General features: G+C 58.2%; 52 protein-coding genes and 3 pseudogenes (1 of these 55 running past the window's edge). 34 read left to right on the top strand and 21 right to left on the bottom strand.

Going from position 1 to position 57,671, the window contains the following annotated elements:
* The 4 genes and pseudogenes from DW151_RS01895 to DW151_RS01880 all read right to left on the bottom strand — a co-directional run.
* A pseudogene (locus DW151_RS01895) lies at positions 1–62 on the bottom strand (helix-turn-helix domain-containing protein) (its annotated part extends 37 nt beyond the left edge of the window); the annotation flags it as partial.
* A complete protein-coding gene (locus DW151_RS01890; RefSeq protein ID WP_008978027.1) occupies positions 43–483 on the bottom strand; it encodes an RNA polymerase sigma factor in 441 nt (146 codons plus the stop codon). The pseudogene DW151_RS01895 and the gene DW151_RS01890, both read right to left, overlap by 20 nt.
* A gap of 535 nt (positions 484–1,018) precedes the next feature.
* Positions 1,019–2,008: a 23S rRNA (adenine(2503)-C(2))-methyltransferase RlmN gene (gene rlmN, locus DW151_RS01885; protein WP_118334169.1), complete on the bottom strand. Its 990-nt coding sequence runs from the start codon at positions 2,006–2,008 to the stop codon at positions 1,019–1,021.
* Between the two features lie 22 nt (positions 2,009–2,030).
* Positions 2,031–2,210 (bottom strand): annotated as a pseudogene (locus DW151_RS01880) (cysteine-rich KTR domain-containing protein).
* Between the two features lie 381 nt (positions 2,211–2,591).
* Between DW151_RS01880 and DW151_RS01875 the strand changes: the two are divergent.
* The gene (locus tag DW151_RS01875; protein ID WP_118334168.1) at positions 2,592–2,948 is read left to right on the top strand and encodes a helix-turn-helix transcriptional regulator; all 357 of its coding nucleotides are present in this window, start codon (positions 2,592–2,594) and stop codon (positions 2,946–2,948) included.
* Here the strand turns inward: DW151_RS01875 and DW151_RS01870 are convergent.
* From DW151_RS01870 to DW151_RS01850, 5 genes and pseudogenes are all read right to left on the bottom strand, one after another.
* Positions 2,911–3,246 (bottom strand): annotated as a pseudogene (locus tag DW151_RS01870) (helix-turn-helix domain-containing protein); the annotation flags it as partial. The gene DW151_RS01875 and the pseudogene DW151_RS01870 sit on opposite strands and share 38 nt — an antisense overlap.
* A gap of 355 nt (positions 3,247–3,601) precedes the next feature.
* Entirely contained in the window at positions 3,602–3,922 is a 321-nt protein-coding gene (locus DW151_RS01865; RefSeq protein ID WP_117635687.1) for a multidrug transporter, read from the bottom strand.
* A gap of 444 nt (positions 3,923–4,366) precedes the next feature.
* Positions 4,367–5,287, bottom strand: coding sequence for a helix-turn-helix domain-containing protein (locus DW151_RS01860; RefSeq protein WP_118334166.1), 921 nt, complete (start codon positions 5,285–5,287; stop codon positions 4,367–4,369).
* Between the two features lie 392 nt (positions 5,288–5,679).
* Positions 5,680–6,759, bottom strand: coding sequence for a 6-phosphofructokinase (locus tag DW151_RS01855; protein WP_118334165.1), 1,080 nt, complete (start codon positions 6,757–6,759; stop codon positions 5,680–5,682).
* A 139-nt stretch (positions 6,760–6,898) separates the two neighbouring features.
* Positions 6,899–7,984: a carcinine hydrolase/isopenicillin-N N-acyltransferase family protein gene (locus tag DW151_RS01850; RefSeq protein WP_118334163.1), complete on the bottom strand. Its 1,086-nt coding sequence runs from the start codon at positions 7,982–7,984 to the stop codon at positions 6,899–6,901.
* 161 nt (positions 7,985–8,145) lie between these two features.
* Between DW151_RS01850 and DW151_RS01845 the strand changes: the two genes are divergently transcribed.
* The 3 genes from DW151_RS01845 to DW151_RS01835 all read left to right on the top strand — a co-directional run bounded on the left by DW151_RS01845 (position 8,146) and on the right by DW151_RS01835 (position 10,612).
* On the top strand, positions 8,146–9,531 hold the full coding sequence (locus DW151_RS01845; RefSeq protein ID WP_233539962.1) for a M18 family aminopeptidase: 1,386 nt from the start codon (positions 8,146–8,148) through the stop codon (positions 9,529–9,531).
* 213 nt (positions 9,532–9,744) lie between these two features.
* Positions 9,745–10,125, top strand: coding sequence for a translation repressor RelB (locus DW151_RS01840; RefSeq protein ID WP_117584152.1), 381 nt, complete (start codon positions 9,745–9,747; stop codon positions 10,123–10,125).
* On the top strand, positions 10,118–10,612 hold the full coding sequence (locus DW151_RS01835; RefSeq protein ID WP_118334161.1) for a PIN domain-containing protein: 495 nt from the start codon (positions 10,118–10,120) through the stop codon (positions 10,610–10,612). The genes DW151_RS01840 and DW151_RS01835 overlap by 8 nt, the downstream gene beginning before the upstream one ends.
* A gap of 232 nt (positions 10,613–10,844) precedes the next feature.
* On the opposite strand, the gene DW151_RS01830 is transcribed toward DW151_RS01835, so the two are convergent.
* The 3 genes from DW151_RS01830 to DW151_RS01820 form a co-directional block, all read right to left on the bottom strand.
* The gene (locus DW151_RS01830) at positions 10,845–11,780 is read right to left on the bottom strand and encodes a D-2-hydroxyacid dehydrogenase (protein ID WP_118334159.1); all 936 of its coding nucleotides are present in this window, start codon (positions 11,778–11,780) and stop codon (positions 10,845–10,847) included.
* A 132-nt stretch (positions 11,781–11,912) separates the two neighbouring features.
* Positions 11,913–12,800 carry a type I methionyl aminopeptidase gene (gene map / locus DW151_RS01825; protein WP_055286839.1) on the bottom strand — a complete coding sequence of 296 codons (888 nt, stop codon included), beginning with the start codon at positions 12,798–12,800 and terminating at the stop codon, positions 11,913–11,915.
* A 92-nt stretch (positions 12,801–12,892) separates the two neighbouring features.
* Positions 12,893–13,669, bottom strand: coding sequence for a radical SAM protein (locus tag DW151_RS01820; protein WP_117637636.1), 777 nt, complete (start codon positions 13,667–13,669; stop codon positions 12,893–12,895).
* A gap of 225 nt (positions 13,670–13,894) precedes the next feature.
* On the opposite strand from DW151_RS01820, the gene DW151_RS01815 reads away from it, so the two are divergent.
* From DW151_RS01815 to DW151_RS01780, 8 genes are all read left to right on the top strand, one after another.
* Positions 13,895–14,692, top strand: a complete 798-nt coding sequence (locus tag DW151_RS01815) for an alpha/beta fold hydrolase (protein ID WP_118334158.1) — start codon at positions 13,895–13,897, stop codon at positions 14,690–14,692.
* Between the two features lie 211 nt (positions 14,693–14,903).
* Entirely contained in the window at positions 14,904–16,784 is a 1,881-nt protein-coding gene (locus DW151_RS01810; RefSeq protein ID WP_118334156.1) for a diguanylate cyclase, read from the top strand.
* A 24-nt stretch (positions 16,785–16,808) separates the two neighbouring features.
* Positions 16,809–17,165 (top strand): Hpt domain-containing protein, encoded by a 357-nt coding sequence (locus tag DW151_RS01805; protein ID WP_199408668.1) that lies wholly within the window; start codon positions 16,809–16,811, stop codon positions 17,163–17,165.
* A 251-nt stretch (positions 17,166–17,416) separates the two neighbouring features.
* On the top strand, positions 17,417–17,956 hold the full coding sequence (locus tag DW151_RS01800) for a hypothetical protein (protein ID WP_147351746.1): 540 nt from the start codon (positions 17,417–17,419) through the stop codon (positions 17,954–17,956).
* Positions 17,957–17,964: 8 nt separating this feature from the next.
* Positions 17,965–18,294 carry a helix-turn-helix transcriptional regulator gene (locus DW151_RS01795; protein WP_118334153.1) on the top strand — a complete coding sequence of 110 codons (330 nt, stop codon included), beginning with the start codon at positions 17,965–17,967 and terminating at the stop codon, positions 18,292–18,294.
* Between the two features lie 144 nt (positions 18,295–18,438).
* Entirely contained in the window at positions 18,439–19,200 is a 762-nt protein-coding gene (locus tag DW151_RS01790) for an ABC transporter ATP-binding protein (RefSeq protein WP_118334151.1), read from the top strand.
* Positions 19,197–20,021, top strand: coding sequence for a hypothetical protein (locus DW151_RS01785; protein WP_117584142.1), 825 nt, complete (start codon positions 19,197–19,199; stop codon positions 20,019–20,021). The genes DW151_RS01790 and DW151_RS01785 overlap by 4 nt, the downstream gene beginning before the upstream one ends.
* Entirely contained in the window at positions 20,005–20,823 is an 819-nt protein-coding gene (locus DW151_RS01780) for a hypothetical protein (protein ID WP_117629930.1), read from the top strand. Before DW151_RS01785 ends, DW151_RS01780 begins: the two co-directional genes overlap by 17 nt.
* A 109-nt stretch (positions 20,824–20,932) precedes the next feature.
* Here DW151_RS01780 and DW151_RS01775 read toward each other — a convergent pair whose 3' ends face one another.
* From DW151_RS01775 to DW151_RS01750, 6 genes are all read right to left on the bottom strand, one after another.
* A complete protein-coding gene (locus DW151_RS01775) occupies positions 20,933–21,742 on the bottom strand; it encodes a gamma-glutamyl-gamma-aminobutyrate hydrolase family protein (protein WP_118334150.1) in 810 nt (269 codons plus the stop codon).
* A gap of 87 nt (positions 21,743–21,829) precedes the next feature.
* Positions 21,830–22,594 (bottom strand): amino acid ABC transporter ATP-binding protein, encoded by a 765-nt coding sequence (locus DW151_RS01770; protein WP_118334148.1) that lies wholly within the window; start codon positions 22,592–22,594, stop codon positions 21,830–21,832.
* 37 nt (positions 22,595–22,631) lie between these two features.
* Positions 22,632–23,465, bottom strand: coding sequence for an amino acid ABC transporter permease (locus tag DW151_RS01765; RefSeq protein ID WP_117629933.1), 834 nt, complete (start codon positions 23,463–23,465; stop codon positions 22,632–22,634).
* Positions 23,462–24,121 (bottom strand): amino acid ABC transporter permease, encoded by a 660-nt coding sequence (locus DW151_RS01760; protein ID WP_022094657.1) that lies wholly within the window; start codon positions 24,119–24,121, stop codon positions 23,462–23,464. Before DW151_RS01760 ends, DW151_RS01765 begins: the two co-directional genes overlap by 4 nt.
* Positions 24,122–24,259: 138 nt before the next feature.
* Positions 24,260–25,255: a glutamate ABC transporter substrate-binding protein gene (locus DW151_RS01755; RefSeq protein WP_118334147.1), complete on the bottom strand. Its 996-nt coding sequence runs from the start codon at positions 25,253–25,255 to the stop codon at positions 24,260–24,262.
* A gap of 456 nt (positions 25,256–25,711) precedes the next feature.
* Positions 25,712–27,493 carry a 1-deoxy-D-xylulose-5-phosphate synthase gene (locus DW151_RS01750; protein WP_117584136.1) on the bottom strand — a complete coding sequence of 594 codons (1,782 nt, stop codon included), beginning with the start codon at positions 27,491–27,493 and terminating at the stop codon, positions 25,712–25,714.
* 228 nt (positions 27,494–27,721) lie between these two features.
* Between DW151_RS01750 and DW151_RS01745 the strand changes: the two genes are divergently transcribed.
* From DW151_RS01745 to DW151_RS01700, 10 genes are all read left to right on the top strand, one after another.
* The gene (locus DW151_RS01745) at positions 27,722–28,279 is read left to right on the top strand and encodes an HD domain-containing protein (RefSeq protein ID WP_117584135.1); all 558 of its coding nucleotides are present in this window, start codon (positions 27,722–27,724) and stop codon (positions 28,277–28,279) included.
* A gap of 3 nt (positions 28,280–28,282) precedes the next feature.
* Positions 28,283–29,302, top strand: a complete 1,020-nt coding sequence (locus DW151_RS01740; protein WP_233543286.1) for a putative ABC transporter permease — start codon at positions 28,283–28,285, stop codon at positions 29,300–29,302.
* A gap of 198 nt (positions 29,303–29,500) precedes the next feature.
* Positions 29,501–30,778, top strand: coding sequence for an ammonium transporter (locus DW151_RS01735; RefSeq protein ID WP_118334145.1), 1,278 nt, complete (start codon positions 29,501–29,503; stop codon positions 30,776–30,778).
* Positions 30,779–30,990: 212 nt separating this feature from the next.
* Positions 30,991–31,329 carry a P-II family nitrogen regulator gene (locus tag DW151_RS01730; protein WP_099432138.1) on the top strand — a complete coding sequence of 113 codons (339 nt, stop codon included), beginning with the start codon at positions 30,991–30,993 and terminating at the stop codon, positions 31,327–31,329.
* A 74-nt stretch (positions 31,330–31,403) separates the two neighbouring features.
* The gene (locus tag DW151_RS01725) at positions 31,404–32,066 is read left to right on the top strand and encodes a TetR/AcrR family transcriptional regulator (RefSeq protein WP_158571637.1); all 663 of its coding nucleotides are present in this window, start codon (positions 31,404–31,406) and stop codon (positions 32,064–32,066) included.
* Between the two features lie 100 nt (positions 32,067–32,166).
* A complete protein-coding gene (locus tag DW151_RS01720; RefSeq protein WP_118334142.1) occupies positions 32,167–33,429 on the top strand; it encodes an MFS transporter in 1,263 nt (420 codons plus the stop codon).
* A gap of 109 nt (positions 33,430–33,538) precedes the next feature.
* Positions 33,539–34,402: an HAD-IIB family hydrolase gene (locus tag DW151_RS01715; protein ID WP_369832571.1), complete on the top strand. Its 864-nt coding sequence runs from the start codon at positions 33,539–33,541 to the stop codon at positions 34,400–34,402.
* 121 nt (positions 34,403–34,523) lie between these two features.
* Entirely contained in the window at positions 34,524–35,234 is a 711-nt protein-coding gene (locus DW151_RS01710) for a TetR/AcrR family transcriptional regulator (protein ID WP_118334141.1), read from the top strand.
* Positions 35,235–35,245: 11 nt separating this feature from the next.
* Complete coding sequence (locus DW151_RS01705; protein ID WP_118334139.1) at positions 35,246–40,027, top strand: 2-hydroxyacyl-CoA dehydratase; 4,782 nt, start codon at positions 35,246–35,248, stop codon at positions 40,025–40,027.
* Between the two features lie 482 nt (positions 40,028–40,509).
* On the top strand, positions 40,510–40,959 hold the full coding sequence (locus DW151_RS01700; RefSeq protein WP_118334138.1) for a hypothetical protein: 450 nt from the start codon (positions 40,510–40,512) through the stop codon (positions 40,957–40,959).
* A gap of 125 nt (positions 40,960–41,084) precedes the next feature.
* On the opposite strand, the gene DW151_RS01695 is transcribed toward DW151_RS01700, so the two are convergent.
* The gene (locus tag DW151_RS01695) at positions 41,085–42,224 is read right to left on the bottom strand and encodes a DUF389 domain-containing protein (RefSeq protein WP_118334136.1); all 1,140 of its coding nucleotides are present in this window, start codon (positions 42,222–42,224) and stop codon (positions 41,085–41,087) included.
* A gap of 307 nt (positions 42,225–42,531) precedes the next feature.
* Between DW151_RS01695 and DW151_RS01690 the strand changes: the two genes are divergently transcribed.
* Positions 42,532–45,984, top strand: coding sequence for a CAP domain-containing protein (locus DW151_RS01690; RefSeq protein ID WP_118334135.1), 3,453 nt, complete (start codon positions 42,532–42,534; stop codon positions 45,982–45,984).
* A gap of 202 nt (positions 45,985–46,186) precedes the next feature.
* Here the strand turns inward: DW151_RS01690 and DW151_RS01685 are convergent, their stop codons facing one another.
* Positions 46,187–47,890 (bottom strand): OPT/YSL family transporter, encoded by a 1,704-nt coding sequence (locus DW151_RS01685; RefSeq protein ID WP_118334133.1) that lies wholly within the window; start codon positions 47,888–47,890, stop codon positions 46,187–46,189.
* Between the two features lie 192 nt (positions 47,891–48,082).
* On the opposite strand from DW151_RS01685, the gene DW151_RS01680 reads away from it, so the two are divergent.
* On the top strand, positions 48,083–48,934 hold the full coding sequence (locus DW151_RS01680) for a type III pantothenate kinase (RefSeq protein WP_118334132.1): 852 nt from the start codon (positions 48,083–48,085) through the stop codon (positions 48,932–48,934).
* Between the two features lie 14 nt (positions 48,935–48,948).
* Entirely contained in the window at positions 48,949–49,101 is a 153-nt protein-coding gene (locus tag DW151_RS10535) for a hypothetical protein (protein ID WP_158571636.1), read from the top strand.
* A 139-nt stretch (positions 49,102–49,240) separates the two neighbouring features.
* Here DW151_RS10535 and DW151_RS01675 read toward each other — a convergent pair whose 3' ends face one another.
* Entirely contained in the window at positions 49,241–50,239 is a 999-nt protein-coding gene (locus tag DW151_RS01675) for a hypothetical protein (RefSeq protein WP_118334130.1), read from the bottom strand.
* 65 nt (positions 50,240–50,304) lie between these two features.
* Here DW151_RS01675 and DW151_RS10885 point away from each other — a divergent pair, with 65 nt between their 5' ends.
* The 9 genes from DW151_RS10885 (at position 50,305) to DW151_RS01630 (ending at position 57,472) form a co-directional block, all read left to right on the top strand.
* Positions 50,305–50,532, top strand: a complete 228-nt coding sequence (locus tag DW151_RS10885; protein ID WP_118334129.1) for a helix-turn-helix domain-containing protein — start codon at positions 50,305–50,307, stop codon at positions 50,530–50,532.
* 104 nt (positions 50,533–50,636) lie between these two features.
* The gene (locus tag DW151_RS01665; RefSeq protein ID WP_118334127.1) at positions 50,637–51,161 is read left to right on the top strand and encodes a dCMP deaminase family protein; all 525 of its coding nucleotides are present in this window, start codon (positions 50,637–50,639) and stop codon (positions 51,159–51,161) included.
* A gap of 170 nt (positions 51,162–51,331) precedes the next feature.
* Complete coding sequence (locus tag DW151_RS01660) at positions 51,332–51,610, top strand: NifU family protein (RefSeq protein ID WP_035137589.1); 279 nt, start codon at positions 51,332–51,334, stop codon at positions 51,608–51,610.
* A gap of 109 nt (positions 51,611–51,719) precedes the next feature.
* Complete coding sequence (lgt, locus tag DW151_RS01655; protein WP_118094715.1) at positions 51,720–52,541, top strand: prolipoprotein diacylglyceryl transferase; 822 nt, start codon at positions 51,720–51,722, stop codon at positions 52,539–52,541.
* A gap of 134 nt (positions 52,542–52,675) precedes the next feature.
* Positions 52,676–54,859 (top strand): DUF6020 family protein, encoded by a 2,184-nt coding sequence (locus tag DW151_RS01650; protein ID WP_233543285.1) that lies wholly within the window; start codon positions 52,676–52,678, stop codon positions 54,857–54,859.
* Positions 54,860–55,023: 164 nt separating this feature from the next.
* Positions 55,024–55,830, top strand: a complete 807-nt coding sequence (locus DW151_RS01645) for a YebC/PmpR family DNA-binding transcriptional regulator (RefSeq protein ID WP_117584122.1) — start codon at positions 55,024–55,026, stop codon at positions 55,828–55,830.
* 166 nt (positions 55,831–55,996) lie between these two features.
* Entirely contained in the window at positions 55,997–56,542 is a 546-nt protein-coding gene (locus DW151_RS01640; protein WP_147351745.1) for a hypothetical protein, read from the top strand.
* Positions 56,535–56,912, top strand: a complete 378-nt coding sequence (locus DW151_RS10700) for a DUF2273 domain-containing protein (RefSeq protein ID WP_231500738.1) — start codon at positions 56,535–56,537, stop codon at positions 56,910–56,912. Before DW151_RS01640 ends, DW151_RS10700 begins: the two co-directional genes overlap by 8 nt.
* A 44-nt stretch (positions 56,913–56,956) precedes the next feature.
* A complete protein-coding gene (locus tag DW151_RS01630; RefSeq protein ID WP_055251999.1) occupies positions 56,957–57,472 on the top strand; it encodes an Asp23/Gls24 family envelope stress response protein in 516 nt (171 codons plus the stop codon).
* The last annotated feature ends 199 nt before the right edge of the window (positions 57,473–57,671 follow it).

The raw sequence follows: 57,671 nt of genomic DNA, 5'->3' as shown, positions 1-57,671 counted from the left end.
ACAGGATAGGGAACAAGGGCATTTTCCGGGTAGCCGGGTTCGTTACCATTCGTCCCATTCATCAGCATTTTCCTCCAGATATTTTCTTAATCTCTCAAAAGAGCTTGTCCGCCTGTACTGTATCGTGCTTCTCGACGTATTGAACAGTTCCGCAATCTCGGTATCGTTCATTCCCTCGAAGTAATACAGCAGTATGGCTTTGCGCTTTTCTTCCGGCAAAGTACGGATTGCTTCAAGAAGCAGCTTTGGCGTGATTTTCTTCCCGGCTTTCTCAAAGACGGTTTCAACAGTTTCCCGTTTGAAATATTCATCAAACGTATGAAGCTGTCGCGCTTCGTCTAAGGTCATGTCGGAAAAGGTCACTTCCTTTGCCCTGTGTCTGCGAAGCTCTCTATGAGTGTCGCACGCTTCATTGTGAAGTACCGTATTACAAAACTTCTGAAAAGCACACTGTTTGTAAAACTCCCTGCTGTTAGGTTCCACATTCTCACCTCCTTTCTCGTTGGAAAGTTGGTGGTGCTTCCCCCTTTTCGCGGGGCAATACGGCGGTTTTCAAAAACGCCGAAGATTTTTTGAAATTTCTTCAAAAAATTTTTTGAGCAGCAAAATGCGCCTGTCCGAAAAGCCCGGACAGGCGCATTGGTATTGTGAGTAGTATTTAGATGATTAGACAGTTCATATATACAAGCGTAATTTCCCCCGGTGGTGGTCGGGCTTTTTTTGATGTGTCAATGACCGTCGGATTTTGTCGATATGGTATGTGCTTCATGGCGGCTACCTCCTTTAGCCGCCGCTTTTAACAGTGATACCGCGTCATTTCTTGAGAAGATAAAAAGAAACGGCGGCTTTGATTTTTCAAAGCTGCTGCGGAAATCAAAGAACGACAAGCAACAGTTCTGATTTTGCTCCAATATGGTTATTGGGGGCACAAATTAAATCAAAAAAGAGCCGATAACAGCAGTATTTCAAACTGCATATTATCGGCTCTGCGTCTGTGCGTCTGGCTCTTTTAATTAAATTATTTTTGTTGTTTTTTGGCTTTATTATATGTATTAGCTAACTGTCCACAAGCTGCTTTAATCTTTCTACCATGAGAAACTCTCATGGTAACTTCAAGTCCTGTTTGCTCTAATTGATGTTTGAACGCAACCATTTCTTGTTTTTGTGGTGCTCTAATTTTTGAATTACTCGTCGGGTTGTATTGCAGCACGTTAATCATAACATTTTTGCCCTTAAACCATTTTGCAAGTTGCCTTATATCTGAGGAACGGTCATTTATACCTGGTAAAAGCAAATACGCAAATACCACTTTTCGATTATGCCTTTGTGAATAGGACAATGCTTGCTTAACAACATCTTCAATAGCGTACATGTGCATATGAGGAATGATACAGTTTCTCACAGCCTGTGTTGCTGCATGTAAAGATATTGTCAACTGAATTTTTAGATGTTCTTCGCGCAATTTTTTTAATTGATTAACTGGACCAACTGTTGATATGGTAATGCCGTCGGTTGGAAAGTTAAGTCCATTTCTATCTCGAAGAATATGGATTGCTGCAATCAAGTTGTCGTAATTGAATAAAGGTTCTCCCATTCCCATAAAAACGATACGATTTACTTTTTGACGTATCAATATGACCTGCTGCACAATTTCAGACGGTGTTAGATTACGAACGAAACCATTGCGTCCGGACTCACAAAAAATACAGCCAACAGAACAACCAACTTGCGTACTTACGCAAACAGTCCCACCATCTCGCCGTTTAATAAAAACCGTTTCGATATACCTGTTGTCTTTCAATTCATAAACATACTTTTCAGTATCGCTACTTTTATAGACTTTTTTTGTTGATATTGATAGATTTTTTTTGTGAAATGGCTGTTTATACAATTTCGCATATAAGGCTCTTGCTTTATCCTCTCCAATTACTTCCGACATTTCTTTGTAAGTAAATCCGTATGGGTCATTCAATATTTCCGTAGGTGTACTTTTAGGTAAGTGTTTCATTTAATATCCTTCCTTTTCAAAATTAAAAAGTTTGTTTTTCAGAGTTTTTGATTATGATTTCTAATTTTTCAACATCAACGATATGTGTTAATTTACATTTAGGGCAGAAAAGAGGAAAATTTCTTAATACCGTATTATAAAATACTTAAACCCTCGTCTTTCCGTTACAAATTGGACATTTTATCCAATATTTTTCAAGCATAATATTTCTCCTTTTGCGCAAAAAATACAGGTCAATTCTCAACATGAGCATTGACCTGCATTTATACATATAACACTACAACAAAATTAAGGCATAGTTTTTATACTATGTCTATACATCGTTAGTTTTGTTGTATAGCATACGCAAAATAAGCATGACAAAAAAGCCCATATTGAAAATGGGAAAAATCTTTTTTAATTTCAATGCTTATCGAATACGCATGCTATGTAACATAAACATTTCCCCCCTTTTAATAATACTATACAAAAAAAGCGGCTAGTTGTCAACATATACATATGAATTATTTTAGTCAACTGATAGAACAGTGTAGACATATCCAAGAGGAAAGGTGAACAGTAAAATGTAATAGGGTGAATAATTATGGCAAAAAGACCAGTACCGAAATACGACTTCAAGGCTTTTGGGGCAGCGATAAAGGCGGCGCGGACAGGGCGCAAGGAGAGCCGCAAGAAAGTAAGCGACGAAATGTTTATCTCGCCGCGTTACCTTGCGAACATTGAGAACAAGGGGCAGCACCCAAGTTTACAGATTTTCTTTGAGCTTATGCTCCGCTACAATATATCCGTAGACCAGTTCCTTTTGGAAACGCCGCCGGAGAAGAACACGCAGCGGCGGCAGCTCGACGCGCTTCTTGACGGTATGAGCGATACAGGCATACGGATTGTGACCGCAACGGCAACAATGTTGGATTTTCCAATGTTGGTAAATCCGGCGTAGGCGGCTGCGGCTGCTCGAATATCACATAGTCCGCGCCCCGCAAGCGTCCTTTCTCGTCGCGCTCCCTTGAACGGACGATATACCCGGCGCGTTCAAGCTCCTTAATGGCTTCGCGGATAGCGTCTATCTTCTCCCGGTTGATAAGGGATAAGCCTTTCAAGGTGTAGTCCCAATCTTCGGGGAGTGACAGCATTTGCGACAACAGCCCCTTTGCCTTTAGGGAAAGCTCCTTGTTGCGTAGGTGGTGGTTGCTCATTACGGTGTAGCCCTTGTTCCGTTCCACTCTGAAAACTGCCATAGTTCATAGCTCCTTTGCTTTGGATTTGTTACGCAGTAGAAGCGCGGTTTCGGGGAATAAGGTATAAATCCCTTGCCGCGCCAGATACACACCCGCAAAACCGCTTGTAGCAAGGCTTTTTCTGCCCCTACTGCGTAACAAAGGGCATGAAAAAAGCGGCGTTCCTGTTCTCCCATGTAGAGAGTAAGAAACGCCGCTTCTGCGTCGTATTCAGTTTTTAGTACAATACCCTGCTTGTCCGTCGCTCGAAAAACCTTGATTTTCCAGTGTTTTCAAAAGTATCGTTATCTAACGTCAGCTTTAGGTGGCCCGGCGTTTGCCCCGTTTTGCTGGGGATGTCTGTCGTTCAGTGCTCTTACTGGCCAATCCAGTGTTGCGCATAGCTCTTAATGTCCTCGGTAAAACCGTCAAGGTCGTCAAGGGTGATCACGCTGTCGATAAGCAAATTGGCTATCTCGCGGTGCATTGTGCTGCGGCGAATGTCGTTTGCAATTACGCCTGAGGACAGCTTGTCTCTATTGAGGCGCTCTTCTAGTGCCCAAAATCTACTGGACGCTTCACTGTCGCCGTTCAGTATCTCAACATACTGGCCGATGAGCTTTTCCATATAACGTTCTTGCCATTGAGGAAGCATTTTCTTAAACAGCTTCCAGTCGCTTTCGGCTACGTCGCGCATATGTCCTCCGCTCGTTAAACGGGCTTTTCCATTTGCCTTTCATTCTATTTGGTTTTCGCTCACAGGCGTGGATGAAGGGCTTTCTCCAGCCTTCGAGATTGGGCTTGAATGGGTCGTATGCCGCAAAACGGGCCTATCTACTACGTTTGCTACCACACCCTCGACCATGACAAAGATTATGAAATTAAAACCGCAGGTAGAGGGCTTGCAAATATTCGGAAAAGGCGGGTATGGTCGGCCCTCTCGAGTTAAACGTAGTAAATAGGCCCTTTTCTTGGCGCGTGGTCAGCTCAATGCTAATCTCCGTGCCGGAACTGACCCAGTTGTTTGTAGGTTGCGGTGATATACGGACTGTTTGGCGCTTTGGAGCTTCAAAACAGTCCCTATCTCACCGCAACTTAGGAGAAGGGCGGGGGTGGTTGGGTGCTGGTGGGTCGGAGCGTGTTAGGCCTGTTGGCGGTGCTTCCATTGTTTGCGGCACCAGCGCATGAGCGCTTTGATGACGGGAATCGTGATGAGGATGATCCATGCAGGATGGGGCTGTCCCAAACAGAGCCACATGTAGAGGAACCAAGCGATGGCGGCTGCCGGGTAGATGACCTCGATCAGCTTAGATAAGTGGCGTTGGTCGATAAAGTCGCCAAGCGCGTAATAGACGGGAACCAGAAAGACGAGGAAAAGCCCCATGCCCCATGTGCCGTAGACAATGCCGAGCACCAGATAGGCGAGAGTGACAAGTGCGGGGAAGGGGAATTTGTTCCATGCACGTCCGACCTTGGTGTGGAAATGCTTGCCATGATGGTCGAGCTTGTCGTGTGCTTCCTTCCAGCTGGAAAACGTCTCGCCGTCGATGGTGACGGTGCCGTCGTCATTGGTGCGTACGCTATGTCCATCGTCCTCAAGCGTATCGATATGCACGCCGTCCGGCCCCACATGCACCTCTTCGCCCTTGCGCTCGTTGGTCACATGGATGCCGCTCCAACCAACATGGACTTCCTCGCCTTTATTGGGATCAATGACGTGGATACCGCGCGCGAGGGAAATATCGACAAGTGGTTTGTCGCCGCAATCGGCGTGCTCGGCAGAATCCTCGGCCTCGTCAGCCACATCCGCCATCTCGGTGTCGGCGCTACCGTCCTCCAGGTCGTCGGCATCGTTGGCCGCCTCCCCATATAACAGCTCGTCCAACGACACGTCATACAGCGCGGCGAGCGCAATGAGGTTATCGGTATCGGGTGAGGACTCGCTGCGCTCCCATTTACTAACAGCCTGGCGGCTTACGCCCAGCTGGGCAGCAAGCGCCTCCTGAGAAAGGCCGGCAGCTTTACGGCGATCGACGAGGCGTTGTGCCATCGCAAGATCCATGGTGGTTCCTTTCGTTTGATGGTCGAATCGAATGAGCCGAGTATGCCGAGAACAACCGGTAGCGACCACCATTTCTAGTTAGAATCTGCCCCAACCCTACCGCAACTACCGGTAGCAACCCCTAACGACCAGCCATTTCAGGACAAATGTCAGTGCTACTCTCAGCTAAGAGCCTGCAACATCCCAAAATCTCAGCCCACGCACTTGCAGCAAGAAGACGAATAGCCTCGGCCTCCCTAGTTACCGCAGGAGGCCCCAGGGCTTTCCTCCCAAATCTTTCCGCAGGACGGAAGGACCCCGCCGCGCGAAGCGCGCAGCGGGGTCCTGACATGTCCGAGGACGATTTGGGAGGAAAGCCCTGGGGCCTCCGATGAGAGCAGTTCCAGCCGAGGCTATTCGTCGCCGAAGCTGATGCCCAACGCCTTGGCCTCGCGCACCAGGTCGCTCTGGGGGTCGACAAACTTGAGCTTGCCGGCGACCTTCTCGAGCGGCATGTGGCACATCTTGCCGTCACGCAGGGCAATCATGTAGCCAAACTCGCCGCGCAGGCAGCCGAGCGCGGCCTCGACGCCGCACTGGGTCGCAAAGATGCGATCCTGGGCATCGGGCTGGCCGCCGCACTGCGTGTGGCCGGGGATGGCGACGCGGGTCTCGCGACCGGTCTTGGCCTCAATCTCCTTGGCGATGTCGTAGACGATCGACGGGCTCGTGCGCTCGGCAAGCTTCTTCTTGTATTCCTTCTTGGACAGCGCCGCGTCCTCCTTGGAGATAGCGCCCTCGGCGACGGCCACGATGGTAAAGCGGCTGCCGGTCTCCATGCGATGCTCGATGGTCTTGATGACGTTGTCCATGTCGTAGGGGATCTCGGGAATCAAGATGACGTCCGCGCCGCCCGCGACGCCGGCGTACAGCGGGATCCAGCCAACCTTGTGGCCCATGATCTCGATAACGAACACGCGGCCGTGACTCGAGGCGGTGGTGTGGATGTCATCGATGCACTTGGTAGCGACGTCGATGGCGCTCGTAAAGCCAAACGTCAGCTCGGTGCCCCAGGTGTCGTTATCGATGGTCTTGGGCAGGGCGATAACGTTGAGGCCCTCTTCGCGCAGGCGGTTAGCGGTCTTGGTGGAGCCGTTGCCGCCCAGCATAAACAGGCAGTCGAGCTGCAGCTTATGATAGGTGTGGACCATAGCGGGCACCTTCTCGACGCCATCGGCCTCGGGAACATCCAGGCGCTTGAACGGCGTACGGCTCGTGCCCAGGATGGTGCCGCCGCGGGTGAGGATGCCGCTAAAATCGGCGGGCGACATGACGCGGAACCTGCTGTAGATAAGGCCCTGGTAGCCGTCCTCAAAACCATAGATCTCGATAGGCTCTTCGCTATTGGTCATGAGCGTTTTGACAATGCCGCGCATGGTGGCGTTGAGCGCCTGGCAGTCGCCGCCACTGGTAAGAAGACCGATCCTGAGCATGATGAATCCTTCCGGGCAAGTTATAACATGCGCATAAGTTTACCCCGCACACTGTTGATACGGGGGTAAAACGTGTTAGCTCAAGCGTATAGAAATGTAAGCAACGTCAGGCGAGCGTAAGGACGACGGTGCCAGCTCCTTACAGCGCGAAGGCGTCGACGTCGCCCCAGTGGCGGCGCAGCGTGATGGCGGCAGCGGGCTCGGTGTTGTCGAAGACGACCGACCACTGCGTGTTGCTGGTGATGTCTTCCGGATTGGGCTCTTGCGCCGCAGCGCGTAGGGCCTTCCAAGCGACTGCCTCGTCTTGGGCGCCGGTATGGGCGTCGAGGACATCGGCGATGGCGATGGCGCGCTCCTTGCCATGGCCCAGCTCGCCATTCTTTTGGTTGGGCAGCACTTCGTCGCCATAGCAGGCGTAGAAGTTCGTGACCTGGCGTACGGGCGTCGCCTTGCATGCACGGTCGGGATCGCGCGGATCCCACTCCACCACCCGCGCGTCACCGGCGGCGTCGTTGATAAAGAAGTGATAGTCGCGTCCGGCCATGGCGTGCATGTCGTAGGCAGAAAGCAGGTCGACGGCCTCCTGCGTGGTGGCCGCGCGGTCGAGCACCAGACGGATGGCGAGCGAAGTGTTGATGACGGGGCGTTGCGTGTCCTGGTCACAGGGCTTGGAATCCAGAGTGAGTACGGCAATGGACACGCCGCATTTGTTAACACCGTCGAGCTGGGTAAACGGGCCCATGAGTGCGGCGGCACGTCCGGCGACGGAGTCAAGCGGAGTGTTATCGCCCAGGTTGTTAAGGGCGGCAAACCCGATGGAGGCATAGCCGCCGCGTGGGTGATTGCGCACCAGCAGCGCCGAGGTGTCGTCCTTAAAGTCGTAATTGCGACCGGTGCGCACGCGGCCTTCGGCATCTACGGCGACAAAAGCGCTGCAGGCAAACTGGGGCGCCTGGACATGTGCCGGCACACCGGGCAACACCTGCGCCACCACAGCATCAATGTAGGCCTGGTCATCGCGCACATCGGTTGCGATGATGCGGTCAAGGTCGTAGTCGTAAGCGATGTCGATTGCGTACAGGTCATAGCCATCCGCATAGTCGGTCAAGCGTTTGAGCGACGCAACGGACTTGATTTGCTTGCGGTAAACGATGCCGGCGGCAGCGGCAAGGCCGACGGCGACTCCCGCGACACCGCAGGCGATAGCAATGTTACGTGGCTTCATGACGGCTCCTCTCGTCCTGTTAGCGCAATTGTCGCAAAAGGAGCGCGGGCATGATGGCTCAACTTGGTGAGCGGCGCGGAATTAAGCACGGAATGAAGAGTGCGGCGCTGGCGTGGCGGGGTATGCTGGAGGGGATCATCAGCCCAGCGAAAGGGGAGAACATGACGGATCAGGAAACGCCCGAGCGCGTGCATGTGACGGCCGACGATATCGAGGCCGCCAACGACCTTATCGACTTTATCGAGGCATGCCCCAGCATGTTCCATACGGCGGCGACCATTATGGCCGAGCTCGACGAGGCGGGCTTTACCTACCTGCCCGAGAATGCGGCGTGGGATATCGAACCGGGCGGGCGTTATTACACGCAGCGCAACACCTCGAGCGTCGTTGCCTTTAAGGTGGGCGAGGACCTGGCCGCGACGTGGGGCGAGGACGGCGTTGCCGGCGACTATCATTTTCAACTCACGGCGTCACACAGCGATTCGCCGACGTTTAAGGTTAAGGCCGTGCCCGAGCTCGACGGCGCGGGCGAGACGCTGCGCCTGAACACCGAGGCCTACGGCGGCATGATCGACTACACCTGGTTCGATCGCCCGCTGGCACTTGCGGGCCGCGTGCTGGTGCGCGAGGGCGACCGTATCGAGAGCCGCTTGCTCGCTACCGAGCGCGAAGTTGCCATTATCCCGAGCCTTGCCATCCATATGAATCGTGGCGTTAACGAGGGCTTTGCGCCCAACCGAGCTGTCGACCTGTGCCCGCTCATCAGCGCCGGCGAGCTTAAGCAGGGTGACTTCGATGCCCTGATCGCCGAAGAGCTGGACGTTGAGCCCGAGCAGATTCTGGGCCGCGATCTGTTCCTGGTCAATCGTCAGGATGCGCGCATTTGGGGCTGGGCCGACGAGTTTATCTCGACGCCCAAGCTCGACGACCTGGCCTGCACCTACACCTCGCTGCAGGCATTTTTGGGTGCCGAGAATGCGCACGACGTTTCGGTCTTCTGCTGCTTCGATAACGAGGAGGTTGGCTCCGAGACCAAGCAGGGCGCCATGTCGACGTTCTTGGCCGACGCGCTGCGCCGCATCAACGGATCGCTGGGCTTTGACGATGAGTCGTACCACCGTGCGCTTGCCGCTTCGATGCTCGTGAGCTGCGACAACGCGCATGCCGTGCACCCCAACCACGCCGAGAAGTGCGACGCCCGCAACCAGGTTGTGCTCAACGGCGGCATCGTCATCAAGGAAGCCGCCAACCAGCACTACTGCACCGATGCCTTTAGCCGCGCGGTGTTCCAGGCCATCTGCGATGACGCCGACGTGCCCACGCAGGCCTTCGCCAACAAGAGCGACATGGCCGGCGGCTCCACGCTCGGCAATCTGTCCAATATGCAGGCGAGCATGCATGCCGTGGACGTGGGCCTGCCTCAGCTGGCCATGCATTCTAGCTACGAGACCGGTGGCGTGCGCGACGTGGTATACGCCATCCGCGCCCTCACGGCCTTCTACGAGCGTGACCTGAACATCAACGGCGCCGAAAGCGTTGAGCTCTAAAACCTACCAAAAAGGGATGTTAATTTTGGCAGGTTTTATCTGGGCAAATGCAAAGGGTAAAACCGAACTACATCGGTGATGCGTAGCCGCCGAGGTGCAGTGCGCCTCGGCGGCTTTTGGTGCGCAGGATACGGCTATGCTTCAAAATGCTATACATGCTTTACGTATTTAACATAGTGTTTTATGATGATTTTGGAGTGGTAAGGAGGGATCATGACTACAACGGCCGCTCAGATCAACGTGCGTCTCGATGCCGATCTTAAAAGGAGCGGCGACGCTGCTCTCTCCAAGGCCGGTATGACGCCGAGCCAAGCGGTGCGAGCGCTCTGGCAGCTTGCAGCGTCGCTGGCCGATCGCCCCGGTGCGCTCGAGGATATCCTGCTGCCCAGTCGTGCCCGGGCGGAACAGCGCGAGCGCGAAAAGGCCGCCAAACGTAAGCTCGAGCTCATGGATCAGGGGTCGAAGCTGTTCGCTGCCGCTTGCTGTGAGTCGGGAATCGATATGGTCAAGGCTCAGCCATCGGACGACGAAGAGCTCAAACGGAATGCCTATGCGGATCGCTATGGCGAGGAGATGAGCTGGCTCTATGAGTGAGACTCCAAAGCGCATCTTGGTTGACACCAACGTGTGGCTCGATTACTTCATTCCCTCACGACGTGGTCGTTCAGTGGCGATTGAGTTTTTACGCAATGCATGCACGGCGCAGGTGGATTTGCTGTATGCGGCGACATCGTCCAAAGACCTGTTCTATTTGATTTCAAGCGAACATAAGGCATGGTATCGGCGAGAGCACGGTTCGCTTTCCCAGAATGCCGCTATGGCAGCGACTTCGCTTGCATGGGATTGTCTTAGCGTGTTGTCGCAGCTTGCCACGCCAGTGCCCTGTGACCTGAGCGACATATGGATGGCGAACAGGCAGCGTGAGCTCCATAGCGATTACGAAGACGATTTAATCATTGCGGCAGCGATACGCACTCAAGCAGATCTACTGGTCACCAACGATGCCAAACTCTGTTCACACGCACCCGTCGCAGCAATGAACGTCGAAAACGCAAGAAACTATCTAACAACGCTCAAATAGCTCTAAACCTCACTGGCCGAATAATAGTCAGCGAATGCCCCCAGGCAGGGCCGCGCCAGCCAGTCCCTACAGGTTGAACAAAAGTCAGCGAGAGCCCGTCTGGGCGAGCAAGGTGCCTTGAAACAAGGCGGCATTGACCTTCTGGTCATGCCGCCGAAGTTGAAAGGCAGATTGCCGTCCAGACGGGCTCGCAGCGTCGGCTCATTACGCCGTTTGTAAAACGGCGTAATTCTTAGTGTTCGATCCAGCAGCGCAGGGTCTCGCCGGCCTGCAGGTGACGCAGATTCTCCGCGGCGATGTCTATGACGTTGTTGAGCGTGGCTGCCAGGTGGAACCAGCCGGAGACGTGCGGCGTGATGAGCATGTTGGGCGCATCCCACAGGGGGCTTGTCGCAGGCAGCGGCTCAGGGTTGGTGACGTCGACCGCGGCGCCGGCGAGATGTCCTGACTCCAGGGCGGCAACTAAGTCGTCGGCGACCACAAGATCGCCGCGGCCGCCGTTGGCAAAGAAGGCGCCCGGCTTCATCGCGGCGAAGAACTCGGCGTTCGCCAGGCCTTGGGTTTCGGGTGTGCTGGGCATAAAGGATGCGACGATATCAGCCTCGGCAAGGCGCTCGGGCAGGGCGTCCATACCGTCCATGTCCTCAAACACAATGGGATAGACGAGCGGATGACGCTTGATGCCGCGGACGTGCGCGCCCATGCTGCGGCAGAGCGTGGCAAAGTGGCCGCCAATGTCGCCCGCGCCCAGCACCAGCACGTTGGCATTTTTGAGCGAGGTGACCGGCCCCAAATCCTCCCAGCGATGCTCGCGCTGCAAGTCGTGATAGCCGGGCAGGCGCTTCATCATGGAAAGGACCATGGCAAACATGTGCTCGCTCACGGCCTGGCCGTAGGCGCCCACCGAGCAGGAAAGCCTAGCGTCGGCTGGCACGGTGCCGGCGGCCAAGTAATCGTCATAGCCCGCGGTCTGCAGTTGCAGCAGCTGGAGGTGCTCGCATGCGGTAAGCAGGGCAGGGTCGATATTGCCCAGGATCACGTCGGCGTCGGCAACCTGCTCGCGCGTGACGGCGTCGGCGCTCGTGTAGATAAAGTCCTCGCCCGGAGCGCTCGACTCGAGGATTGCGCGATGGCGGTCATTGACGGGCAGCAAAACCAGGATGTTCACAAACAGTCCTCTCCGCTCGACCTGCCAAAAAGGGACAGGTTTATTTTGGCAGGTTTTACCAGGTAAAACGCTAAAAAACGCCGGGCTTCGTGATGGTTAACATATCCATCGCGTAGCCCGGCGCATCCACGGCTACCAGCTGAGCAGTTCGTAGCCGTCCTCGGTCACCACGAGCTGTACCTCGCACTGGGCCGAATCGCTGCCGTCCTTGGTGCGCACGCACCAGCCGTCGCCCTTGCTAATCTTGATGTCGGGCGCTCCGGCATTGACCATAGGCTCGATGGTAAAGACCATGCCCGGGGCCATGATGGTATCCACATCGGGCGCCTCGGTGGTAAAGCCCACAAATGGGTCTTCGTGGAACTCCTTACCGATGCCGTGTCCGCCGTACTCGCGCACCACGCTAAAACCGGCGTCCTCGACGGTCTTTTGCACGGCCTCGGCCATAACGGACAGTGGCAGCCATGGCTTGACGGCCGCCAGACCCGCTTCCACGCTGGCGCGGGTGACATCGACCAGGCGCTGGCGCTCGGCCGAGACCTCGCCGATGCAGAACATGCGGCTCGAGTCGCTAAAGTAGCCGTCTAGGATCGTGGAACAGTCCACGTTGATGATGTCGCCCTCGTGCAGCACGTCCGTATCGCAGGGAATGCCGTGGCAGACCACATCATTGATCGAGGTGCACACGCTCTTGGGGTAGCCCTCGTAGTTGAGGTCGGCCGGCGTGCCACCGTGCTCGACGGTGTAGTCGTAGATCATCTGGTCGATCTGGTTGGTGGTCATGCCTGCGGCGATATGCTCGCCCACATAATCGAGCACGCCCACGTTGATGGCTGCCGAGCGCTTGATGCCCTCGATATCGGCGGGAGTCTTGTAGAGCGTGCGAGGCAGAACCTCCCAGCCTTCTTCCCACAAGCGCTCGAGGCGCTCATCAAAGGCGCTATGGCATTTCTTGTATTTCTTGCCGCTGCCGCACCAGCAAGCGTCGTTGCGGCCGGGCACGGGTCCTTTGTCATACATGGCTAACTTCCTTTCATCCGCAGCTAGTATAGCCCACCCGCAGACCAGCTCATTTGGGATGGGGCTAATTTAGCTGCTGGCGGGCGGCCGCGCTAGTAGCTCACCTGGCAGGGAATACCGAGGGCGCGCACGCGCGCGGCAATGGCGTCGAGCACCTCGGGCGCTGCTTTGGCAAGGCCGGCGACTGGTGTCTCGCGCGCGACCGTGTAGATGGTCGCCTCCTGCGGACGAATGCGCTCGAGCGCCGCGAGCCAAGGGCCGACGTACTCCTCGCCGGTGTTATCGAGAGACTTGCCCCGGTACTCACCGCTCAAAAACATCGTCTGGATAATGACATGACCGTTAAAGCCTGCGAACGTCTCGATCTGGTGCTCGACGTCATAGGGGCCAACGGGCTGGTCGAGCAGCTGGATAAACGCCGGGTCGACGGTATCGAGCTTAAGAATGTTGTCGTCGACCATCATGAGCGCATCGTGCACAGCGGGCTGGTCGGCGCGCGTGCCGTTGGAAAGCACGGCAATCTTGGTGTTGGGGGCTAGCTGATCGCGCAGCGCGACGGCGCCGGCGATGGCCTGTGGAAACTCCGGTGCGGCGGTGGGCTCGCCGTTGCCTGCGAAGGTGATTACATCGGGGGGCTCGCCCTCGGCTGCCATCTCGCGCAGCTTTGCCTCGAGCGCTTCGAGTACCACGGCAGCCGTGTTATACGGCTCATGGCAGGGGCGCTCGGCGTTGAGGCCGTTCTCGCAGTAGATGCAGTCGAACGTGCAGATTTTGCCGCTGGCCGGCATCATGTTGACGCCGAGCGAGAGACCAAGGCGACGGCTGCGAACGGGTCCAAAGATGGGGCTGGCATTCAAAAATGTAGACATAGGCATATGCTCCTCAAGACTATTGCGCCTAAGCATAGCATCGGCTCCAAAGCGAGGTGTGGGCTCTTGCTTTACAAGTTTCGTTTTTTCACGTCGCTCATGATGCCGTGCCATGAAAAGCCTCGGGTCGGGTACAGTTAATCTGTTAACAAGTCGTAAGGCAATGCGGGACCATTCAGCCGTACTGACGTGCAATTGGATGGGCATTGATGATGGGGGCACAACATGGATTTTACGGTCGAGAATGCGGGCACCACGATTGCCTGTCGCGAATATGCCGGCCCGGATGTGTCGCCTGATACTCCTGCCTTGGTGTGCGTGCACGGCGCTTGTGTTGACGGCACATTTTTCGACGGCATCGCTTGTGAGCTCAGCCGCAACTACCGCGTAATTGCCTACGACCGCCGCGGCTGTGGTGGCAGCAGCGAAGCGGCAGACGGCAGCTATGATCTTGCCGCTCAGGCCGCCGACCTGCAGGCCGTGATCGAACACGTTGGCGCTCCGACAAATGTGCTTGCGCACAGCGCCGGTACGTTGGTGGCGCTGGAGCTTCTTCGCACTGAACCCCATCTCGTCGCCCGTGCGATTCTGCATGAGCCGGCTGTGTCGGCCGAAGGCGTCGGCATGGGCGCAGCCCCGGTTTTGCTCGATATGATTGCGGCTGGAAAGGTTTCAAGGGCGCTCCGGCTTTTCTTGGGAGCCCTCGGCGACTTGGATCCCGAGGCTCCTGGGACGACCGAAGCGGAAGCCAAACATGCCCTGCGCAATGGTCGTTGCTTCATGGCCAATGAATACGGGATTACTATGACCTGCGTTCCCGATTGGGATAGCGTTCGCGCGTCAAAAACGGTGGCCGCCGTGCTCCTGGGCGAGCTCTCGATTGGCACGCCCCGCGAGGCTGGCACGCGAGCGGCTGCCGAATATCTCGATTGCCCTCTCGTGACGATCCCGGGCGCGCATAACGGTCTGCGCGATCGCCCGGCAGCGGCTGCCCGGGCTGTCCGTGGCATCCTGGGGCTCTAACACCCGCAATGGCCAAAGCAGGCTTCACCCGCAAACGTTTCGGCCGTGTTAACAAATGTGCTCAAAACCTCACGTCTGCGACTTCAATCGCGCCGTCTGCCAGGTCATAAAAATGTAACAGCATTCACGTGCTTACCTGCATCGGCAAGGTGTTACCCTTGTAACATTTGGAACCCACCGCTACCATGCGAAACTATCGAAAGGGCCCCATATGCTCAATAATCACGAGGTCAATCTAACCGACGAGGAGGCTGCCGCCGAGGTCGCCCGTGTCGCGAAGACCTACCCCGTGGTGCGTTTGCTGTCGGCCGATCAGATTAAGAGCGAGCCTAACTGCCTGCTCGCCGGCGATCGGTGTCCTTGTCTGCGTCTGTCAAGTCTTGAGGCCTTGACAGATTCCGATGAGGTGTCGGAGCAACTGCTCAACGATGGCGTTGAGTACCGCGCTCATCTGCGCCCTCTGAAGGTCGAGGGCGAGCCTCACGTCCTGCTGATGGTGCGTCCGATCGATGAGCAAGAGGCTGCAGAAGAGGACCTTGTCTACACCGACGTGCTGACGAGCGTGCATAATCGCCGATATTACGAGGAAAAGCTCCGCAACGCCCGCATGAATGCCGGCGTTGCGATGATCGACCTTGATGATTTTAGGGTCTTCAACGATACGTGTGGCCGTCATGCCGGCGACCTTGCGCTCGGTGCTGTGGCGACAGCCATGCGCAGCAGAATCCGTTCGACTGACGAGCTTGTGCGCTATGGCTGCGACAAGTTTGTGGTTGTCATGTCCAATATTCCCTCCGATGACTTCACCCGTCGCCTGCATCAGGTGTCCGATGCCGTTCGTTCCACGATTATTCCGGGCCATGAGTACGTGAGCTTGACGGCATGTGTTGGTGGCGTTCGCATTCATGGCGAGACGGTCGATGAGGGCGTTGGCCGCGCTGTCCAGTTACTGAGCCGCGCTAAGGCAAAAGCCGGTACGGTCGTGACCGATGCCGATTCCATCGAGGCCTTCCAAAGCGAAAAGCCTTTGGTGCTTATTGTCGATGACTCCGAGATGAACCGAGTCATTCTCAATGAGATGCTCAAGGACGAGTATTGTGTCCTCGAGGCCGATAACGGTCGTGCGGCGCTCGACATGGTCGACCGCTATGGCGATGAGTTGTCGCTCGTGCTGCTGGACATTATCATGCCGGGCATAAGCGGCTTTGAGGTGCTGGCCGATCTGTCACGCCGATCGGGCATCGACAATCTGCCTGTCATCATGATTTCGAGCGAAGATTCCGATGATATGGTTCTGCGCGCGTACGAGCTGGGCGCCTCAGACTATATCAACCGCCCGTTTGACTCCCGTATCGTGCGCCGCCGCGTAAACAACACCATCCGCCTGTACGCCAAACAGCGCCGCCTGACGAGCCTGCTGTCCCAGCAGTACAACGAGCGCGTCAAGAACAGTCGCATGCTCATCGACATCATGGCCGGCGTCATGGAGCTTCGCAACGGCGAGAGCGGCAGGCACGTTACGAACATCGAGAAGCTGACCGAGCTGCTGCTTGGCTGTCTGGTCCAGCGTAGCGGCACGGTCTCCCTCGACAATGAGGAACGCTCTACGATCGCCCTGGCTTCGGCGCTGCACGATATCGGCAAGATGTCGATTGACGATGCGATTCTCAACAAGCCCGGACGCCTTACGTCCGAGGAGTTCGAGATTATGAAGACGCATACCACGATCGGCGCCGACATGCTGCTTGAGCTGGGTAGCCATCACGCCGGCAATGCGCTTATGGAATATGCGTACCAGATTGCGCGTTGGCATCACGAGCGCTGGGACGGCAAGGGTTATCCCGATGGCCTTAAGGGCGACGAAATTCCCATCGCCGCGCAGGTGGTTTCGGTGGCTGACGTGTACGATGCCCTGACGAGCGTGCGCGTGTACAAGGACGCTATCCCGCACGAGGAAGCGATCAAGATGATCCTGGACGGTAAGTGCGGTACCTTTAACCCGCTGCTGCTCGACTGCCTGCTCGAGGTACAAGATCGTATTGCCGAAACATTGGCGCGCCCTGCCGACGTCGTCGCGTTTCCCACGATTTAGTTTGACCAAAGGAGTTTTTGATTCATGATTTCCATGCGTGAGGCGTATGAGAAGATCGGCGCTAATTATGATGACGCGTGCGCTCGGCTGATGGGTGAGGAAATGCTTGCCCGCTTTGCCCTCAAGTTTTTGGATGACGAGAGCATGGACAAGCTGGAGGCTGCCATGGCGGCAGGAGACGCCGAGAGTGCGTTTATGGCGGCGCATACGCTCAAAGGCGTGAGCCAGAACCTGGGATTCGATAATCTGTACGAGCCGGCGGTCGTGGTGACCGAAGCGCTGCGTGGTGCCGATGCCGTTGATGGTGCCCGCGAGGGAATGCATGCGCTGCAGCAGCAATATGCGGCTACGATGTCGGCCCTGCGCGAGGCGGCTGAATAGAAGCTTGCAAGCTTTGATGACTATGAGCGTGGATAATCTCCCGTTTTAGGCCCGGTGGCGGCCTCAAAGTGGGAGATTATCCACGCTCGTTCGATACGTGTCCAAAAATCCACGCTCACCCCTTCTGATTAGTGAATGGCCTATGCGCACTGGCGGGGCTTTCCTCATGCAATCCATATCGTTGTTCGATAAACTGTTCGAATAACGATAGAGCCGATGAGGGTGAGTGTATGTCCAACAGCGTTCAGCGTATGGCCAAGGCGGGCGAAAATATCAGGAAGCTTGGTTTTTGCATGGCAGCCGTTTTTGCAGGGATGCTCGTTGCTTTTGCCGCGTTGGTTGTTTACGTGATCTGGTATGCGGTTGCAAACGGTGCTTCTGTTGATTCTTTCGGTGTCGTGACGCTTCTCAATGGCGGGTGCATCGTTATCCCAAGCGGACTGTGCCTGGCACTCGTCGTGGGTATTTCGCTTGTCGTTTTGTGCGGGATCAGCCGTAACATCTCGCGGGGCGTCTCGCCCTTTACCAAGACGCATGTACGGCTTATCCGTGTTCTCGCGCTTGCCTTTGCTGCTAACGCCGCGGTTTCGCTTGTTGGTGCCTATGGATCGGTCAATCTCACCATTGGCGGACTGGAGCTTTACATCGTGCCTCATTCCTTCGTTATTGAGATTTGCCAAGGCATTGCCTTTGATGCGGGGTCGCTTATCGGCGCGGTTGTCTGTTTGTTTATCTCGGCGATCTGGAGTTATGCCTCGCTGCTCCAGGAGCAGTCTGACGAGCTTGTGTAGGAGGAAGCATGAGCTATCTCATTATCGAGCTTGAGACGCAGCTGCTTAAGACCGGAAAGACCAGTTCTGATCTGATTCGGGCGACGGGGCATACTCCGGCTAATATTTCAAAGCTTAGAAACGGAAAGATAAAAGCTATTCGCCTAAAGACGCTCCTCGATATCTGTGATGAGCTTGATTGTCAACCGGGAGATATTATTCAGCGCGTGAGTGAGAAAGAGCTTGAGGAGCTTATTGTTGAGCGTGCAAAAAACGTTGTGAGGCAGATGCGGGACGGCGGAGGCAATGAGGCGTCGCTTCCGACATCAGTCTTTGCTGTCGATTTGAGCGACGAGTAGCTTAAGGCGAACAACTAAAACGAAATATCAGCGTGAAGGGACCCGTGTCTAACACGGGTTCTTTCTTTTAGATTATCTTGACAAATATGAGTTATCGAAAAACAATAATAACTATGGAAAACGATAAAGTAAAGAAGGAACGATATGAGCGGTTTTGCTATCAAGCGGAACGGGAGGCCAATGAACGCATCAACGATAAGGCTATCAAGGGTGTCAAAGCGCTATGGGAGGCGCCGCGTTTTGCATGACGTTTCCTTCGAGGTACATCAGTCTGAGCTCTGCGCCCTTGTTGGTGCAAACGGGGCGGGCAAAAGCACGCTTATTAAAATCGTATTGGGCCTCTGTGAGCCATCGTCGGGGAGCGTGGAGCTCTTTGGAGGCAAGTCGAAAAAAGAGCTGAGCCTGATGCGGACGCGTGTCGGCTATGTGCCAGATTCCTGCGGAGCATACCAATCCCTCAGTGCGGCTGAGAATCTTCGGATCCGATGTGCGGAATGGGGGCTCGATGAGAAACGTGAGGTTCCTCGTGTCTTGGGCCTAGTCGGGCTGGACGTCGATGAGAAAAAGAGCGTGAGCAGTTTTTCTCTGGGAATGAAACGGCGACTGGATATAGCTACGGCTTTATTGGGCGACACCGACGTACTAATTTTCGATGAGCCGGCAAATGGATTGGATCCGTTGGGCATCGAGAGTATATGGGCCCTTATCGGTCGATTGAATCGGGAGCAGGGTAAGACCATGCTTATCTCTAGCCACGACTTGGATGAGCTGGCATCGGTTGCAACAAGCTGCCTGTTTCTTCATGACGGTGAACTGCTGAAAAAGGAATCGATGGACGTCATAAGGGATGAGGCGCCATCCCTAAAAGAGTATTACAGGCGCTTGATGAAGGCGGTCTCGCTATGAAGCGGGCGATCCATCCCATAAAGGCAGATATGATGCGTTTGCACAGGATATTTCCGGCGAAGTTTGGTCTTGCGCTTATGCTGGCGTTCGGCCTTCTCTTCGGCATCTTTCTAAAAAACGGAACAACGTTGCTCGCCTTTGGCTATGGCGTTTGTGGGGAGGATATTGGTTTCCTCTGGAATGCAATCGATCCTTCTGCGCCTGATGAGTCCCTTGCGCGCAGCGCTTTTGCCGGTACATCCCTGTTCGTTCCACTCATCGTTTGTTTGGTGCTTTTACAGGAGCATGGCTATAAAGAGGGGCACCGAATTTCTTCGGCAAGAGGTCTCAACCGCTTTTATGGGGCTCTAGCCCATGCATTTTCGTCTGCTTTAATAATTGGCGCAGCGTATAGCGCGCTTTGCCTTCTTCTTTTTGCAATAGCCATAATACGTGGAGGGCATAACTACTCGCACAACATACTAACTGTATTTTTGCCTGCAATGATAGTCAACGCCGTATTGGTGATATCGGTTGCGCTGGAGACGGTGACCATCTATCGGATAACGGGCAGCGCTGTATTGAGCGGGGCCGTGGTGATAGTTGGATTTGTCATGAGCTTGACGCTCTACGGAGCCTTCCTTCAGGCACCTATACCATCCTTGCGATGGATCTTCTTCCTTCCGGGGCCGTACCTTGGAGTCGGATGTGCCCTTGGGTATAGCGATATGGGGCAGCTGACGCTTCTGGGATATGGCGTGGCAGCCAGCTGTCTATCGGTATTGATTTACGCTCTCTTGAGCTTTCGCGCTGGGGGTGTGCTCAATGGCTCGTCAGATTAAAAGACTTCTCCAGTCAGAATTGAAGCATGTGAGCAAATGGGCGTACGCCTTAATCCTGGTAATTTATGCGTACATGGTGATATTGCAGCTTAATTCTTTCCCGATGTGGTTCTGTAGCCTCCGTGAGAACAGTTTCTTGGGTTTTTTTCCAGACCCGACGCTTCGGCTATCGGCGGAGGATGTCCTTCTATTTGGCAATGCAGAGGTTTTTCGCGGTCTGCTGTTCAACGTAGCCCCGTTGGCCCATGCATTGTTCTTTCCATTCATCGCGGCTTGCATTGTGCCGCGCTTTGTCAGTTCGGGCTTTGTCGAGGAACCGTGGGGGTTGTCGGAGGCTCGGGGAGGAAAGCGTGTGTGCGCTATCGTTGCGCGAGTGGTGCTATCTTCTTTTGCCCTTTTGGGCGCGTTTGTCCTGTCGAGTGTCGTTTTGTACTGTCTTAACTGCGCAATCGTTTCGGATGCTCAGCAGTATTTCAACCTGCATGTATTTTGCTATCGACTTGTTCTTGCTGCCGCTGCCTGCCTTGCATACGTGGTTTCTTGCGTAATCGTTGTTTCCTATTTTGGGTCCGGCTTCGGTCCGATTGGCATGCTGTTGCTTGTCAACGTCGTAGCGATCTACATACAGATCGGGGCCAATTCCATGCTTCCGCTTCCAGCCTCGATGCTCATGTGGATTTGCGGCGTGACCCCGTTGGGGAATGGTCAATGCATCTCGATTTTAATTGACTGCCTCATAAACGTAGCAAGCGTTTTTATCATTTGCTTTACTGTCGACCGATTGCGGTCGAGATTTCTCTGATTGTTTGTGAGGGATAATCATACCGAGCATATCAAATACAGGGGGGCGGGCACCGTAGCTGGTGTCCGCCCCCCCGGCTTAGGAGGCTTTAACCTGAGTGGTTCGCGAGCTAGCGGGCCTGCTTTACCTTTGCCGCCGCCTCGACAAACGACTTCCACAGGTTAAAGTCGGTTTCGAGCGTCTTCCACGTGTACTCGGGATGCCATTGCACGCCTAGACAGAATGGTTGGCCTTCGACCTCGATGCACTCGGGAATACCGTCGGTTGCCTTGGCGACCAAGCGCGTGCTTTTACCCAGACGATCGACGCAGCAGTGATGTGCTGAGTTGGTCTGGATCAGTCTGTGGCCGCCAAGCGCGCGGTCGAGCAGCGAGCCCGGCACGACCTCGACGGGATGCACGGGGTCGTTGAGCACGTGGGTATGGCGCCACTGCGTGCGGCCCTCGCGAGCGCCCAGGCTCGGCACGTCCATGCACAGGGTGCCGCCAGTGGCGACGTTGAGCAACTGCGTGCCGCGGCAGGTGGTAAAGAGCGGCTTTTTGGCGCGGAGCACCTCGCCGACCAGCTTAAACTCAAAGCAATCGCGGATCTCGCAGCAGAGGGTGGGGTCGTAGGGTCGATCATCGCCCCAGCGTTTGGGGTTGACATCCGGGCCGCCGGGAATAGCGATACCGTCGGCGATATCGACGTAATGACGGATGACCTCAATGTCCTCGGTGATGGACATCTGCAGCGGCAGGCCGCCGGCGGCAAGGATGGCATCGACAAAGACGCTGGCAATCTCCTCGTTGGGGGAGAGCGTCTCGCTTAAAAACGGCTTTGCCTCTTCCCAACGCGGCGCGACGAGGATGAGTGGGCGGTCGGCGGGGGCGACGTCGACATGTGGGGTGTAGGGCGATGAAGTGCGAGTTCCGATCATAGGTGTTGCTTTCGAATCTAAAGGTGACAGGGCGCATGAGAGACGTGGGACAACACTTCCGATGGATTTGTCCCACGGGGTGGCTGGTTAGTGGCCCTTGATGGAGTTGAGGAAGTCCTGGGCGCGCTTGGTCTGGGGATGGTCGAAGAACTCATCGGGCGTGCCGGTTTCCACGATCTGGCCATCGGCCATAAACACGACACGGTCGGCCACGCGGCGGGCAAAGTTCATCTCGTGCGTAATGACGATCATCGTCATGCCCTGCTGCGCCAAGCGCACCATGACCTCGAGCACCTCATTGATCATCTCGGGGTCAAGGGCACTCGTGGGCTCATCGAAGAGCATGGCCTTGGGCTGCATGGCAAGAGAACGGGCGATGGCCACGCGCTGCTGCTGGCCGCCCGAAAGCTGTGCGGGTACCTTGTCGGCCTGCTCGGCCACGCCCACGCGGCTCAGCAGGTCCATGGCGCGCTCACGAGCCTCCTCCTTGGACACGCCCAGCACATCGACCGGTCCCAGCATGACGTTCTGCAGTACCGTCATATGTGCAAACAGGTTGAACTGTTGGAACACCATGCCCAGCTCGGCACGCATGCGGGCAAGGTCTTTGCCTTCCTGCGGCAAGGGCTCGCCCACGATGAGGATCTCGCCCGAGTCGATGGTTTCCAGGCGATTGATGGTGCGGCACATGGTCGACTTGCCCGAGCCCGAGGGGCCGATCACCACGACGACTTCGCCGCGGTCGACCGAGAGATTGATGTCGTTGAGAACGTGCAGGTCGCCGTAGTGCTTATCGACGTGCCTGAGCTCGATCAGCGGCTGATTGCCGGTGGAAGAGGTGCTCTGTGCCATGGTGCTCGGCTCCTTATGACTCGAAATGGTAAAAGCGTTAGCGGATGATCGTCGCGCCGGTCTTGTGCGAAACGTAGACAGCGGCCTTGTTGATCGCGACGTTGATGAGGATGTAGATGACCGCGATAACCAGGTAGACCGACACGAGGGCGTCGTAGTTGGTAATGAGCACGCGGGCATTTTGCATGAGGTCGGGGTAGCTCACCACATAGGCGACGGTGGTGTCTTTGACTACGACCACGAGCTGCGAAATCAACGACGGAATGATAAACCGAATCGCCTGGGGCAATACGATTTTAAAGGTGATTTTGGCCTTGGAGAGACCGAGCGCCTGGGCTGCCTCGACCTGACCACGCGGCACGGCGTTGACGCCGGCGCGGAAGATCTCGGCAAGTACGCCGGCTGCAGCGAGCGCGACGGGAAGCGTGAGCATCCAAAACGACGGCAGTGAAATCTTGTACTGAGGCAGCACCAAAAAGAAGAAGTAGATGAACAGCAGGCTCGGCACGCCACGGAAGAAATCGGTGAGCACGCGGCAGACCAGCTGCAGCGGCTTGATGTCGCTGGTACGGCCGAGCATGAGGGCTAAGCCCAGTACCAGCGCGATGGCGCCGGCGGTGAGCGCGACCTTAACCGTGCCCTCAAAACCGGCAAGCAGGAACTTCCAGGTGGTGAGGTGCGTAAAGAAGTACCAGTAATGGACCGAAAGCTGGCCGGTCACATAAAAGCGCTGCAGTACCAGAGCGATGAGCGCGGCCACGGCAACAAGTGAGATGGCGGTGCCGACGCGAATCTTGGCGCGCATCTTGGGGCCGGGAGCCTCGTAGAGCGCATCGCGCATGGTGAGCGCAGAGGTGGAGTGCTTGCTCATCGGAGGATCCTCACCTTCTTATCGATATAGTTGCCAATGTGGCTCACCACAAAGGCCGTGCCCAGGTAGCCGAGCGCCGAGATGAAGAACGCGGCGACGCCGCCGAGCGAGCGCGTGTTGATGTAGCTCACCACGCCGGTGAGCTCCTGCGGTTTAAGCGGCACCTGACTGCCGAGCGCGGTGGTGAGCATGACGGCGATAAAGAGGTTGGTCATGGGCAGCACGCTCGAGCGCAGCGCCTGCGGAATCACGATCTTGGCGAGGATACGGCTGAAGCTCATGCCCAGCGAGCGGGCGGCTTCCACCTGGCCGACACCGACGGTGTTGATGCCGCTCATAAAGTTCTCGGAGCCAAAGGCAGAACCCAAGAGCACTGTGGCGACGATGACGCAGGTGCGGTAGGGCAGGACGACCTTGAGCGGCGGCAGCGCGTAGACGACGATAATGAGCAGCGCGATGCCGGGGATGTTACGGAAGACCTGGACATACAGGTCGCCAAAGACGCGCAGCGGCTTGAGCGGCGACACGCGCATCACGGTGACGGCGACGGCCAGCACCATGGCGATGGCAAACGACTCAAGCGTCATGCCCCAGGTTGCTAGCAGCGCGTCGATATAGTTCTGGCCATAGAGCGACCAGAGCTCGGAGAGACTCATGCGGACCTCCCGCCGGTAAGGAAAGGGGCTCCCGTGTGTACGGAAGCCCCGACAACTCAGTGAGGAAACAGTTTAGCGCAATAAAGCACATCGTGCGTTTCCGTATGGTTTCGTAGCGGCCGTTACTAGGCTCGCTGCCTAGGCGCCGATCTCGGGCAGCTCGGGAACATTGGTGTCGCCCGTACGGTCACCGATGCAAATCTGCCACAGCTCGGTCCAGGTGCCGTCATCCTCGATCTTCTTGAGGAAGTCGTTGACAAAGGCGACACCGTCGGAATCGAGCGGCAGGCCGATGCCGTAGGGCTCCTTGCTGCCGAAGGGCTTGCCGGCGATCTTGTACTTACCGGGCTCGCGGACCAGGGCGCTCTGCTGCATGTTGTTATCGATGACGTAGGCGTCAACGCGTCCCTGCTGAAGTGCCTGGCGGGCCTCCTCGTCGGTCTTGAACTCCTGCTGGCTGGCCTTGGGAGCGAACTCCTCCAGGATGGCGGGGCCGTTGGAGCCGGACTGGACGGCGACGTTCTTATCGGCCAGGTCGTCGACGCCCTTGATGGCGTTGTTATCGGCGAGCACCAGGATAGCCTGCTGGGTGTAGTAGTAGGGGCCGGCGAAGGAGACGAGCTTCTTGCGCTCGTCAGTGATGGTGTAGGTGGCAAAGACAGCGTCGACCTGGCCGTTCTGCAGGACGGACTCGCGCGTGTCCGAGGTCACCTGGGTGATCTCGACCTTGTTCTCGCCCAGAATGTAGTTGGACAGAAGCTGCGCGATGCCGGCATCGAAGCCACGGGTCTGACCGTCTTTCTCGTTGAGGAGGGAGAAGAGCGTGGAGGTCTGAACGCCACCGATCTTAAAGACGCCGGCGTCCTTGACGGCCGTGGCCCAGGTGCTGGCGGCGATGACATCGTCATCGGCCTTGGGGCCGTTGTCGACGAGCTTGTCGAATGCCTTGGCGTCGAGCGTGGTGGAAGCCTCGGTATCTTCGGAGCTCTTGGAGGAGCCAGCGGCGGAACCCTTGTCAGCCTCGGCGCTGGTGTCAGAGCAGCCGGCAAGACCAAGGCCGGCGACGGTTGCGAAGGTGGCGGCGACAAAGCCGCGGCGGTCGAGAACGACCTGCTGGGAGAGGTTCTTGCTCATGGTAGAACACCTTTCTCAATAAAATCCCTAGCGGTTGAGTAGAGTTATACCCCATCCCGCTCAAATGGGTCAACACGAAATAACTCAGAAACATACTTACCTTATGGGTTATTCTACCTACCAAAAAGGGACAGGCACCTTTGTGGTGGTTCTGGCCGATGCAGCGGCATGCCTTGCTGTTTTGTCTCGATCTGTAACATCTGCAGCCATTTTTTCCGAGTAACTGTTACAGATTGAGATTTTCTCTTCAGGGGGATTCGAATGTCTCGATCTGTAACAGTTAGGCGGACAAAAGCTCCCTTTCTGTTACAGATTGAGACAAAGGTCAGGGGCAAAGACGGTTTGTCTAGATCTGTAACAGTTAGACGGGAATTCGGGCCCTAGATGTTACAGATTGAGATAATCGCGCCGCGAAAATAAAAACCTCCGCAGGGGTGCTTCCCTTGCGGAGGTTTTTTACTCGTTAAGTAGCCTAACGGCTTCGGCGGCCATGTTCTCGGCCGTCATGCCGTTCTGAGCGAGCAACTCGTTGGGGTCGTAGCGGTCGGGGAAGCCCTTGGCGATGCCAAAGGTGCGCGTGCGCACGGGCGTGCAGGCCAAGTAGCACGCGACGCGCTCGCCCCAGCCGCCGTCCAAGATGCCGTCTTCGAGGGTGACGACAACGCGATGCTTGGCGGCAAGGCTGTCGAGGAACTCGCGGTCGAGCTCGGTTGCATAGCGCGGGTTGACGAGCGTGGCCTCGATGCCGTACTCGGCAGTCAGACGGTTTGCCACGCGCTCGCCCAGCTCAAAGAAATCGCCAAGCGCGAGCACGGCCACGTCGCGACCCTGGCACACCACGTTGTAACGAACGGCGCCGTAATCGGCGTCCTCGGCAGGCGCAAGATCGGGGCGGCTTACCAAGCCAATGCCCGGCACGCGAATCGCCACGGGATGCTCGCGGTGGTCGAGCGACCAGCTCAGCATGGATAGGTATTCCTCCATGCAGGAAGGCGCCAGGTAACGCATATTGGGGAGAGCGCCCAGCATAGAAATATCAAAGAACGAAAGATGCGTCTCGGATGTGGTGCCAAAGATCGATGCGCCAAACACCAGGATGGTTGCGGGGACATCGTTGAGGCACAGGTCGTGCCACAGCTCGTCGTAGGCGCGCTGCAAAAACGTGCCGTACACACCAAAGACTGGCTTGGCACCCGAGCGCGCAAGCGCGGTGGCAAAGGTCACGGCGTGCTCCTCGGCAATGCCCACATCGACGAACTGTTTGCCGGCGGCGGCGCGAAGCTCGGGTGTAAAGCCCATGATGTAGGGCGTGGCGGCCGTGATGCCCACGACCTGCGGATCGTGCTCGATGGCGGCGCTGAGCGCCTCGCCCGTAATGTCGGCATAGGTGCGCGGCGCAGGCTCGCTCGGATGGCCCGGGCAGAGCTTGCGCCCAGTCGCCATGTCAAACGGACCCACATGATGCCAGCGCTCGGGGTCGCTCTGGGCTGGCTCAAAGCCCTTGCCCTTTGCGGTGGAGACGTGCAGCACGATGGGATGATCGATATCGCGCAGCTCCTGCAGCGTGTCGACCAGGGCCAACACATCGTTGCCGGTGTCCAGATAGCAGTAGTCGAGCCCCATCGCGCGGAAAACGTTGCGCTCACAGGTGCCGTTGCTGGCGCGTAGCTCGGCCAGATTGCGATACAGGCCACCGTGGTTTTCGGCGATGGACTGGTCGTTATCGTTGACGATGATGATCAGGTTGCTGTCGAGCTCGGCGGCATTGTTAAAGCCCTCAAACGCCAGACCGCCCGAAAGCGAACCGTCGCCAATGATGGTGATGACGTTGTACGCATCGCCCGCCAGGTCACGAGCGTGCGCCAAGCCGCAGCCCAGGCTCACCGACGTGGAGGTGTGGCCCATGGCGAACAGGTCGTGCTCGGACTCGTCAGGATTGGCAAAACCAGAGGCCTCGCCGTAGCGTGCCGGGTCGATATAAGTGTACGCGCGCCCAGTCAGCGCCTTGTGGGCGTAGGTCTGGTGCGAAACATCAAAGACAATCTTGTCGATGGGGGAGTTAAACACGCGATGGAGCGCAACCGTAAGCTCAACGACGCCCAGGTTGGGGGCAACGTGCCCGCCGACGGCGGCGGAGCTTTCGAGGATGGCGTGGCGGATCTCGCCGCAGAGCAGCGGAAGCTCGGCGCGATCGAGAGCCTTGACGTCCTCGGGCGTTGTCGTTTGCGTAAGCAGCATCGTTGTGGGTTACTCCATGCGAATCGTGCGCCGGCACTCCCTCGGCCGGCACAATTGCACAAGACAGTCTCGCACATTTTGGCGTTTGATATGTGACGGCGGCGCGGTAATTCGCCAACTGGTGGGGCAAAACGTTTTGTCCGATGCCATACTGGTAAATTCGATGATGATTTTATTCATTGCGCGCAGGCCGCGGCTTGCCGCCGAGCGCCGCCGGAAGGAGGCCGCATGTCCGATACCGTTCGTGCCGAGAAAATCGCGCGCGAGGTCGACGATGCCGCCCGTCAGCTTGCCCAGGCGGGCCGCTTGGACCTGATGCATGAGTTTATCCAACATGGCGATGTGACGGTCTATACGCATGTGACCTCGGTAGCGCGGGCAAGTCTGTCCTTTGCCGAGCGCCTGGGCCGCGTCGGTATCTCCGTCGACCGCTTATCGCTGCTGCGCGGGGCCCTGCTGCACGATTACTTTCTCTATGACTGGCACGATCCCGACCCAAGCCATCGACTGCATGGCTTTCGTCACCCGTTTTTTGCCTTGGCGCGTGCGGAGGAAGATTTTGAGCTGACGCCGCGCGAGCGGAATATTATCGTACGGCATATGTTTCCGCTGGTACCGGTGCCGCCGACGTGTCGTGAGGCATGGATTGTGTGCCTGGCGGATAAATGGTGCGCACTGCGCGAGACGATTGCCGGCCGTCTGCCGCGCAAAGGCGGCGCGAACGATTTGAACGAGGGCCCGAGTGACGGCTCGAGCAAAGAATCGAACGAAAAGAGGAGTGGGTAGACGGTGGGAACCACGATCGACATGGCATTTGACGGCGCGACGCTTGCCGCCTGTCCGCTCTCGGCGCTGGTACTCTCGTTTGCCTTCTACGGTTTTTGCGGCTGGGTATGGGAGTCGACAGTCTGCGCCATGCTCAACCACGGACGCTTTGCCAACAGCGGCTTTTTGCTAGGGCCGTGTTGTCCCATCTACGGTGCGGGCGGCATTGCGTGCTGGTTGCTGCTGCGTGGAATCCCAGACGCCTCGAGCCAGTTTGTCGCTGCCGCGCTCGTATGCAGCGTGATCGAATATAGCGTGGGCGTGCTGTTGGAAAAAACGACGGGTGCCCGGTTTTGGGATTACTCGCATCTGCCGTTTAACCTGCACGGACGCATCTGCCTGTACTGGGCCTGCGCGTTTGGCTTGGGTGCGTTGTGTATTTGCCGTTTAGTGGAGCCGGCATTGCTGGGGCTGCTTGGCCATCTGCCGGTGCTAATCGTGCGCTTGGCCGCCTTTATCGTCGCGGTCGCGATGATGGTCGATGCGGTGTGCTCGTTGGCGAGCTGGCGGCGTCTGTCCGATCAGCTTGAGCGTGTGCGTGCCGACCTTGCCGACCGCATCAATGAGTCGCTTGCCGACGCCTCCGACTCTATGCTCGAACGTATTCCCGATTCGGCGATTGACTCGGTGGCGCAGACGCATATCCGCGGTCGCGCCGTTAACGCTTGGCTGGCCGAGCTGGGCGACGCGGCGCTCGATGCCCTGCGCGAGAAGACTTCGATGCCGACGTTTATCTCGGATGGTGCTCGCGGCCTGGCGCTCGCTGCCCGCCGCGTGGCCGATGCCGCGCCGAGTATGCCGCGTCCGTCGCTCGGTCGTCGCCTTGCCGGCAAGCGCATGAGCCGCCCGGTACCGAGCGTGTCACTCAGCCGCCGCGACCTACGCTTCTTTAACGCCTTCCCGCGTCTGCGCATCAATCGTTACGAGGGTGTCATTCGAGCTACCGACCTCCGCGACCGAGCCCGCGAGCTGTTCCGGCGCTAGCCAGAGCGGAGCCAAGCGCGCCCTTCTCGTTCGCACGTTTCCCGTTCGTTTCGCGTCCGTTGCCGCGCCGTTTCCAAGATTGCGGTGCCGTTTCCATTCGACAACGCAGCGTTTAACAACGCCGTATCTGGTCTACACCAGTTGCCCCTCGGCCGCATCATGAGCGCCGACAACGTTCATGCGACCAAGGGGGAGCGAATGTACGATACGGGATCGACAACGTTTATGCTCATCTGCACCATGCTCGTGTTTTTAATGACACCGGGTCTGGCGTTTTTCTATGGCGGCCTGTCCAGGCGCAAAAATGTCATCAACACCATGCTTATGTGCTTTGGCGCCATTGGCCTGGTTGGTGTGCTGTGGATTGTTGCCGGCTGGTCGCTGGCCTACGGTGGCGACGGTTCTAGCCCGTTTATTGGCGGCTTTGACCAGTTGCTGTGCCTGCCGGTGCTCAACCAGGTGCTGCAGGCGGCCGAGGGCAATGCTGCGGATGGTGCCGTCTACCCTCAGATCATCAACATCGCCTTCCAGATGGCGTTTGCCATGATCACCGCCGCTATCGTTACGGGCAGTCTGGCAGGCCGCGTTAAGTTTGGTGCCATGACGGCCTTCCTGGGCATTTGGCTGCTCGTGGTCTATGCGCCGCTCGCCCACATGGTTTGGGGCGGCGATGGTTCCTTTATCGGCGACATCATCGGCGCGCTCGACTTTGCCGGCGGCGACGTGGTACACATTTCGTCCGGTCTCACGGGCCTGATTCTCTGCTTAATGCTCGGCCGTCGTCGCGGCTTTGGCATGGTGAGCTACCGTCCGCATAACGTGCCGTTTGTGGCGCTGGGCGCCGGTCTACTTTGGTTTGGTTGGTTTGGCTTTAACGGCGGCAGCGAGTTTAAGGCCGACGCCGTGGCGGCACTCGCCATCCTCAACACCGTGACGGCCAGCGCGGCGGGCATGGTCTCGTGGCTTGTCGTCGAGCGCGTGCACACCGGTCGTCCCACGCTGGTGGGTGCTAGCACCGGTTTGGTTGCGGGCCTTGTGGTGGTTACGCCGGGTGCGGGCTTTGTCGAGCCGTGGGCGGCGCTGGTCATGGGCCTGATCGTATCGCCCGTCTGCTATCTGGCCATCAGCCATCTCAAGACCAAGTTTGGCTACGACGACGCGCTCGACGCGTTTGGCTGCCACGGCATTGGCGGCATCTTGGGCGGCGTGCTCACGGGCCTGTTCTGTGTGCCGGAGCTTTCGTGGACCGGTAAGGGTGGCCTGTTCTACACGGGCGACGTGTCGCTGCTCATCTCGCAGATTTTAGGCATTGTGGTGACGGTCGCTATTGTGCTGGTGCTCGATTTGTTGATCGCCGCGGTGGTCAAGGCGCTGTTCCACGGTAGCCTGCGCGTGGACGAGGCCGACGAGGCACTGGGCTTGGATGCGAGTCAGCACGGCGAGAGCGCATATCCTTCTTTCTCCGGACTCGATTAGCAGCTTCCCCAAGCACCGCACCTTGCCGTTCAATCGTCGCTCACGTACTTAAGTACGCTTCGCTCCTCTTTCACGGCAATCTGCGGCACTTGGTAAACCTGCTAAGACCAGTCAGTTGAACTTATTGATCTCTGAGGTTGGTTTGCGGCACCTGGAAAACCCGTGCCATGTGAAGGACAATTCATTTCTTTTATTGAAGAGAGGAATTCACTATGAAGAAAATTACGGCTATCGTGCGCCAGGAGAAGCTTGAGGTTCTCAAAGATGCGCTGTTTGCTGCTGATGTTCGCGGCATGACTATCAACCAGGTGCAGGGCTGCGGCGCACAGCATGGCTGGAAGGAATACGTGCGCGGCAACGAACTGCTCGTCAATACCATCCCCAAGGTGCAGTTCACCCTCATCTGCGCTGATGAGCACGTTGACGGAATTGTCGACATCATCTGCAATGCCGCCCGCACCGGCGCCGTCGGCGACGGCAAGATCTGGGTCGAGCCGGTCGAGGAAGTCATCCGCATTCGCACCGGCGAACATGGCCCCGCCGCGGTGTAGAATCGACCGTCTGCCATCCGCAACGTTAAAATGCTGCAATGAGGCACAAGGCTTGCGTTGCGGATGGGCGGATTATGGGTCGCAATAAATATCCCGAGGAGACGGTCGCGAAGATTCTCGACGCGGCACTGGAGCTATTCTGCGCACAGGGTTATGAGGGGACGAGTATTCAAGATATCGTTGACCGTCTCGACGGCATGACCAAGGGCGCTGTCTATCATCATTTCAAGAGCAAAGAAGAGATTTTCAACGCCGCGTTTGATCGGGCGATGACTCCGATTGTTGAGCACCGCCGCTCGATGCTTGGCGTCGGTAATATGACCGGAGCCCAAAAGCTCGAGCGACTGTACGCTCCCGAGTCCGTTGTTCCACAAATTGAGCTATGGGCACGTATGCGTCCTGCAGCAGATCCGGTAAAAAGCTCGCGCCTACTGGCGATGCAGTACCAGGGCTCATTTGACGAGTCGGCCGATGGCTGTCTCTTGCCAGTGATCGAGGAGGGCATCGCCGACGGCTCCATTGCGTGCGAATGCCCGCGCGAAGCGGCGGAGGCCGTATCGTTGTTGGCGAATCTTTGGCTGCTGCCATTGTTCCGTCCGCTCGAGCCCAAGGAGCGAATGCTCGCTCGCGCACAATGTTTGGCGCAGATGGCTGCCGCGGTGGGGCTCGATTTGGGTAATGAAGTGCTTCAGACAACGGCGCAGATTTGGGACGTATGGGACCGCGCCGGGTGGTAATATAGATACCAACGGTATGTAATTGATTTGTGAGGGTAGCCACGGCTGCCCTTTTCAAGTCATTAAATACATACTAGTGGTATGTATAGGGGGTGGGCTTATGGCTGGGCTGAGAGACGTCGGTGTCTCGTTGAAATCAAAAACAGTGCGGTCAATCAGGCTCGCGGAACTTCTGGTTGCGCAGCTGTGCACGTATTCGATGCTGTCGGCGCTGTGCTTTGCGTATCCACTTTACTTGTTCGATCGCAGTGGATCGTCAACGTTATATGGCGTCGTCGCGGCGATAGCGTTCATACCCGGCGTACTTGCAACTCCGGTTGGCGGAATCTTGGCGGATAGGGGAAGACATCGCGAGGTCCTCGTGTCCCTCGGCATTGCTCTGATGACTGCATCACTGCTGTCTATCCCCATGAAGCACTCATTGCCTCTTGCGGTCGTCGTAGTAGCGATACTTTGTGTTCAATATGGTTCTCAATCGCTGCTGAAGCCAATGCTCCAAATTGAGACGGTGCGCATGGCGGGTGAAGAGAAGGCTGAGCGGGCCACTGCATTGGTTTCGCAGATGACCATGGTGAGCAATATCTTGGGCCCTGTGGTCGGGACGGCAGTCTATGGGTACTTTGGCATCGATGCTCTTTGCACAACCGCGTCGGTGGCGTTTGCGATTTCAGCTCTCTTGTTTGGGGGCGCGCTCAAGCAAAATGCCTCATTTGAAACGATGGGAGACGGCGCGACTCGTACGACATGCCGAAACGATTTTCGGGAGTCGATTCGGTATCTGTTGCAAAATGCATTATTGGTCGCTGTGATTTTGCTTGCGGCAGTTTTGAACCTTGCGTTGGTTGGGCTAATGATTGGCGCTCCCATTATTGTTACAAAGCATCTCGGCATGCAATCGTCCTGCGTTGGGATAGTTGAGGTTGCTCTGGGCTTGGGTGGTCTTGCCGGCAGTGGCTTGGTCGGCATTTGGCCGCATCGTTTTTCTTTCAATGGCATATGTCGATATGTTGCGATGATCTGTTTTGGAGTCGCACCGATCATTGTCACGCTACTGTTCGGCGCAGATGCATGCATGCTCACCGTGTTTGTGGTTGGTTCGGCATGGGTCATGGTGTGGGCGAGCATTGCGTCGGTTGAAATCATCGCGTTTGTTCAGCGGGCAGCGCCGACTGAGCTCTGCGGAAAAGTGCTTTCGGTCGTTTACATGGTCCTTTCCTGCGCAATACCTATCGGCCAATTGACGTACGGGGTTGCATATGATCGATGGACACCGGCGATTGTATTCGCAGCCATGTTGGCGGTGCTGACGTTGACGACGGCTCTGTTTTATCGGCTGAAAAATCGATTGCGGCGATTGTCTTAACGCGCTGGGGCACCGTGAATTTGTGAAGGCGGTGGTACGCCGCGCCGGGACGGCATTGTTTGGACATGCCTCTCCTTCGTCTACAATATCGGGCAGACGAAGGAGAGGCATGTCCATGATCAAGATGTTCGCGAGTGACTTAGACGGAACGCTGCTGAACGCCCTGCACGAGGCGGATGGGACCATCCGCCGCGCCATTCGCGAGCTGACTGAGGCTGGCCTGCACGTGGTTCCCGCGACTGGACGCTCGACGTTGCCGATCGGCGAGCATGGCTTTACGGGCTTGGCGCTTGACGCCTGCTGCTCCAATGGATCCATCGTGCGCGACAGCCATGGCGAGGTGCTCAAGACTTGGACCATCGATCCGCAGGTCACTGAGGAACTGCTCAAGGCGTTCCCGGACATTTGCTTTGATTGTTCCACGCCCGATGGCATGTACTCGAGCGGTTCGTTCGAGATGCATCAGGCGGGCTTTAAAAAGGACAGTCCCATCAAGCGCATCGTGATGCGCGGCATGCGTGCGCGCGGCGGGTATCACGAGGAGCAGTATTTCGACCAGTCGATCGGTGACATCCTGCGCCACGATGTATGCAAGATCAATTGTCGCGTGACCTCGCCCGAGCTGGAGCGCGACCTTAAGGCGTATCTTGCCGAGCGCTCGGACCGTGTGGTCAACGCGCCGTTCGATCCGGTGATGTTCGAGATCACGGACGTGGCGTGTAACAAGGGCGAGAGTGTGGCCTGGCTGGCGGGCTACTACGGCATTGCCGAGGACGAGGTCGCGGTTTATGGCGACGGCGGAAACGACATCGCCATGCTCAAGCGTTTCCGCCACAGCTACGCGACCAAAAACGCTAGCGATGCAGCCAAGGTCGCCGCGAGCGCAACTATCGGCAGCTGCATGGTCCACGCCGTCCCCAAACACATGCTCGCCACCATGCATAAGCAGAGCTCCCGCACCATCATCGAATAATGTGACAAAGGGACTGCCCCCTCGTCACATTCCAAATATTGCCTTTACGTGTTGATGCACACGGTGTGCAATAATACTCGCACTGTGCAATAGCGCACAGGCTGAGTAACAAGGAGGACGCTTGTCCCAGCTCGAGAAATGCGACCGCCGGTCCCTTCGCTCGCAGCGTGCCCTTCGCCAGGCACTTGCCAGCGAGCTTGCCGAAAGCGGCGACCTTTCACGCATTAATGTCGCGTCGCTCACCGAGCGCGCTGGCCTTACGCGCCGCACGTTCTATTCGCACTACCGCGATATCCCCGACTTTATCAATCAAATCGAGGACGGCTTGCTGGCCGAGATCCGTGAGCGCATTGAGCTCATCACCGCAGCTCTGCTGCCCGATCTCTATCACAACATCGATGAGCTCGAGCCGGCGCCCGGTTCGGTTGAGCTGCTGCGTTATCTTGCGGCCAACCGCGACTTAATCGGTGCGCTGCTGGGTCCGGGCGGCGACCAGGCCTTCATTAAAAGGATCATCGACACCGCGCGTGAGGCTGTGGTGCCGCGTGCGCAGACGGGCATTTTGGGCCTGGCGCTGGGCACGTTCTTTGACTACTACGTCACCTACGTCGTGAGCGCCGAGGTCGGCATGATTCAGCGTTGGTTTGAGCGTGGGCTCACCGAATCGCCCGAGGCCATGGCACGCATTATGACGGTGCTCGCTTTTGTGCGCCCTGGTGACCTGTATGGCCAACCCATCGATATCAACGTGCCGGAATACGGCATGAAGCTATTGAACTTGCAGCTCGAGGACGCGGCCGACACCGTCGCAACCGTCGAGTCCAACAACTAAGAGGAGAGACAATGAGCAAGCTCGTCGAGGGCATTAAGGACCGCATGGTCGCTGCCGCACGCGAGGCCGCGCCCACCGTGATGGACGCCGCGCAGAAGGCCGCGACCGCGGCTGTCGAGAAAGTTGCCGAGGCAGTTGCCGATGCCAAGAACGTGGCAGGGGAGACGTCCGTCGTCGCCGAGCCCGCTACCGCCGCTGAGCCCGTAGCCGCCGCCCACGCCCCCGAAGGTGCAATCTTCAACCCCGAGAACGCTCGTGGCAACCTGCACCTGGGCATCGACGTGGGCTCCACCACCGTTAAGCTCGCCGTGCTCAACGACGACAACCAGATCGTCTACGCCAAGTACCAGCGCCATCACACCGACGTCCGTGCCTGCGCCCGCGACCTGTTCGAGGGTGCCGCGACCGTGCTGCCGACGGCCCAGATGACCTGCGCCATTACCGGCTCGGGCGGCCTGCTGCTGTCCCAGTGGCTCGACCTGGAGTTTGTCCAGGAGGTCATCGCCAGCAAACGCGCCGTCGAGACCCTTATCCCGGCCACCGATGTCGCCATCGAGCTGGGCGGTGAGGACGCCAAGATCATCTACTTTGACAACGGCATCGAGCAGCGCATGAACGGCACCTGCGCCGGCGGCACGGGCGCGTTCATCGATCAGATGGCCACTCTGCTGCACACCGACGCGAGCGGCCTCAACGAGCTCGCGGCCAACGCCACCACCATCTATCCCATCGCCAGCCGCTGCGGCGTCTTTGCCAAGACCGACGTGCAACCGCTGCTCAACGAGGGCGCCCGTCCCGAGGATGTGGCCGCCTCCATCTTCCAGGCCGTTGTGACCCAGACCATCTCGGGCCTGGCGTGCGGCCGTCCCATCCGCGGCAACGTCGCCTTCCTGGGCGGCCCGCTGCAGTATCTCTCCGAGCTGCGCCACCGTTTCTACCTCACGCTCAACCTGGATGAGGAGCACCGCATTGTGCCCCAAAACGCCCACCTGTTTGTGGCGAGCGGCGCCGCCATGGCGCACGAGTCCAACAAGCTCAGCACGTTCCTGCAGCTTATCGAGGCCATCGACAGCCTGGGTGACACACAGGGTGCCGAGGTCGAGCGCCTGGATCCGCTCTTTGCCACCGACGATGACTTTGTCGAGTTCAAAACCCGCCACGACCAGGAAGTCGTCCCCAAGGGCGAGCTCGACGGCTACACCGGCCGCGTGTTCATCGGCATCGACGCCGGCTCCACCACCATGAAGGCCGCGCTCGTGGGCGAGGACGGTCAGCTGCTGCACACCTGGTACGGCAACAACAACGGCGACATCCTGGGCACGGCCAAGGTCATCATGGCCGATTTCTACAACCACATTCCCGCGGGCTGCACCATCGGCCACGTGACCACCACGGGCTACGGCGAGGCGCTGCTCATCGAGGCCCTCAAGGCCGATTCCGGCGAGATCGAGACCGTCGCGCACCTGCGCGGCGCCAAGGCGTTCCTGCCCGGCGTCGAGTTTATCCTGGACATCGGCGGCCAGGACATGAAGTGCCTGCGCGTCAAGGATGGCGTTATCGAGCACATCATGCTCAACGAGGCCTGCTCGTCGGGCTGCGGCAGCTTTATCGAGAGTTTCGCCGTGTCTATGAACATGGACGTGCGCGCGTTTGCCGATGCCGCCATCCATGCCAAGGCCCCCGTCGATTTGGGCAGCCGCTGCACGGTCTTTATGAACTCGCGCGTCAAGCAGGCGCAAAAGGAAGGCGCCACGGTGGGCGACATCGCGGCCGGCCTGTCTTATTCCGTCATCAAGAATGCCCTGTTCAAGGTCATTAAGCTGCGCGACCCCAAGGAGATCGGCAGCCAGGTGATCGTCCAGGGCGGCACCTTTATGTCCGATGCTACGCTGCGCGCGTTTGAGCAGCTCACCGGCGTTCATGCCGTGCGTCCCGACATTGCCGGCTGCATGGGCGCCTACGGTGCGGCCCTGCTCGCCCGCGACCGCGCCGGCGCCGACGGCACTTCGACCATTCTTTCTGCCGAGGACATCGCGCACCTCACCGTGACGCAAAAGCATGTCCGCTGCGGCCGTTGCTCTAACAACTGCCAGCTTACCGTCAACGACTTTGGCGGCGGCAGGCGCTTCATTACCGGTAACCGCTGCGAGAAGGGTGCCGGCCACAAAAAGCAAAAGACCGAGGCGCCCAACCTCTTCAAAAAGAAGAACGATCTGCTCTTTAACCGCGAGGTGCTGAGCCCCGACGAGGCCCCGCGCGGCACCGTCGGCATCCCGCGCGCGCTCAACATGTACGAGAACTACCCCTTCTGGCACGCGTTCTTTACGCGCTTGGGCTTTAGCGTGCAGCTGTCCGACCAGTCGAGCAAAAAGACCTACCAGGCGGGCATCGAGTCCATGCCGTCCGAGAGCGTGTGCTACCCGGCAAAGATGAGCCACGGCCATGTGATGAACCTTATCGACCGCGATGTCGACTTTATCTGGATGCCGTGCGTGCGCTGGGAGCGCAAGGAGGACCCGACGGCCGGTAACTGCTACAACTGCCCCATCGTCATGAGCTACCCCACGGCGTTGGCGCTCAATATCGATGAGATTCGCGAGCAGAATATCGAGTTCCTGTACCCGTTTGTGCCCTATCATGACAAGACCGAGCTCAAGCGCCGTCTGTACCAGGTGCTCGCCGTCGACCGTGTGGCCGATGCGCAAGCCGGTCGCGGTCGCGTGCGTGGGCCCAAGATCACGCGTTCCGAGGTCGATGCCGCCGTCAACGCCGCCTTTGAGGCCGATGCGCGTTTCCACGAGGACATCCAGACCATGGGCGAGGAGGCTCTTAAGTGGGTCGAGGACCACGGCGGTCACGGCATCGTGCTCGCCGGTCGTCCCTACCATAACGACCCCGAGATCAACCACGCCCTGCCCGAGCTTATCTCGAGCTTTGGCTTTGCGGTCTTTACCGAGGATTCGCTCGCGCATCTGGTAAAGCCCGAGCGCCCCATCCGCGTCGTCGACCAGTGGATGTACCACAGCCGCCTGTACGCCGTCGCTCGTTTTGTGACGATGCGCAACGACCTGGACCTGATCCAGCTCAACTCCTTCGGCTGCGGCTTGGACGCCCTGACCACCGACCAGGTGCAGGAGATCCTGGAAGCCAGCGGCAAGATTTACACCGTGCTCAAGATCGACGAGGTGTCCAACCTGGGTGCCGCGCGCATCCGCATCCGCTCGCTCATGGCTGCCCTCAAGGACCAGGAGGCCGAGCGCTTGGCCGAGGCCACGGCCGCGGGCGAGGCTTACGAGCAGGGCGATGCCGCGCCAGTGGCGCCTTCCACGGATGCTCCCGCGTTTGCGAGCCGCAAGTACACGTTCGAGGCGCAGCGTGAGAGCACCTCGACCGCATGGGCCAAGGTGCCCTTTACCGAGCAGATGCGCGACGAGGGGTACACCATTCTGTGCCCGCAGATGGCACCGATCCACTTTGACCTGGTCAAAGAGGTGTTCCGTGGTGCCGGTTACAACCTGGAGCTGCTTCCCTCGACCGATCACGACGCCGTCGAGGCAGGCCTGCGCTACGTGAACAACGACATCTGCTACCCGTCGATTTTGGTAACGGGCCAGATTATGGAGGCTATCGAGAGCGGCCGCTATGACCTGTCCAAGACGGCCGTGGTCATCAGCCAGACCGGTGGCGGCTGCCGTGCCACCAACTACATCGCCCTCATTCGCAAGGCCCTGCGCGAGAGCGGTCACCCCGAGATCCCCGTGATCTCGCTTTCGGCCGTGGCGCTTGGCGAGGACAACCCCGGCTTTAAGCTGACGCCGGCGCTGCTTAAGCAGGCGGTCTACGCGGTGCTCTTTGGCGACGTGATGATGCAGATGCTCTACCGCTGCCGCCCGTATGAGGCCACGCCCGGTGCCGCCAACGCGCTCTACGAGGAGTACATGGCGCGCGCTCGCAAGCTGGCACCCAAGTTCAACAGGCATAACTACACCAAGCTGTGCCGCGAGGCCATCCGCGCGTTCGACACCATGCCGCTTGTGGGCGAGGACACCAAGCCGCGCGTGGGCGTGGTCGGTGAGATCCTGGTCAAGTTCCACCCCACGGCCAACAACCACGTGGTCGACGTGATCGAGCGCGAGGGCTGCGAGGCCGTGGTGCCGGGTCTGCTCGACTTCTTCCTGTACTCCATGAGCAACGCCGAGCTGCAAAAGGACGAGCTGGGTAGCTCTGCAACGACGCGTGCGGGCATGCAGGCGCTCATCAAGCTTGTGGACTGGATGCGCACGCCGGTGGAGGAGATGCTCGAGAAGTCCCGCCGCTTCGAGGCACCCGAGCGCATCGGCACCATGGCCGACAAGGCCCGCACGGTGCTTTCGGTGTGCAACAACATGGGCGAGGGCTGGCTGCTCACGGCCGAGATGCTCGACCTGATTGACCATGGCGCGCCCAACATCATCTGCACGCAGCCCTTCGCGTGCCTGCCTAACCATGTGGTGGGCAAGGCCGTGATCAAGGAGCTGCGCCGCCAGCATCCCGAGAGCAATATCGTCGCGGTGGACTACGACCCCGGTGCGTCCGAGGTCAACCAGCTCAACCGCATCAAGCTCATGATCAGCGTGGCCAAGGAGAACATGCGCGCCGGTAAGGGCTTTAAGCTCGAGAAGGTGGCGCCGCTCGCGATGGACGAGGTCACCGGCCAGATGCGCGCCCACGATGGCTGCGTGAGCTGCGGACCGGCCAGCGAGGAGGCCGTGGCATCGGTCGCTGAGCGCCTGGGACGCGGCATTAAGAAGTAACTGGCCTGCTATGGGCTAGATATGGGACAAACGGGTGGCAGCCGTACCGGTTACCACCCGTTTTTACTGGACATCTGTTGCGTAAACGGTCCAACTATCACCCCCCTGCGAACTTAGATTTCGGAAGTATGCGGCAAAATTTGAATAGGCCAAGCACACTGGATATGCCCAAGCTTTGTACCTGCGGTTTTATTGGTGAAAAACCGGGGTGTGCTCGAGGGCTCCGGAATTTGCCGCATACTTCCGAAAACAACGTCTCGGTGGCACCAAAAATTGCCTCCAGAACCCTGAGATAATGAACATATGTAGCCGTTCGCCGCAAATTATCGTCCGTTCATGGAACCTATCTCCAACGAGTTGTAACCATATGGTTTGATGTTGGAAACATATGATTGCCGGCAGGTCGTAGGTGACGTTTGCCCTGATATCGGAGGTACCAAGTATGTTTCGTGCTCCGTTAAACAAGTATCGGGCTGGCTAACATGAGCCGCCGTTTTGTCTCGATAACCCTTGCAGTGGTCTGCCTGGCTGTGCTCCTGGGCGCTACAGGGCTGTTTGCTATAAGCCGAGAAACGTCCTATATGCAGGAATGCGCTTCCGAAGGCTTTGCCATTGATGGTTACTATCGGGATGACAAAACGAGTCGGGTAACCCTGGCTTTTCTTGAGGAGGACAACTGTCGATGGCAGCTGGTCGACCAAGACGGAATCTGCACAGACGGGCAATTTAAGCGTACGGATGACCCCAACATCCTGATATTAAAGAAGGAAAACGGTGAAGAATTCGGTACGGTCCACGTGGCGTACTTGTCACGCCGACGCGAGCAGGGCCAGCTCTATCTATCTAGAGATAGCAAAGTGACCCGATTTTATCTGGTGGGCACCAAACCTGCGTTTACGGTGGAGTCTGGCGATGTCGATCCGGACAGTTGATTCACGGCAATAAAACAGAGAGCGGGGCGTGGGCGTGAACTGCACCTCGCTATTTGCTCGTGTCCGTATCGCGTCTGCGCCTCGTCGTAACTTGCGTCCGTGCGAGCATTCATCCCGCGCCGGCATCACTTCACGTCAAACTCCACGCGATCGAGTTCGGGCACGTTGAGGTCAATGAGCTTGCGGGCGACGTGACGGTCGTGCGCCCCAAGCGTCTCGCTTGTCGTCACGTGGGCGACAACCTCGCGCTCGACGATGCCCTCCTCGTCCCCTTCGGTAGCCGAGGTCTCGACGGCGACGGTGTAATCCTTAAAGCTTGGCAGCACCGCGGCAAGCTCGCGTGTGGTTTCAGTGACGCCGTAGCCGTCCTGTACGCCGGCCTGCGCCGAGCCAATGGAACCCGCGGTCATAACGATGCAGGGGATGGCAAAGATCACCGTTCCCACGATGATGTGGCGGCGCACCTTGCGCGATAGCTCGTCGACCTCGGCGTTTTCCTCGGCGGTCACGATGCCGTCGCCGTTCAGATCGCGCTTGAGCGGTACGCGCAAAAGAAGTAGCACGGCTTCGGCAGCCAGTGCGATAAAGACCACGTTGATGCCAAACTCATAAAGCGCCGAGAGAAACAGTGACCCGCTTGCGATGGCGATGCCATAGCCCGCCGCGCACAGGGGCGGCATGAGCGCGGTCGCCACGGCCACGCCGGCGATGAGCGTTGCGGGCTCCTGGTCGCGTGAGTTGCCTAGGCCGCCCGCAAAGCCGCCGGCGAGCGCGACAGCGAGGTCCCACACGGTGGGCGTCGAGTTGTCGATAATGGCGGCTGTGGTGGCGCCAAGGGGCGAGAGCTTAAAGTACAACGTGGATGTGACCAGGCAAAAGGCCATTTGCAGCGCAAGGCCGGCGACGGCTTCGACGGTAATCTCGCGGTCGAGCGTGGCGATGCCATATGCCATGGCAAGGACCGATCCCATAAGCGGGCAGATGAGCATGGCGCCCACGATGGCGATGTCCGAATCGATATCGAGGCCAATACTTGCGATTAACATCGCGATGATGAGGATGCACAGGTGAGTGCCAGTCAGACGCGCCCCGTTTACAAAACGCTTGCGGATCACGTGATAGGGTGCGCGTCCCTCGCGAATGTTGAACGCGCGCTTGAGGAAGCGGGTGACGTTTTCCATGGCTTCGCTATGAGCAGGGCGGATGCCGTGACGCCGATGATGACGCTCACGCAGTCGTTCGATCTGTTGCTTGTCGAGTTCCATGTTCACCTCGTTCTGGCACGGGCCGCGCAACGCGCCCGTTGTCCTAACTCTACACCGTGGCGGGCGGGGTGTCTGTTGGATGCGGAATCCGATAGGGCGGATGACGCGGGAGCAAATGCAAATCACAGGCTCAATTCGATCCCGCAAGAATATGATGCGCCAGCTCCTACATATGTGACGAAATTGTGAAGCACGAGAGCGCGAATTTCAAAAAATCCGCCGGTGACCAATGTTGCGCAACAGAATTCAAAAATCAGCTCCTACATTTTGAAGCGTATGGATACATCCGTGTCAAAGGGAGAAAGCCATGGCAAACTACAGCCCACAACACTTTGAGCCTCGGGCTAAGGCCGTCAACGTCAAGGGCGTTGCCAACCGCGCCGTCGCAACCGTTTTGACGGCGGGCCTCATCGCTCAGCCGCTCATGTCGCCGCTGGCGGCAATCGCCGCACCGACGGCAGATAACGGCGATTCTGTTCAGGGGGGGGGTAGTTCTGTAGAGAACACCGTTGCCGCCGGTAACCAAGCGGTCGTAAAGACGGCTGCCCAGCTGGCAGAGGAGTCGGCAAAGCAGCTCAAGGACGCTCAGGCCGCCTACGATGCGGCTCAGAAGAAGGCCGACGCGGCGGGCCAGTCTCAAAAGCAGGCACAGCAGCAAAAGAATCAGGCCTCGCAGGCTGTGAGCGACAACGAAATCGAGCAGAACGCAGCAGAAGTCGCCGCGCTCCAGGAGAAGATTGACGAGCTCAAAGCCGCCGTCGAAAAGACCGAGCAGCAGCAGAAGAAGCTGGGCGACCTGAACGATCAGCTCGAACAGGCCAACAAGAGTGTCGAGGATAAGACCCAGGCGCTCAAGGACGCCAAGGCAAAGCAGGATGAGGCCAAGAAGGCCCTCGATGATGCCCAGGCCAAGCTCGAGGCCATGGGTATGGACGAGTACGAGGCCGCCAAGAAGGCCGTCGAGGACGCGCAGGCAAAGCTCGATGACGCCAATAAGGCCGTTACTACTGCACAGGCCAATCTGGACCAGGCCAAGGCCGCCGAGGTCAGCGCCCAGCAGGAAAAGAAGGACACTGAGACCGCTCTGACTTCCGCTCAGGCCAAGAAGCAGGAGACTGCCGCTGCTCTCGCAGCCGCAACCACCGCGCGCGATAACGCCCAGCAGAAGCTCGACCAGGCGCAGGCCGCACTCGATGCCGCCGTCTCGGGCACGGGCGTCGACCTGAGCGCGCTCGAGACGGCCAAGAACACTGCCGCCAGCGAGCTCGCGACCGCGCAGGACGCGCTCGATGCCGCGACGACTGCAGACGTCACTGCACAGGCGAACCTGCAGGCTGCGCAGACTACCGCCACCGCCGCGCAGGAGAAGGCCAACGCCGCCAACGCTGCTGTGGCATCTGCCAAGTCTGCATACGATGCGGCAAACAAGGAGTACAACGCCGCCGCCAGCGAGTGCGACGCCGCGAAGACGGCATACGAGCAGGCCCAGCAGACCGAAGCCGACAAGAAGGCGGAGTACGACCGACTCGTCGAGGTTCGTCAGCAGAAGAGCAACGAGTTCGATCAGGCTCGTGCTGAAGTAACCGACGCGCATAATGCATACGACGCCGCAAACGCCGAGGTCGAGAAGCTTAACCAGCAGATTGCCGACCTCAAGTCGAACATGACCGTAGATCAGAATGTCATCAGTCAGGGTATGTTCGGCTTCATGAACTACATCATCGGAGGCAGCCAGTTCACGGCAACGCAGAAAAAGAATGCCCAAGATGCCGTGTCGATGCTGACCGGTGCTGAGGGCAAGGCCGAATGGTATGACCAGTACGTCGATCAGGACATGTCTCGCGACACCAACCCGCTTTCCTTGGAGCAGATGCGCAACGCCCTGACCTACCTCGATACCCAGAACAACCTCCGCAAGGCGAACGGTCAGTCGGCGCTCAGCGTCAGCCTCCGCATGACTGCGGCAGCCGCCCTTAATGTATCATATTCATCGAACATCTGGGGACACTCGGGCTGCTACTGGGATAACGGTGAAAATCTTGCCGGCGGCGGCGGTGCATATACCGGCGGCGAGACCGAGGATACGCTCGGTTGGCCATACACCGGTCTCTACACCCAGGAGAAGGAGGCATTCGATAAGTACGTCGAGAAGAATAGCGACCTTGGAAACCATCGATATGATTCCTACTATATCTACCAGCACTACAGCAGCATCTACCATGAGTGCGGGCACTATCTCAACATCATCGATGCCGGCACGAAGGCTATCGGTATCGCGACCGGTAGCGGTAAGAACACCGATTCCGAGGTAACCATCTTCGATTACAGCTCTTTTGACAGTCAGGCTGATTTCACTGTCTCCGAGTTCAAGAAGCTCCTGAACGACTACATCGCTTCCGCCTACAATGCAGGCGGCACGCAGGAGCAGAAGGAGCAGCTGAAGCAGCTTCAGAATAAGCTGGCAGAGGCGCAGAAGAACTTCGGGGCTGCTGGAACGGCTTATTCTAACGCATTGGATAAGCAAGAAAACGCACGCGACGCCTATACCGCGGCCGACACAAACGTGAACACCGCCAAGGGTGAGTACGAGAAGGCTAAATCCGGCACCGCCGCCGCGAAGACGGCATACGACGCCGCCGAAGCCAAACTCAAGGGTATCGACGTCAAGACGCCCAAGACCAAGCTCGACGCCGCCAAGAGCGAGGCCGCTACTGCCCAGGCAGCTCTCGATAAGGCAAACGCCACGCTTGCTGACAGCAAGACGAAGGCAGCCGATGCCGCTGCTCACAAGGCGAAGGCTCGCAGCGCCCGCGAGGCCGCCAAGGCAAAGTCCGATCAGGCCAATGAGGCGTATGGCAACGCCACGGCTTCGGTCAAGGACCTTACTGCCAAGCGCGATGCCGCTAATGCGAACCTTGCGAACAAGCAGGGCACGCTTGACGAGGCCAAGAAGGCCGACGACACTGCCCAGGCTGGCGTTGACAAGGCTCAGGCCGCAGATGCGCACGCCGCGACCGCTCTTTCGGACGCCAAGCAGGTAGTTGCCGCCAAGACGCAGGCCCTGTCCGACGCACAGGAGAAGGTCAAGGCCGCTGAGGGCGAGCTGGCCACCGCAAACAAGGCCTTCGAGCGCTTCGCCGGCGCCCAGAAGGCGGTCGACGACGCCAAGGCCGCCTATGACGCTGCCGTCGCCGGTGTCGCCGATGCCCAGAAGCAGCTCGAGGCCGCCAACGAAGCCGTCGTCGATGCGAACCTCGATATCGTCAAGGCCAAGGCCGAGCTTGCCAACGACGAGGCACTCAAGGCCGATCTTGAGGCTGTCGACCACAAAGCATCCCTTGCCGCGGGCACGACGGGCAACGAGAAGCTGGTCAAGCTGAACGCTGCCTACGCTCGCTATAAGGCTGCCGTCGATGCCGCCGCTGGTCTCAAGGCTGCTCTGAGCGATGCCGATGCCAAGCTGTCCGATGCCAACGACGCCTATGCCGCCGCGCTTGCCGAGCTTGGCGATGCCAAGGATGCCCTGGCTGCCGCTCAGGCCGAGTACGACAAGTATCATCCCAAGGCTGAGCCGCAGGCCAAGCCTCAGGTTGCGCAGGCTGCTGCAAAGGCTCCTGTCGCCAAGAAGAAGGCCACGTCGGCCGCGCTCGCCCAGACCGGTGATGACTCCGCTCTTGCGGGCGAGGTCTTCGTTATCGGCGGTATTACGCTCGTGGCTGCGGGCGTGACGCTGGGCGATCGTCGTCGCAAGCAGATGTAGCGTTTCGAGCGTAGATTCTGCAAACGAACTTCGGTTCATAGCAGGAACGCTTCGATAGCTAAACCGATAAGGCCGGCGCGCTGTTAAACGCAGTGCGCCGGCCTTTCTTTGCGTTGGTATCAAAAAGCCCGGTCGGTAGCCGCGAAAGCTACCGACCGGGCAAATCGTAGGCAATATGGCTGCGAGCGAACAGCCGCTCGACTTAGCCCAGCAGGCTTAAGCCCACGGAGACAAACGCCAGGATAACGCCGACGATGGACTCGCCGCCGAGCAGGCCGCTGGCGACGACCAGGCCCTGCTCCTGGAAGGCGGCATCCTTGGAGGCCTTCTCCTCGTCCGAAAGACCGGCAGCGGCGTCGCGGCGTGCGGCCCACTTGTCGTAGGCGAGCTTGACGCAGGAGCCCAAGAAGGCCGTGAGCGACATGTAGAACGGCAGGTACACGCCCAGGCCGATCATCATGGCCGGAATGCCGAGCCAGTACATGACGATGCCGGCGATAAAGCCGCCTGCGAACCACGGCACGCTCGGGATGCCCGAGACCATGGTGGCGACGACGCTTGCCTGCGCGGCCACAAAGCTCTTGTCGGGGCCGAAAGCATCCGGACCATAGGCGGTGACGAGCGCGACCATGACGGCAGCGGCGACCAGGGCGCCCACGATGCCGCCGATGGCCTGGCCGATCCACTGCGCACGCGGGTTGGTGCCCAGCACGGCGCCGGCCTTAAAGTCGTTCATGACGTCGCCCGCAAGGCCGCATGCCACGGCCACGATGCCGGCGATAAAGAACAGCTTGACCTGGGCGATCTGTGCGAAGGCAGCCACGATGAGCATGACGATGAGGCCGAAGATCTCCATGGGGTCGATGCCCGTCTGGCCGCAGCTCTGCGCGCTCATGATAGTGGTGACAAAGGTGAACAGCGTGACGATGACGGCCGGGACGGGGCCAAGGTCGAGCGCGATGGCGACGATCACGGCAATGGCGGCAGTACCCAGGCCGATGATGCCGGCGTCGAGCTTAAGCGAGCCCGAGATGAGCGACTGCTCGTCGGTGTCGCTGGAGCTGTCGGCGGCGAGGCCGCGGGCGATGCCGGCGACCTGCGGCAGGATGTCCTTGAGGACGACGGCGACGCCAAAGCCCATCATGAGGCCCATGCCGAGCGATTTGACGATGCCCTGCGCAGTCACAACGTCGAATAGACCGGCAGCGGTGCCGCCCACGATGATGCCAAAGTTGCCCAGCAGCGCGCCGGCAAACCAGAACGCGACGGGGGCAAAGCCCACCAAAAAGCCGATGGACAGCAACATGGGCGAGTTGTAGATGGCAAAGGTCACGCCGGGGATGTTGAGCGTGCACAGCATGCTGGGCACCACGCCCAGGGCGTCGCGCAGCACGCTGTAGATGCCTGCGATGGCCATAGAGCCAAAGAGCTGCTTGCCGGTCTTGCCGCCGGCCTCGGTGGCGCGCAGGGTCTGAGCTGCGGCGTTGCCGGTGGGGAACTCAAGCGCGGCGTCCACGATAAAGTGACGGTGGATGAGCGCGGTGGCCAGCAGGCCCAAGATAGTGCCGGCGAGCGCCACGATAAACATGTCGAGCCAGCTGATCTGGTCGGCATAGCCCAGCATCCAGGCACCCGGGATGGTAAACGCCAGGCCGCCGGCGACCATGGCGCCCGCGGACATGATGGTGTGGGTGACGTTGGCCTCGTTGAGGCTGGCGTTGCCCATGAGTTTAAGGAAGAACAGCGAGATGACGGCAGCGAAGACGATCGGCCAGGGGAGTGCGCCCATCTTGAGGGCGGTGTAGGCCGAGCTTGCCGTGATGATCACGCAGCCAAGGACACCGATGACGACGCCGCGCAGCGTGAGTTGCCCGCGCATCGAGGCGCGGTTCGAGGGATTGCTCATATAGAACTCCTTTGCGTATATCCGCTTCCCCCGGGAGCGCCGCTACGGATACGGCGCGGGAAGTCGGGTTACCAAGGGCCGCCGCGTGAGCTCGCGCGCGACCGCGCACCAGTATAGCCGTAAGCTAGTCATTTTGGGATGACTGGTTTAGGTAGGCGATATACTGCTGGACAGACGAAAGGAGTGCCGACGATGCTTAATGGGTGCGCATATATATTGACGGTCGACGTGGGCAACACGTTCATTCGCTTTGGCCTGTTTGCCGAGGATTCGGCCGCGGCACAGGAATGCCCGCTTGCGACGTGCGAGATCACGACGCCGTCGAGCATTACGGCCGACGAAGCGCGTATGCGTCTCGCTCAAGTCATGGCCGCGCTGGCGGCCGATGCGGGCATGCCCGGCGCGCTCGTTCCCGCAGCTGCAGTCCTGAGTTGCGTGGTGCCGGCGCTCGAGCGTCCGTGGAAGGCGGCACTTTTTCGCACCTGCACGGGGCGCGTGCTCACCGTGGGGCCGGGCCTCAAGACCGGCATGCCCGTCCGCTACGACGACCCGGCCGAGATCGGCCCCGACCGCATTGCCGACGCCGTGGCGGCCCGTGCCGTCTATGGCTCTCCGTGCATTGTGATCGACCTGGGCACCACGACCAATATTGAGGTCATCGATGCGCACGGTACCTTTGTCGGCGGCGTCATCGCGCCGGGTCTGGCGCTTGGCGCCCGCTCGCTTTCGGCTGCTGCGGCGCGCCTGCCGCAGGTCGAGCCTTCGGCGCCAACGCACGTCATCGGCCGCAACACGCGCGAGGCCATGCGCTCGGGCGTGGTTCTGGGCGAGGTGGCCCGCATCGACGGCATGCTCGACATGGTGCTTGCCGAGATGCGCTCGACCAAGGCGGCGGGGGAGGGTGGCGTGCCCATCGTCATCACCGGCGACGATGCCGAGGCACTTGCGGCGCTGGTCGGCCATAGCCTGACGGTCGATGACGCGCTGACGCTGCGGGGTCTCGCCGAGCTCTACCGCATCAACCAAAAGCCCCGCCGCGTGTAAAGGTGAGGGCGCCGGTGGGGGAGGAACTGGCGCCCATCGTGATCACCGGCGACGCCGCACGCGAGATGGCGGGTCTGCTACGCCATGGCCTTGTTCCCGGCGCCGCGCTCACCCTCCGCGGTCTGGTGGAGCTCTACCGCGTGAATACGCAACGGCGTAAAGTGTAGCGTTATTGACATTTCGATTGTTTATATATTTGCAACTGAGTTAAGAGGTGGGGGCAACATACAAGTTGCCCCTATTCTAAGTCGATTTATTTCATTGTGATTAATAACGTATTTGGGGCGGATCAACGCGCTCTTTGCCTTATCGAATCATTGTTAGGAATCGTTGATACTCGCTGTTTTTAGCAATGATTTGAGTATTTGATGCGGCATATGCTGCGTCTAGTTGAATCGAATAAGCGGAAGTTGAAAGACTGTTAACCGCTTGACTCATATTTTGGATTGTTTTATCCGAGGCTTCAACGGCTTCGTAAACGAGTCGTTGTTGAGAGCTAATCTCGTCTAACTTATCGATGACAATATCTAGCTTATCGATAATGGTACCTAATTTACGTTCCATTTCAAAGATGTTATAAGCTTCACCGAGCGTCGAACATCTGCCTGCTTCGAAATATTCGCTAATTGACGCCATGGGGATAAGAGAGCGATATTTTGGATAGATCAAACCAACGCTATAGAAATCGTTCAAAAGAGATTCGGATTCTTGTAGTTTAGCCCTCATTTTATTGAGGTTTTTCGCCTCGGATGCATTTAAATCCTCCAATAAGAGCGTTTTTTGGCGATTATTCTCGAGAATTGTCTCCTTCCGATTATTTGCTTTTATCTTTTCGCTTTTCTCGTGCGACCGTCCGCCCATGCCAAGCAGAAAGCCGATTCCAACTAGCGTGGTTATTGCAAGAGGGAGAAATGGTTTAATCACATTAATAAAGCCAAAAAAGGGCTTTACTAGGTATGAGCAGTAGCCGCCGAGGTCGGGACTAAAAATAAGGGCTACAAATGCATACCCGCTGAAAATCGAACTAATAAACGAAGCGAAGATCGCCGTTATGAAGGCCAGTGCGATAATTCCTGCGGCAGATGTTGCGCCAAACAATAGGGCCGATAAGATGCCTGAAGATATATTGCCGGCCAGTCCACTTTCGTTGTAGTCGTTTGGAACGTCGGTCGGGACCAGTTTTTTTCTTTCTGAATTGACATAGCCTTCGAGAGCACGGATTGCGTTTTGCTGTACAAGCACTGATTTTTCTAAATTGTAGATTGATTTGACGTAGTTTCGCAGGTCGTTCCCCTGAACTTCCATATCTGACCTTTCTTGTTGTAATATATCCCAACAGTAGCATTACTATATCACGTACGCTCTCTAGCATGGATAACAGCCAAAATGCGGGATATAGAGTGCTCGTAGGTCATAATTTAAAAAAGCTGAGAACGACCCAAGGGCTGTCGTTGCGAAAACTTGGCTATATGACCGGAATTGACTATGCGCATGTTCATTCAATCGAAACGGGCAATGCTAATCCGACAATTGGTACATTGATAAAACTTGCCGATGCATTGGACATCGACTTGAAAAGTCTATTAGACTCGAATTAGCAAGTCATTTAAAAGCCGAATGATTGATATCTGCCTGCTACAATGGAGCGAAATCTCCTATATAGCATCGAGCGGGGCATCACATCGACTGGGGAGGTACGCATATGTCGGGCACTCAGCATAAGATCGCTTCCGGCAAGCGCCTGGACGTCATTAGCTGGGACGAGTTCTTTATGAGCGTGGCCATCGCCGCGCAGCGCCGCAGCAAGGACCCCAACACGCAGGTGGGAGCGTGCATCGCCAGCACCAACCACCGCATCCTTTCGGTGGGTTACAACGGTACGCCCTCGGCGCTCAACGACGACTTTTTCCCGTGGGGCACGAGCGACGACCCATTGCAGGATAAGCACAACTACGTGGTGCATGCCGAGGCCAACGCCGTGCTCAACTACCGCGGCTCGCTCAAAGACCTTGAGGGCTCCACGGTCTACGTCACGCTGTTCCCGTGCCACGACTGCGCCAAGATCCTGGCGCAGGTGGGTGTGGGCGAGGTCGTCTACCTGGACAATAAGTATGCTGACACCGATGACGGCCGTATCAGCCGCCGCATTCTCGATTCCTGCGGCATCAGCTACCGCCAGGTTATCGTCGATGTTCATATTGGCACCGGGGAGCAGACTCAGCAGTAGCGCGTGCCAACGCCAGCTGGCGGCAAAGCAGCCAAAATAGCCCCGTCCCAAATTGACTGCTCGTGAAAGTCGTGTCCGCACGCATGGCTGGCGCCTAAGCGGGTACATGGCTGTAGTAACATAGCCCCTGTCCGCGGGCGTGCCCGCGTTATTGTGAGAAAGGAGCCCCTGTGGCTGTTAACGAAGAGCTGCTTAAGAAGGTTCTTGAAGAGATCCGCCCCAACCTGCAGGCCGATGGCGGCGATATGGAGTACGTGGGCGTCGACGACGAGGGCGTTGTCAAGCTGGAGCTGCAGGGCGCCTGCGCCGGCTGCCCCATGAGCTCGCTAACCCTTTCCATGGGTATCGAGCGCATCCTGAAGGAGCATGTGCCCGGCGTTACCCGCGTTGAGCAGGTCAATGCTTCCGGCGAGGCCGAGGACCTGTACGACGAGTACGCGCCGTTCTAAGATGCGAAAGCTGCGGACGGTACGCTTCGCATAGACGTTACGCCCAAATATGCGGCTGCGAGCGTAAGGCCCGCGGCCGCATTTGTATGTAGGGAGCAGGGGGATCGATATGCTCAACGACCTCTACCATATGCTTGATCCCGTCGCGATCTCGGCGGGCCCCATCACCATCTACTGGTACGGCCTGGCCTACGTGGTCGGTGCTCTGCTCACGGCGGTCGTTATGTACCGCACGCAGCGTCGTTGGGGCTTCAACATTACGATTGATGACCTGACGAGCGTCGTGGTCGGCGCGGTCTTTGGCCTCATCATCGGCGCGCGCCTGTTTTACGTCGTCTTTTACGGCGATGGCTACTATTGGACCCACCCGCTCGAGATCTTTGCCACCAACGAGGGCGGCATGAGCTTCCACGGTGGCCTGGTCGGCGGCATCTTGGGCGGCATCATCGTGTGCCGCATGTATAAGCTCGATGCGTGGACTTTGGCCGATCTTGCCGTCATTGGCGCGCCACTGGCCTTGTGCCTGGGGCGCTGTGCCAACTTTGTCAACGGCGAGCTGTGGGGTAAGCCGACCGATCTGCCCTGGGGTGTGGTCTTTGGCGGCACCGCGGGCGATATGCCGCGCCATCCCTCCCAGCTCTACGAGGCGTTTCTAGAGGGCATTGTGCTCTTTTGCATCCTGCAGGTGCTCAGTCGCAAAAAACCGCTGCTGCCCCAGGGTACGTTTATGGGCGTCTTTGTGATGGGCTACGGCATCGTTCGCTTTTTGATTGAGTTTGTGCGCGTGCCCGATGCCCAGCTGGGCTATCTGCTTGGCGGCGTCATCACCATGGGCCAGCTGCTGAGCTTACCGCTTGTGATCGCCGGTCTGGCGCTCATCATCTTCGCCCGACGCCGCAATCGCCCCCAGCGCATCTACCTGGACGCCTAACTACCATAAAGGGGACAGATACCTTTGTGGTGGTTCGCTGGGCAACGATGACAAAACCGTAACGTTTCCCCAGATAAAACCTGCCAAAATAAACCTGTCCCTTTTTGGCAGGTTTCTAGAAAGGCTTTCGGACTGTGAAGGATTCCGACCTCTCCACAACGGCTGCGCGCGACGCTGCCCGCATCGTTTGGTTTAAGCGCTACCCCGCCAAGCAGACGCTCATCGCATTTTTGCTCGCGCTGTTGGCGACCACGGCGTTTTCCATCGATCCCGCGCCGGTCTCGAGCAACGCAGTCTTGGCGATTGACCCCAAAGCCTCGGGCATGCTGTACGTGTGCTACGAGGTGCTCCTCTCGTTTGCCGGCCATACCGACGCGGTCATGCTGCTTGCGCTTGCCTGCCTGCTCACGCTGCCGTTTCGCTACGTATTCTTTGGCCGTGGCGACACCTGGCGCCCGTCGATCATTCTGCCGTCGCTGTTTTTCGCCATCTGCATGGTGTTCGGCCGCAGCTACGACCTCACCGACTCGGCCGAGATTGTTCTTGGCGACAAGGCCCGCATCATCTGTGCCTGGATTGGCGGCGCGGGCTGGATGCTCTTGGCGATCGTTGCCTTCTACCTGGCTTTTGAGTGTCTGGATTGGCTGAGCTCTCGGCGCATTCCGTTTTCCGAAGCGCACTTTGGCCGCGTATGGCGTGTGGCTCACGCCGTGCTCTCGGCCCATCCCTTTGCCGGGCCCTTCCTGGTGCTTATGATCGCCTGGGCGCCCACGCTCATCGCTTCGCTGCCCGGCCTTTTTATGGGAGATACGGGTGCGCAGATTCGCCAGTGGTTCAACTATCCCAACGGCACGAGCGACTACCTGCGCCTACTCAACCCCAATGTCCTGCTCAACGGGCATCACCCGGTCGTGCACACGGCTATCATCGGCTCGTGCGTGCAGCTGGGGCTTTCGGTCTTTAACAGCGCCAATGCGGGGCTTGCCATCTACACCTGCGCTCAGTTCGTCATTACGGCCGCCTGCATGGCCTATTCCGTCTCGTCGCTGCGCAAACTGGGCGTGAGCCTGCCGGTCCGCGGCGTGATCTTGCTGTTCTTTGTGTTTATGCCCATGTTCTCTAACTACGCGGCCCTGCTCACCAAAGACGTGCTCTTTGCCGACGCGTTTTTGGTGCTGTTGGTGCAGACCGTGAAGCTCGTGGCCTGCGGCCTGCCCCGTCGCGATGCCAATGCCGAGCGTGCGGGCGAGAAGGCCCCCGTGCTCTTTGCGCGCCATGACTGGCTGTTGTTTGCGCTTGCTGCCATGGGTTCCACGTTTTTGCGCAATGGAGGCCTGGTGTTTCCGCTGGCGGCGTGTATGATCGCGGCGGCGTTTTGCGCATGGGATGTACATGTCGCTCGTCGTGCGGCTAAGCAGACGGGCACCGCGGTCTCATGCGCCACGCCGCGCTTCCGCTGGGTTGGCGTCCTCGCGGTGCTCGCGCTCTGCCTTGCCTCTAATATGTACTTCACCAAGGTCTTTATGCCGGCGCACGATATCACGCCTGGTTCCAAGCGCGAAATCCTCTCGATTCCGTTCCAACAGACGGCTCGTTTCGTCCAAAAGCACGACGGCCTCAACTCGGGTGTCAACCCCACGGTAAAGGAGGACGGCACCATCGTGGAGGCGCCCTGCGACGGTTTGGTAACTGATGAGGAGCGCGCCGTGATCGACCGGGTGCTCAAGTACGAGAATCTGGGCCGCCGTTACAACCCGGATAAGTCGGATGCCGTCAAGAACTGCTTTAACGAGTACGCCTCGCAGGAGGACATCAAGGCCTATTTTGAGGTCTGGGCGCAGATGTTCAAAAAGGATCCCGAGTGCTATATCTCGGCGCTCATCAATAACTATTACGGCTACTTTTATCCGAGTGCCCGCGATGCCTGGGTCTACAGCACGGCGCGTAGTGCCGAGATCATGGCGCGTCCCGACAACCTCAAGTACTTCGACTTCCATCCGGTTGACAGCAACGTGGTGCGCTGGTGTGACCATCTGATCAATCTGTACCGTGTGGCGGTGCAGCGCATCCCGTTTATTTCGCTCACCATGAGCTCGGCCACCTATGTGTGGATCATGATCGCCGTGGTGGTCTACCTGCTGCGTCGTCATTCATGGCGTGCGCTGGCGATCTGGGTGCCGCTGTTGGGCGTGCTCGCCGTGTGCCTGATTGGTCCGTGCAACGGCTCGACCTACATGCGCTACCTGTATCCGGTCATCGCCTGCATGCCCTTCGCCATCGGCGCCACCGTCACCCGCAGCGACTTCCTCTGGTCCTAACTTGGTGCATTGGGGTCAGGTTTCTTTGCACCAAAGGGGACATCATCACGACGCCTTCATTTTGGGGTTTATCTCGCAGGCCAGTAGGTATATCATAACGACGTTTGTTTATATTGCCCGAGCATCTGCGCTGGGCTTTAGGTCGAAACCGATAGGAGACACGTATGTCCGGACACTCTAAGTGGGCCACAACCAAGCATCGTAAGGGCGCGCAGGACGCCAAGCGTTCCGCCCTCTTCTCCAAGCTCAGCCGCAACATCACCGTTGCTGCCCGTCTCGGCGGTGACCCGCTGCCCGAGAACAACGCCAGCCTCGCCGCTGCCGTTGCCAAGGCCAAGGCTCAGTCCATGCCTAAGGACAAGATCAAGTCCGCTATCGACAAGGCTTTTGGTTCGGGTGCTGACGCCGCCGTCTACGAGAACATCGTGTACGAGGGCTACGGTCCCGCCGGTGTCGCCGTCTACGTCGACTGCCTGACCGACAACCGCAACCGTACCGCCGCTGATGTCCGTTCCGCCTTCTCCCACGCTGGTGGCAACCTGGGCACCTCCGGCTCCGTCGCCTTCCAGTTTGAGCGCAAGGGCCAGATCGTCGTCGCCAAGGAGATCCTGGACGAGAACGCCAAGAAGGAGACCATGATCGCCAACGGTGCTGCCGGTGACGAGGATGAGTTCATGATGGCCATCGCCGAGGCCGGTGGCGAGGACTACGAGGATGCCGGCGAGGAGTGGATCGTCTGGACTGCTGCCAACGAGGTCATGGCTGTCTCCAAGGCGCTCGAGGAGCAGGGTGTCCAGGTCAAGGGCTCCGAGACCACCATGGTCCCGACCACCCCGACCGAGGTTTCCGGCGCCGACGCCAAGAAGGTCCAGCGCCTCATCGACCGTCTTGAGGAGCTCGACGACGTCCAGGACGTCTACAGCACCATGGACATGACCGACGAGGTCATCGCTGCCCTCGAGGAGGAGTAGCGCCAGCACGGATTGAGCCGTGCATATCTGGGCATAATGAAGCGAGCATGCAAGCCTCGTGGAATAGATGAGCCGGATCCGCGTGCGTAGAGCACCGGACCCGGCTCTTTTATAATGATGCGAACCGTTCTGCATTTCGAGAGCCGAGATTTGAAGGGAGCGCCGCGTGCGCGTACTCAAACGAGCCCTAGCGATCGTGTATCTTGCCGCCACCATCGTGGCATTGGGTACGCTTGTCTGCCAGTTTTGGGGGCCGTATACGTATCGCTTTATGCTGCTGATGCGCGACCCCATGCCGCGCATCGTCGTGACGGCGTGCGCCGGCGTCGTGGCGATCGGCGTACTGCTGAGCTTTTTCCGCCTGATGTTCGCCCGTCGCGAACCGTCCTGCGTGCATCCGGCGGGGGAGCGCAATATCGAGGTTACCCTTGCGGCGCTTTCTTCGTGCGCCAGGGTTGCTGCCGAGCGCGACGACCGCGTGATGGTCGAGCATGTCGAGGCTCGCGTCCAAGGCCCCGACGATTCGCACGTCCGTTTTAAGGTCGAGGCTATCGCGCTTGACGATAAGGACGTGGCATCTCTGGCTACCGCGATGCGGCAGCGCATCGAAGAAGCCTGCGATACCATGCTCGGCGCGCCGGGTACGACCGCGCGCGTCCGTTTTTTGCCGTCCAAGACTACCGTCCAGACCGTGGAGGTTTCCGGTGAGTGATACCAATCAAGATAAGACCGCTCGTACGCCGCGCCTGACGATTGACCAGAGCGCCACGTCGGCGAGCGAACCTGTTGATTCCAAAGCAGAGGCAACCGAGTTACAAGACGCGGCAGCCGCGGATTTTGACGAGGCTATGGGTCTCATCAAGGGTACGGGCGCTGCCATCTGGAGCTATGCTGTGCGTCATCCCAACACCACGCTCGGCGCCGTCGCCGGCTTTATCCTCGCCGTGCTGGTACTTACGTTGGGCCTGTGGGACACGCTCGTCATTGCATTCTTCGTGCTGATCGGCGCTGTGATCGGCCAAATTCGCGACGGCGAGAACGGGATCGTCAACTTCTTCGGCCGTCTGTTTAGCGGCCGCTAATATGTATTCGACTGTCGCATCCGCGGCAGGCATAAGGAGGAACCATGGCTTTTAATACGAAGGTCGATGTAGCCGATACCGAGCTCGAGGAGAACGAGGCGGTCGTCGCCGAAGCTGAGGATGTGACGCTCGAGGATGAGGCTCTCGTCGAGGCCGAGTCCGATACGGATGAGGACGACGAGGAAGCGGATGAGTCCGAGGACTCGCTGACCTATTCCAACGGCGTGATCGAGAAGATCGTTGCCATGGCCACCCGCGAGGTTCCGCACGTTCTGGGCATGAAGGGTAACCTCATGCACTTTGTGCAGGAGCAGTTTGGTGCCGAGAATCTGACCAAGGGCGTGACGGTCGAGGTCACCGACGATAATCGCGTGGTCGTCAACATCTCCGTCATCATCGAGTACGGCGCCTATGCGCCCGCGATCTTCGACGATGTCAAGGCACGTGTCACCGAGCGCCTTGCCGCGATGACCGGCCTTGAGGTGGCGGGCGTCAACCTGCGCATCGAGGATGTCATCACCCCCGAGGAGTACGAGCACCGCACCAGCCAGCACGAATAACCTTCCAAAAAGGGACAGGTTTGTTTTGGCAGGTTTTATCTGCGAAAACATTAAACGGCCGACCGCGCAAGCAAAAGCGTGGCCGGCCGTTTTTGTACGCTCCCGATATAGTCATACCGCTCGTCTAACTAAGGGTTGCAATCCCCACGTTCCGCGTTACTCTAATGGGCGCATTGTTTCCAAATTGTTAACGAGGGGT

It is taken from the genome of Collinsella sp. AM13-34, assembly GCF_003473055.1.
Taxonomy (GTDB): Bacteria; Actinomycetota; Coriobacteriia; order Coriobacteriales; family Coriobacteriaceae; genus Collinsella.
The sequence above is the reverse complement of the archived record's forward strand: the minus strand, read 5'-3'. Positions and strand labels throughout refer to the sequence as shown.

Bases quoted from the DNA above. Each gene is read 5' to 3' on its own strand.
- map (WP_055286839.1), bottom strand. From the start codon at position 12,800: ATGTATGACAAAGGACCCGTGCCCGGCCGCAACGACGCTTGCTGGTGC.
- DW151_RS01845 (WP_233539962.1), top strand. From the start codon at position 8,146: ATGACGGATCAGGAAACGCCCGAGCGCGTGCATGTGACGGCCGACGAT.
- DW151_RS01715 (WP_369832571.1), top strand. From the start codon at position 33,539: ATGTCCATGATCAAGATGTTCGCGAGTGACTTAGACGGAACGCTGCTG.
- DW151_RS01795 (WP_118334153.1), top strand. From the start codon at position 17,965: ATGAGCTATCTCATTATCGAGCTTGAGACGCAGCTGCTTAAGACCGGA.
- rlmN (WP_118334169.1), bottom strand. From the start codon at position 2,008: ATGAAACACTTACCTAAAAGTACACCTACGGAAATATTGAATGACCCA.
- DW151_RS01690 (WP_118334135.1), top strand. From the start codon at position 42,532: ATGGCAAACTACAGCCCACAACACTTTGAGCCTCGGGCTAAGGCCGTC.
- DW151_RS01665 (WP_118334127.1), top strand. From the start codon at position 50,637: ATGTCGGGCACTCAGCATAAGATCGCTTCCGGCAAGCGCCTGGACGTC.
- DW151_RS01820 (WP_117637636.1), bottom strand. From the start codon at position 13,669: ATGTCTACATTTTTGAATGCCAGCCCCATCTTTGGACCCGTTCGCAGC.
- DW151_RS01750 (WP_117584136.1), bottom strand. From the start codon at position 27,493: ATGCTGCTTACGCAAACGACAACGCCCGAGGACGTCAAGGCTCTCGAT.
- DW151_RS01765 (WP_117629933.1), bottom strand. From the start codon at position 23,465: ATGAGCAAGCACTCCACCTCTGCGCTCACCATGCGCGATGCGCTCTAC.
- DW151_RS01865 (WP_117635687.1), bottom strand. From the start codon at position 3,922: ATGCGCGACGTAGCCGAAAGCGACTGGAAGCTGTTTAAGAAAATGCTT.
- DW151_RS01645 (WP_117584122.1), top strand. From the start codon at position 55,024: ATGTCCGGACACTCTAAGTGGGCCACAACCAAGCATCGTAAGGGCGCG.
- DW151_RS01760 (WP_022094657.1), bottom strand. From the start codon at position 24,121: ATGAGTCTCTCCGAGCTCTGGTCGCTCTATGGCCAGAACTATATCGAC.
- DW151_RS01680 (WP_118334132.1), top strand. From the start codon at position 48,083: ATGCTTAATGGGTGCGCATATATATTGACGGTCGACGTGGGCAACACG.
- DW151_RS01790 (WP_118334151.1), top strand. From the start codon at position 18,439: ATGAGCGGTTTTGCTATCAAGCGGAACGGGAGGCCAATGAACGCATCA.
- DW151_RS01735 (WP_118334145.1), top strand. From the start codon at position 29,501: ATGTACGATACGGGATCGACAACGTTTATGCTCATCTGCACCATGCTC.
- DW151_RS01815 (WP_118334158.1), top strand. From the start codon at position 13,895: ATGGATTTTACGGTCGAGAATGCGGGCACCACGATTGCCTGTCGCGAA.
- lgt (WP_118094715.1), top strand. From the start codon at position 51,720: ATGCTCAACGACCTCTACCATATGCTTGATCCCGTCGCGATCTCGGCG.
- DW151_RS01875 (WP_118334168.1), top strand. From the start codon at position 2,592: ATGGCAAAAAGACCAGTACCGAAATACGACTTCAAGGCTTTTGGGGCA.
- DW151_RS01840 (WP_117584152.1), top strand. From the start codon at position 9,745: ATGACTACAACGGCCGCTCAGATCAACGTGCGTCTCGATGCCGATCTT.
- DW151_RS01700 (WP_118334138.1), top strand. From the start codon at position 40,510: ATGAGCCGCCGTTTTGTCTCGATAACCCTTGCAGTGGTCTGCCTGGCT.
- DW151_RS01695 (WP_118334136.1), bottom strand. From the start codon at position 42,224: ATGGAACTCGACAAGCAACAGATCGAACGACTGCGTGAGCGTCATCAT.
- DW151_RS01785 (WP_117584142.1), top strand. From the start codon at position 19,197: ATGAAGCGGGCGATCCATCCCATAAAGGCAGATATGATGCGTTTGCAC.
- DW151_RS01745 (WP_117584135.1), top strand. From the start codon at position 27,722: ATGTCCGATACCGTTCGTGCCGAGAAAATCGCGCGCGAGGTCGACGAT.
- DW151_RS01860 (WP_118334166.1), bottom strand. From the start codon at position 5,287: ATGGATCTTGCGATGGCACAACGCCTCGTCGATCGCCGTAAAGCTGCC.
- DW151_RS01850 (WP_118334163.1), bottom strand. From the start codon at position 7,984: ATGAAGCCACGTAACATTGCTATCGCCTGCGGTGTCGCGGGAGTCGCC.
- DW151_RS01855 (WP_118334165.1), bottom strand. From the start codon at position 6,759: ATGCTCAGGATCGGTCTTCTTACCAGTGGCGGCGACTGCCAGGCGCTC.
- DW151_RS01720 (WP_118334142.1), top strand. From the start codon at position 32,167: ATGGCTGGGCTGAGAGACGTCGGTGTCTCGTTGAAATCAAAAACAGTG.
- DW151_RS01725 (WP_158571637.1), top strand. From the start codon at position 31,404: ATGGGTCGCAATAAATATCCCGAGGAGACGGTCGCGAAGATTCTCGAC.
- DW151_RS01770 (WP_118334148.1), bottom strand. From the start codon at position 22,594: ATGGCACAGAGCACCTCTTCCACCGGCAATCAGCCGCTGATCGAGCTC.
- DW151_RS10885 (WP_118334129.1), top strand. From the start codon at position 50,305: ATGGATAACAGCCAAAATGCGGGATATAGAGTGCTCGTAGGTCATAAT.
- DW151_RS01730 (WP_099432138.1), top strand. From the start codon at position 30,991: ATGAAGAAAATTACGGCTATCGTGCGCCAGGAGAAGCTTGAGGTTCTC.
- DW151_RS01835 (WP_118334161.1), top strand. From the start codon at position 10,118: ATGAGTGAGACTCCAAAGCGCATCTTGGTTGACACCAACGTGTGGCTC.
- DW151_RS01805 (WP_199408668.1), top strand. From the start codon at position 16,809: ATGATTTCCATGCGTGAGGCGTATGAGAAGATCGGCGCTAATTATGAT.
- DW151_RS01780 (WP_117629930.1), top strand. From the start codon at position 20,005: ATGGCTCGTCAGATTAAAAGACTTCTCCAGTCAGAATTGAAGCATGTG.
- DW151_RS01800 (WP_147351746.1), top strand. From the start codon at position 17,417: ATGGCCAAGGCGGGCGAAAATATCAGGAAGCTTGGTTTTTGCATGGCA.
- DW151_RS01685 (WP_118334133.1), bottom strand. From the start codon at position 47,890: ATGAGCAATCCCTCGAACCGCGCCTCGATGCGCGGGCAACTCACGCTG.
- DW151_RS01810 (WP_118334156.1), top strand. From the start codon at position 14,904: ATGCTCAATAATCACGAGGTCAATCTAACCGACGAGGAGGCTGCCGCC.
- DW151_RS01630 (WP_055251999.1), top strand. From the start codon at position 56,957: ATGGCTTTTAATACGAAGGTCGATGTAGCCGATACCGAGCTCGAGGAG.
- DW151_RS01755 (WP_118334147.1), bottom strand. From the start codon at position 25,255: ATGAGCAAGAACCTCTCCCAGCAGGTCGTTCTCGACCGCCGCGGCTTT.
- DW151_RS01675 (WP_118334130.1), bottom strand. From the start codon at position 50,239: ATGGAAGTTCAGGGGAACGACCTGCGAAACTACGTCAAATCAATCTAC.
- DW151_RS01705 (WP_118334139.1), top strand. From the start codon at position 35,246: ATGAGCAAGCTCGTCGAGGGCATTAAGGACCGCATGGTCGCTGCCGCA.
- DW151_RS01775 (WP_118334150.1), bottom strand. From the start codon at position 21,742: ATGATCGGAACTCGCACTTCATCGCCCTACACCCCACATGTCGACGTC.